The organism is Saccharothrix sp. NRRL B-16348 (assembly GCF_001280085.1).
In the GTDB taxonomy this organism is placed as follows: Bacteria; Actinomycetota; Actinomycetes; order Mycobacteriales; family Pseudonocardiaceae; genus Actinosynnema.
The window spans coordinates 115,343-162,565 of the sequence record NZ_LGED01000257.1; the positions used below are offsets into that span (position 1 = coordinate 115,343).

Sequence of the window (47,223 nt, forward strand, 5' to 3'; positions counted from 1 at the left end):
CGCGGCCGCTTCGTCCAGCAGCCCCAGGTCGACTAGAGCCATCGCCGCGCGGGCGACGTCGTGGACGTACGCATCCGTCAAGACCTTCCGGAGCAACTCCGTCGCGACGACGGGCGCCTTCAGCTCCAACAACTTCGTCGCCACGGCCACGGCGTCGGTTCGCGAGCCGGGCAGTTCCGCGAGCCGCAGCAGTTCGGCGACGAGGTCGGTCGAACCGTTCACCGCGCCGAGCACGGCGACGGCGTTGATCCGCTGGCGCGTGTTCGCGGTCGGGTCGTCGCGAACGGCAATCAGAACGGGGGTCAGCTCGGTGCCGAGCGCGCCCAACTCGCGCAACTGCTCGATGACGTCGAGCCTGAACTTCGTTGTGCGGTACGGGCTTAGGGCGGCTTCGGTCAACGCGGTGACGGCCTCACCGCGGAATCCCAGCTCGCCGAGCTCTGCAGCCGCCCAGCAGAGGTCCAGTTCGTCGACGGTGGGGTCGCGGAGCACTTGCCGGAACAGGTCACGGGCGTCGTCCACGGCTCCCGCAGTGGCCAACGTGCCCGCGCAGCGGTACTTGTCGTAGGTGGAGAGGGCCGGTGACCCGGTGATCCGGAGCAGGTGTTCGACACCCAAGGCGCTGTCGTGGCGGATCAGCAATTGAGCCGCTCTGATCACCGAGTGGACTCGGTGTCCGGTTTGGGTCAGGACGCGGAGGACGATCTCGGTCGCCTGTGCCGCTTCGCCCAGCTGGTAGAGGCGTTGTGCGACATCCAGTTCGTCGGATCGCGATCTCGGGGACGCCTCACTCCTGAGCAGGGCCAAGGCCGAGGAGCGGAACGCGTGCTCGTTCAGCAGGTCGACGGCACTCAGCAGGTGTTGGAGATCGCCCTTGTGGACCTGCACCATCGGGTGCATCGCACGGAGGACGTCATCTGCGCCAGTCCGACGGCTGGCGGTGAGCAGGGCAATCATCCGGACCAGGGGATCGGTGTGCTCTGAGGCGGTGATCCTGTGCAGCAGACCCACGTCCAAGTGGGCTGCGATCTTCTTGAAGGTGCGGAGCACCTCGGAGGAGATCTTGGTGCGGGTCATGATGCCGAGAGAGGTCACCAGTTCCTCGGTGCACTCCGCGGAGACCGGCACGCCGTCCACGATGATGGCGGCGGCGAGGTCGAGCTGCTTGCCGCCCCGCCGGAGAAGCCAGACGACGGTTTCGGAGAGGTCGACCCCCTGGAGGGCCCAGTGCCCCGCCAGGAACAGGGTGACGGTCTGCTGGTTGGGGCGGATGCCCCGCTCCAGGACCAGCCGCCCCTCCTCCCCGGGCGGGGTGTGCATCGCGGCGGTCCGCAACGCGGTGAAGTACTCCTGGAACGTGTGGTGCGTGAACACCAGCTCCGGGCCCTTCGTGCCGACGAGCCCGGTGCGGACCAGCAGATCCCTGACCAGCTCGCGCCACCGGTGGTCGGTGATGCCGGCGGCCGGTTTCCGGTCGCCCAGGTACCCCAGCGCCAGGTCGAGCAACGAGTGCTCCGAGCCCTCGTGCCGCGAAGCCGCGATGTTCGCGATCAGGTTCTTGCGATCGCCCATGAGGTCGGCCACCACGTCGTCGCGGCCGGGGCACTCCCGCAGCATCTCGCGCAGCTGGTCGGTCACCCTGAGCTTGTGGTCCTGCTCGTGCAGCAGCTTGTCGACGAACTGCCGGTACAGCTCCGTCCGCCCACCCGGCAGCGGGCGGTCGGGGTGGTCCACGTACATGGCCCAGGTCATCGTCGCCAGCAGCGGGGTGCGGCACAGCTCGTGCAGGGAGCTGCCCGACAGCTGGCCGACGAACCGCCGCGCGTCGGCCGCGGGGTCGGGGGAGTCGCGCTTCTCGAACAGCTTCGTGGCGAAGGCGGCCAGCTCGTCCGGGTCGAACGGCTGCAACTCGTACACCGCGTCGCCGATGGCGGCGAACTCGAGTTCCTGGTCGGACAACGGCCGGCTGGCGATCACGATCCGCAGGCAGCCCTTCTCCGCCATCGCGTGGGACAGGCGGGTGAGCAGCTTGCGGCGCGACTCCGGGTCCAGCACCTCGTCCACGCCGTCCACGAGCACCAGCCAGTCCACGCCCGGCATCGGCTGCCGGTGCAGGGCGTCCGGCGGCAGCGGCTCCTGCAGGTAGTCGACCAGGTCCTGGGACAGCACGGTGGCCACGGCGGTGGCGAGGGGACCGGGCGTCTCGGCGAGGCGGGTCGCGGACAGCCGCGCCGGCACGAAGTCCGGTGACGCGGAACCGGGCGCGGGCCGGAGCCACTTCCGCGCCGCGTCCGCCACGAGGAAGTTCAGCAGGCTCGACTTGCCCGCGCCGGGCCCGCCGGTCAGCACCGCGTTGTCGTGCTGCGACAGCAGTTTCGTCGCGTGCACGGCCTCGATCTTGCGCTCACGGTCACGGTGCTTCTCGTGCTCGTCGGACCCGCGGCGCTCCGCGACCCTCGACGTGACCTTCTGCTCGACGTACAGGTCGATCAACGGCGGCGCGATGTGCACCGGAACCGCGTACGGGAAGTCGCGCGCCTGCTCCTGCGCCGCCCTCAGGTAGTCGAACAGCTTCGGCGACGGTCTCTCCCAGCGACCCGCGAGCACCTGCTCGTGGGTGAGCGCGTCCAGCCAGGAGCGCTCGACCGAGCCTCCGAGTTCGGCGGCCAGGATCGCGCCGTACTCCGCGGCGATGAGCGTGGCGGTGACGAGGCGTGCGCCGAGGTCGGTGCGGCTGTCCCTCGTCGCGCGCACCAGGCCGACGACACCGCCCGTTCGCCGGTTCAACACGGGGGCGCCGCTCAACCCGGGTTGGGCCTGCCCCTGCGACAGCTTGTGCAGGACGGATCCGGCGGACCGGGACGGCCCCTCGTACCGGAACGCGACCGAGTCCCCGGCGCGGTAGGAGCCCTGGGGGTACCCGTAGGCCCACAGGTCGTCGCCGATCTCGACCACGTCACGCAGCTCCACCCATGCGTCCGGGAGGTCGTCGCCGACCGCCCGGAGCAGCGCCAGGTCCGGTCCCCGGCCCTCCGCCCACGGCCTGATCCACTCGGGGACCACCCGGAGGTCGAGCTTCCGGCCCTGCGAGACGCCGCGCACGGACTCGGCCTTGGGCGTGCCGGCCTGGTCGGCCACGACGTGCGCGCAGGTGATCACGAGGCCGGGCGCGACGAAGACGCCCGAGCCGAGTTCGGGTTGGGTCTTGTCCGGAACCGTGATGGCCACCGAGGCGGCCATCAGCTGCTCCGCGAGCCCTAAGCCTCTGGCGTCCACTCCGCGACCACCTTGATGTTGGCCTTGGCCGACCCCTTGACCAGGATCGCGGTCAGCTTGCCGGACTCGACGCCGACCTCGAAGCCGAACTCGAGGGTGATCTTGTCGGGCTTGATCTTCCGGAACCCGCCGGCGATGGCGTCGCTGACGGTGTCGGTGATGGCGGACAGCGAACTGGTGAAGTCGTCGAGCGACGGGAGTCGGGCGGAGACCTCTTCCTCGTCGCTCCCCGCGATCCGGTCCACGTCGACGTAGGCGACCTGGTCCCCGATCCGGACCTGCACCCGCTCTTTCCGGCCGCCGTCCAGCACCTCGTCCATTTCCGTGCCCCTCTCGACGTGGATCATGACGCGCACGCTGGTTGTCGCCCGTCGCGGACCGGGCGTTACAGCGGGTGACGGGTGCCGGCGCGTCTGGCGGGTTGCCAGATCCGGTCTAGCGGGTGATCTCGCGCCTCCTGGGTGAGAGGAGGTGGCACATGGAGACCCTGCGCATCGCGGTGATCATCGGCAGCACTCGCGAGGGACGCGTCGGCGACGGTGTCGGTCGGTGGGTCGCCGAGGTCGCGGCGCAGCGGGACGACGTCGAGCCGGTCGTGCTGGACCTCGCCGACTACGACTTCCCGCCGTGCTACCCGAGCAGGCCCACGCCGGAGGTCCGGCGGTTCACCGGGCAGATCGCGGACGCGGACGGGTTCGTCGTGGTCACCCCTGAGTACAACCGCAGCTTCCCGGCTTCCCTCAAGCAGGCCATCGACTACGCCTACGACGAGTGGCACGCCAAGCCGGCCGGGTTCGTCTCCTACGGCTACCGCTCCGAGGGTTTTCACGCCGTCGAGCAGCTCCGAACAGTTTTCACCGAGTTGCACGTCATGACAGTGCGAACGGGCGTCAGCGTGAACCTGCTCGCCGACGAACCGCTCGACACCGAGCACCGCCGCCGTGTCGCGGAAGCGATGTTCGACCAGCTCACCTGGTGGGCGTCGGCCCTCAAGGACGCCCGCACCCGACGCCCCTACGTCTCCTAGCTGTGTCTCACCAAGAAGGGGAAAAACCTCATGAACGCCATCGAAACGTCGGGCCTGGTCAAGGTCTTCGGCGACACCCGCGCGGTGGACGGCGTCGACCTGACCGTGCCCGCCGGGACGGTGTACGGCCTGCTCGGTCCGAACGGCGCGGGCAAGACCACCACGGTGCGCATGCTCGCCACCCTGCTCCGACCGGACGGAGGGGAGGCGCGCGTGTTCGGTCACGACCTGCGCTCCGAACCGGACGTGGTCCGCCAGATGGTCAGCCTCACCGGCCAGTACGCCTCCGTCGACGAGGACCTGACCGGCACCGAGAACCTGATCCTGCTGAGCAGGCTCCTCGGCCACACCCGCGCGCACTCCCGCGCACGGGCCGCGCAGCTGCTGGAGGCGTTCGGGCTCACCGAGGCGGCGGGCAAGCAGGTCAAGCACTACTCGGGCGGCATGCGCCGCCGGCTGGACATCGCGGCCAGCATCCTCAACACGCCGAAGCTGCTGTTCCTGGACGAGCCGACCACCGGTCTCGACCCGCGCAGCCGCAACCAGGTGTGGGACATCGTCCGCGCGGTCGTCGCGCACGGCACCACCGTGCTGCTGACCACGCAGTACCTGGACGAGGCCGACCAGCTCGCGTCCCGCATCGCGGTGATCGACCGCGGCAAGGTCATCGCCGAGGGCACGAAGGGCGAGCTGAAGGCGTCGGTCGGGGTCGGCGCGGTGCACCTGCGCCTGCGTGACGCCGACCAGCGCGAACGGGCGCGGCAGGTGCTGGCCGGTGCGCTGGAGGCCGACGTGCAGCTCGACTCCGACCCGGTCGCGCTGACCGCGCGGCTGACCGGCCGGGCCACCGAGCAGGCCGCCGAGGCGTTGGCCCAACTCGCCCGCGAGGGCATCACCGTCGACACGTTCTCCCTCGGCCAGCCCAGCCTGGACGAGGTCTTCCTGGCCCTCACCGACAAGAAGAAGGAGGCGGCGGCGTGACCGTCACCAAGGAAGCCGAACTCCTGCCCGCGCCCAAGGCGGAGGACCTGGCGGCGGTGCTGCTGGAGACCGTGCGGCCGAGCCGACCGAGCGCGCTGTCGGCGTCGCTCACGTTCGGCTGGCGCGCCGTGCTCAAGATCAAGCACGTGCCCGAGCAGCTGTTCGACGTCACCGCGTTCCCGATCATGATGATCCTGATGTTCACCTACCTGTTCGGCGGCGCGCTCGCCGGGTCGCCGGGGGAGTACATCCAGTACCTGCTGCCCGGCATCACGGTGACCAGCGTCGTGATGATCACCATGTACACGGGTGTCGCGGTGAACACCGACATCGAGAAGGGCGTGTTCGACCGGTTCCGCACGCTGCCGATCTGGCGGCCCGCGCCGATGGTCGGCTACATCCTGGGCGACCTGCTGCGGTACGTGCTGGCGTCCGCCGTGATCATGGTGGTCGGCCTCATCCTGGGCTTCCGGCCCGGTGGCGGGTTCGTCGGCGTCGTGCTCGGCGTGGCCGTGCTGGTGGCGTTCTCGTTCGCCTTCTCGTGGGTGTGGACCATGTTCGGCCTGCTGATGCGCAGCGAGAAGTCCGTGATGGGCATCAGCATGCTCTTCCTGTTCCCGCTGACGTTCCTGTCCAGCGTCTACGTCGACCCGGCGACGATGCCGGGCTGGCTGCAGTCGTTCGTCAACGTCAACCCGATCAGCACGCTGGCCGAGGCGGTGCGCGCGCTGATGGCGGGCGGCTTCGACGGCGACGCGATGATGTGGACGTTCGGCTACGGCATCGTGTTCACCGCCGTGTTCGGCGCCCTGACGATGCGCCTGTACAACCGGAAGTGACCACCACGCGGAGGTCGTGCCCTCGTCCGGGGCACGGCCTCCGCGTCGTGGTTCACCGGTCGTGGTCGTCCTCACCGCCGTGGTGCGCGCGGAGCGAACCCGGGTGCGCCTTGGCGGTGGGGTCGTTCCTCGTCTTGACCAGGCTCGCCACGGTCACCACGAGCAGCACCACGATGATCACGGCGAGGCTGAGCGGTGTCGGGATCTCCGGGACGCGGTCGTCGACGTCGACGTGCGCCCAGTGCAGGATCAGCTTGACGCCGATGAACGCCAGGATCAGCGAGAGCCCGGTGGACAGGTACACCAGCCGGTCGAGCAGGCCCTGGACCAGGAAGAACAGCGCCCGCAGGCCGAGCAGCGCGAACGCGTTGGCGGTGAAGACGATGTAGGGCTCCTCCGTGACGCCGAAGACGGCGGGGATGGAGTCCAGCGCGAACAGCAGGTCGATGCTGCCGATCGCGAGCAGCACGATGAACAGCGGGGTGACCGCCCGGCGGCCGTCGAGGCGGGTGAGGAGCTTCCCGCCGACGTAGTCGTCGGTGACCGGCAGCACCCGCCGGGCGGCCCTCACCAGCACGTTGTCCTCGACCTCGGGGTCCTCGTCGCGGTGCCGGAACAGCTGCACCGCCGTGTAGACCAGCAGCAGGCCGAACAGCAGGAACATGAACGAGAACAGCGTCAGCAGGGCGGCGCCGAGCGCGATGAAGATCCCGCGCATCACCAGCGCCAGGACGATGCCGAACGTGAGCACCTTGTGCTGGTGCTCCTCCGGCACGGCGAACGTGGTCATGATGATCACGAAGACGAAGAGGTTGTCGACCGACAGGCTTTTCTCCACGATGTAGCCCGCGAAGTACTCCGTGCCGTACCCGGTGCCGTGCTGGACGGCGAACCAGACGCCGAAGGCGATCGCCACCAGGACGTAGAACACCGACCAGGCGGTCGCCTCCTTGAACCCGACCCGGTGCGGGCGCACCGCCGCGGCGATCAGGTCGACCGCGAGCAGCGCGATGATCAGGCCGATCGTGGCGGCCCAGGTGCCTACGCCGATGTCGAGCACCGATACCTCCGCGTCCGCGTTCCCGCCCGGGATCATGCCGCAGAACGCGCCCACCCGCCGGACGGCGGGGTGTCCACTAGAGCCGGAAGTGCTCGTGTCCCGAGTAGACGCACGTGGCGCCGGTCGAGACGGTGTCCCGCAGGTGGGCCGCGAGACCGGGGTGGCGGTCGTCCAGTTTGCGCAGCGTGTCGCGGATGCGCGCGGTGACGGCCTTGCGGGCCCGTTCGGCCTCGTCGCCGAGCCTGCGGGTGCGGCCGGCCAGACCGGCGGCGGCGCGCAGTTCGTCCAGCAGGGCGGCGCGCTCGCGGTCCAGGGCGGCGGCGCGGTCGTCGTCGAACGCGCGGTCGATCTCGTCGTCCAGTTGCGCCAGCCGCCGCCGGTAGCGGGACTTCGCCTCGTCGTCCAGCACCGGGTCGCCGCCCAGCCGCGCGGACGCCACCGCCTCCGGCGCGAGCAACGCCACCGCGGCCACCGGCTCGCCGGGGCTGCCCAGCAGCACGTGCAGGTCCCGCAACCCCTTGGAGTCCGGCATCCGCACGGTGACCCCGCCGTACGACAACGCCCACACGTCACCGTCGCGCCGGAACTCGCGGACGGTCCGCTCGGGCGACGACGCCGTGCCCGACTCCAGCGCGACCACGTCCGCCGGCGCGCCCTGCGCCCGCAACGCCTCCGCCAGGTGACGCCGCGCCCGCGACACCCACGGCCGGGCCCGCATCCGCTCGGCCGACCGCGCCGCCGCGGTCAACTCCTCGACCGCGTCGTCGCACCGGCCCAGCGCCAGGTCGACCAGGCCGAGCCACAGGTCCACCGGCCCGCTGATATCGCACCCGTACAGCGACACCAGCCACTTGCCCCGGTGCGGCGCCAGGTCGGCGCGCACCCGCGCGGCCAGCTCCCGATCACCGGTCGCGTGGGCGAACTGGGCCCGGAACCGCAGCCACAGCGGCTCGAACGACGCCTGGAACCGGTCGTCCTGGACGGGCTGGTCGAGGTGGACCCGCGCGGTCGCCACGTCACCGCGTTCCAGGGCCGTGATGCCGGCCGGCAGACCGGGGAACGGGTAGCTGCTCGCGAGCAGCTCGGGCGTCATCTCGTCCAGCTCGGCGAACCTGCCCTGCGGCAGCAGCAACGCCCACCGCAGGTGCAGGTACATCATCCGGAACCCGGTGTGGTTGCTCGCGCCCAGCTCCTCGGACCTGGCGAGCAGCGCCTCCGCCTCGGCGTACCGGCCCTGCATCGTGGCGATGATCGACTGGTCGATCGCGGCCGAGAAGTTGAACCGGGACATGCCCAGCCGCTCCGACAGCGCGACGAACGCGTGCAGCTGGTCGACGTAGCGCGGATCGCCGAGCTCCACCAGCGCCACCCACCGGAACGAGGTGGCGAAGTGCTCGACGGTGTGGTCGCCGCTGCGCCGCGACACGGTGATCAGCTCGTCGGTCAACGCGAGCCGCTGCTCGGCGCTGCCGATGCCGGGCGTGGTGTCGTGCACCGCCCACAGGCCCGTCGCCAGCGCCTCGTCGTCGCCGCCGTTGCGCGCCGCCTCGGCGGCGTACAGGCTCATCTCCCGCGCCAGCACCTCCGTCGACGCGTCCGGCGGCGGCCCGATCAGCCGGGCGTACGCCTCCCGCACCAAGGGGGTGGCCTGGCCCTCGTCCTCGGTGAACCGGTAGACCGCCAGCGCGACCCGGGCGAACGGCTCCGGGTCGGCCAGCTCGCGCGCCCACGTCGCGGCCTCGTCGAGGATCCGCCGCCCCTCGGCCGATTCGGCGCAGTGGTACAGCTCGTTGCCGAGCTCCAACGCCACCGCGATCCGCCGCCGGGCGCCCTCGGCCCGTTCCAGCGCCCGCCGGTAGTGCCCGGCGGCCTCCTCGACGGCCATCCGGCGGCTCGCGTCCCGGGCCGCCGCCACGATCAGGTCCACCGCGCGGTCGGCGGCCAGCCGGTCGCCGGCCAGGTGCGCGTGCCGGGCCAGGTCCGCCGGGAACACCTGGTCGGCCAAGTCGCCGTCCAACGCGCGCACCACGGCCGCGTGCCGTGCGTCCACATCGGACAGCGAGCCGTACAGCGCCTCGCGCACCAGGTCGTGCGCGAACGAGAACCGACCGCCGCCCCGCCCCAGTACCAGCCTGGCCTGCGCGGCCTGGTCGAGCAGCCGATCCACCGCGGGCACCGGCAGCGACGCCGTGGCGGCCAGCACCTTGCGGTGGAACTCGTGGCCGAGCACGGCCGCCGTCGTCAGCAGGTCGCCTACCTGCGCGGGCAGCAGCGACAGCCGCCGCCGCAACGCGTCCCGCACACCGGGCGCGATCGCGGTCACCGGCCCGCCGCCGTGCCACAGCCGTGCCGTCTGCTCGACGAAGAACGGGTTGCCGCCGGTGCGCAGGTGCACCTCGGCGACCAGGTCCGGCTCCGGCTCGCGGCCCGCCGTGCGCGCCATCAACTCGCCGACCTCGGCCGGCGCCAGACCCGTCAACGCGACCGTCGCGGCACGGCTGAGCAGCGGCGTCATCAACGGCCGCAGCGGGTGGTCCTCGGCGTCGACCTCATTGTCGCGGTAGGTGCCGATCAGCAGCACCCGTTCGAACCAGGTGTGCTGCGCGGCGAACTCCAGCAGCTTCACCGACGCCGGGTCGGCCCAGTGCAGGTCCTCCAGCACGACCAGCACCGGCCGGTGCTGCGAGACCGCCACCAACGCCGTGGTCACCGCGTCGTAGAGGGGGAAGCTCTCCGGCGTGTGCTCCGACGGCGCCTCGCCGAGCAGCACCGCCAGCGGACCGCGGTCGACCGACTCCCACTCCTCGGCGGTCGCGGCCCGGCGCAACGCCCGGATCACCTGCACCCACGGCCAGTAGCCGGGCGCGCTGTCGGAGTCCCAGCACGAGCCGCCGAGCACCAGCGCGCCCGCCCGCCGCGCCTGCTCGGCCGCGTCGGTCACCAGCGTGGTCTTGCCGATCCCGGCCTCGCCCGCGACCAGCACCAACCCGCCGTGGCTGCCCACCGCGCGGTCGACTTCCGCGCGCAGCACCCCGGCTGGGTGGTCACGTCCGATGAGTCGCATGGCAGGGTGAAACCTAGCCCATCGGACCGACAGGGTGCCGGCGTTCAGGCGATGTCGGACGCCCTCAACTCGCTCAGTTGTGCGAACGCGGCGTCCACCGCGCCGGGCAGCACGGCCGGGTCGCCGTCCGCCAGCACGTTGCCCGCCGTGTAGCAGGCCAGCGCCAGTTGCGGTGCGAGCACGGCCACCTCGGGGGACGCCCCGCGGTCGAGCAGGGTGGCGCGGAAGATCTCGGTCAGCCGGGCGAACTTGCGCGCGGCGCGGTCCCGCAGTTCGGGGTTCTCGCGCAGCAGCCGTTCGTGCGCGCGGAAGTGTTCGCCGTCCGCGGTCAGCTCCCGGCACAGCTCCGTCGCGACCGCGCGCAGCTGCGCCACCGCGCCCGCCAGGTCGGTGACCGGCGGCAACGCCCGGTGACGTTCGGTCAGCGCCTCGATGATCGCCTGCTCGTCGGAGAAGGCGACCTCCTGCTTGTCGCCGAAGTGGCGGAAGAACGTCGTGCGGCCCACCTCGGCCCGCTCGGCGATGTCGGTGACCGTCACGGCGGCGAACCCGCGTTCGGCGAACAGCTCGAACGCCGCCGCCACGATCTGTTCCCGCGCGCGCTGCTGCTTGCGCTCGCGCAGCGGCATCCGTTCCGACATGCGGCCAAGCATAGCGGCCCGGTACGAAGTCCGGTACGGTACTCAGTACCAGTTCGAACTACGTACCGGGAGTGAGCATGGGCACGACCTTGATGACCGGCGCGAGTCGGGGCCTCGGCCGCGTGGCCGCCGAACACCTGCTCCGCCACCACCCGGACCGCCACCTGCTCGTGGTCAACCGCACGCCCGGCCTGGCCGCCGAGCTGACCGCGAGCACGGGCAACCGCAACGTCTCCGAGGTGGTCTGCGACCTGTCCTCGTTCGACGCGATCCGCCGCGCCGCGGCCGAGGTCGAAGGACCGCTGGACGGGTTCCTGGGCAACGCGGGCCTGCAGATGGCGACCACCCGCAAGCTCACCGCCGACGGCATCGAGATGACCTTCGGCGTGAACGTGCTGGCCTACCACCTGCTGCTGAACCTGCTCCGGCCGCGCTTCACGAACCCGGCGCGGATCATCGTGGTCGGCAGCGACGTGCACGACGCCGACCTCAACACCCTGGGCCTGATCCCGCCGCCGCGCTGGGACCACCCGCGCGAGCTGGTCAAGCCGGGCAAGGACTCCGCCAGGGAGGGCAGGCGCGCGTACGCCACCAGCAAGCTCGGCGTGATCTACCTCGTCCACGCGCTCCGGCGGCGGCTGCCCAAGGGGATGGACGTCTACTCCTACAACCCGGGCCTGGTGCCGGACACGGAGCTGGCGCGCGACGCCGGTCGGGTAGGCCGGGCCGCGTTCCGCGCGGTCGGCAAGCTCCTGGTCCGCATGCCGTTCGCGAGCACGTCGGCCGAGGCGGGTCGACTGCTCGCGGAGACGATGGCGGGGCCCCGCCCGGGCGAGAGCGGGTCGTACATCAGCCGGGGCGAGGTGATCCCGTCTTCGGCGGAGTCCTACGACGAACGGCGGGAGGAGGAGCTGTGGGCCTTCGCCGACGAATTGTGCGGCCTCACCTCGGACGACACCGCCCAGACCAGGACGGCACGCCCCTGACCCGGAAGCCACCGGACCGGCTGCCCTGGGACCGGCTGCGCGGACACCGCCCGGGTCGCTCGCCGAGGAGAGCGACCTGGGACGGTGCACGTCACCCGAGCTGTTCGACCCAGATGTTGCGGAACCTGACGTTCTCACCCGGATCGCCGTGGTCCTGCAGTCGCAACGGCCCGGCGGTCGGTCCCTCGGCCGCGCCGCCGCCCGTCGGACCGTCGACCGCGAAGTCCTGGTGGACGGTGACGCCGTTCCACACCACGGTGACCCGGGCGTTCGCGATCTTCACGCCCGCGCTGTCGTAGCGGGCCGCCCGGAACGTGACGTCGTAGGTCTGCCACGTCTGCGGCGCGGTGCCGGCGTTGGGCGAGGCCGCCCTCTTCAGGTAGATGCTCCCCGCGTCGTCGGCGCCCAGCGGCTGCTTGCCGAAGCTGTCCAGGATCTGCAGCTCGTACCGGTCCTGGAGGTACACGCCGCTGTTCGCCCGCTGCTGACCGGTCACGTCGGGCGGCAGGTTCGGCAGCCAGAACTCCAGGTGCAGCTTGAAGTCGCCGAACCCCTGCCTGCTGCGGATGTCGCCGCCCAACGCCTCCATCGAGCCGTTGGCCACCGGCCACGAAGGCGCGCTGCCGTCGGCGTTGCGCCAGTTCTCCGTGCCGCCACCGTTGTAGAGGACGACGCGCTGCGCCGGGGTGACCGTCAGGTAGTCGAGGTTGACGTGCCCGATGTCCCCGCCGTCCACCCGGTACGCGATGGTGTTCGCGCCCGCCCGCAGCGTCAACGCCTCGGTGTGCGTGGCCCACGTGTCCCACGTGCCGGTGTCGGCCAGGGCGACCTGCCTGACCTTCGTGCCGTTGACGTACACGCTCACCGTCTTCGTGCCGGAGGACGGGTTGGGCCCGTTGCTGTAGCGCAGGCCCACGTTGTGCGAGCCGGCCGTCGTCGCGTTCACGGCGAACCGGGTGGTCGCGCCCGCGGTGCCGTAGCCGTCGACGAAACCCGCGCCGGAGTAGCCGGTGTGGTCCGTGTTGACCCCCGCGCCGCCGGACAGGGCCGCGCTCTCGGCCTCGAACGACTGGGTGGCCGACGGCGCGCTGCCGACGAGGTTGTTGAGCGTGTACCAGGCCTCGGTGTTCCACAGCGGCACACCGGTGGTCGACGAGAACGGGCGCGGCGAGCGCAGGTGCACGACCCGGCCGGCCTTGAGGCCGTTGAGCTTCAGCGTGACCTTCCGGCCGTCCGCGGACAGCGTGGCCGAGGCAACCGACAGGTTCTCCTGGTCGACCTTGGGCCCGCCGTAGGTGGGCGCCGCCGCGTACCGCCACTGCGTGGCCCGGTACCGGCCGGCGAGCCCGGCCGCGGTCGCCGCCGACAGCGGTTGGGTGTACTCGACCTCGAACCCGCCCGCGATCGCGCGCATCGCCAGCACGTCGAACGTCCGGCCGCCGTTGGGCGCGAGCTTCTGCAGGCCGTACCGCAGCTTGCCGTCCTGGCCCCAGTTGCCGCCGTCCCCGATGCCGCCGATGTAGAGCGCGCCGTCCGGGCCGAGGCTGAGCCGGTTCACGCCGGCCTCCAGGCCCTGAGTCATCCGGAACACCGCGCCCTGGTACTCGCCGTTGACCTTCTCCAGGAACGCGCGCTGCAGACCGCCGTAGGTGACGTCGCCGAAGACCATCTGACCGGCGTAGGGCCCCTGGGTGAGCTGGACGGGGGTGCTGGGCGAGTTGGCGATCTCGTTCTGCGGCAACCACAGCACGGGTGCGGTGACCGGGTTGGCGTCGAACGGCCCGGCCGGGGTGGTGTAGTGGTTGAAGAAGCGGTCCTGCTTGATGTGCACCATCTTCGACGCGGGCAGGTAGCCGCCCTGGTTGTCGTTGACGAAGATGCCGCCCTCGGGGCCCCAGCCGATCCCGTTGGGCGTGCGCAGACCGCCGGCCAGGTAGGTGACCTGGCCCGTGGCGCGGTCCACCTTCACCGTCGTGCCGCGGTTGGCCGCGGGCTGCGGGTTGGTGGTCGCGCCGCCTTCGTTGATGGCGACGGAGAGGCTGAGGTAGAAGGACCCGTTCTGGTAGAGCAGGCCGAACGCGAACTCGTGGAAGTTGCCCCCGTACGGCCAGGTCGCCACCGCGCGCGACTGGTCGATCACGTCGTCGCCGTTGGTGTCGGTCAGCTCGGTCAGCTGGTGCTTCTGCGACACGTAGATCCTGCCGTCGAGCACCTTCAACCCCATCGGCTCGCGCAGGTTGGTCGCGATCCGCTTGGTGGTGACCCGGTCGGGCGAGGTGGCGCCGGTGACGTTGCCGAGCACCCAGAGCTCGCCGGTGTCGGTGCTCTTGCCGTCCCAGGTGGCGATGGCCAGCCTGCCGTCGGGCAGCCAGTCCATCGCGCTGACCCGCGGCTGGAAACCGGTCGGGCGCAGGGTGGTCAGCGTGAAGTCGGGGTGCACGGCGTTGAGCGGCAGCCCGTCGCCGGGCGAGTCGGCGCCCGCCGCGCAGTCCTTGCGGCCCGGCGCGGTGACCCGCACGACGTCGCTGTCGGTGCTGAGCGCGGAGTTCGGCACGGTGGTGAAGGCGGTGGCGCCCGGTGGCCGCCACTGCAGCGTCAACTGCTGCCCGCCGTCGCGCTCGAAGTGGTCGATCAGCAGCGAGTGGTACCCGGTCGACAGCGTGACCGAGCCGTCCTTCGGGTCCGGCCCGTGCAGCCCGTCGTGGTCGACCACCACGGCGCCGTCGATGGACAACCGCGACCCGTCGTCGCTGAGCAGGCGGAACGCGTGGCTGCCCGCCTGGGTGACGTTGATGTTGCCGGTGACCTGGACGACGAAGCGGTCGGCGAACCCGAAGTCGGCGGTCGTCGTCCAGTCGACGGTGGGCATGAGCTTGTCGACGTTGGGCGTCTGGGCGGGCTTGAGCGTGCAGAGCCGGTCCAGCGGCATCTGGACGTCGAAGACCCGTAACGTCACGCCGGGCTCTTGGGGCGGCACGGCGTCGCTGCGGGGATCGGCCGTCGCCGAGAGGCCTGAGCCGCTGATCAGCAGGGCGGCCGCCAACAGGCCGAGGGCAGGGGTGCGCGTCCGTCGCGCTGTCCATCTCATGATCCATGCTCCAGGAGGGCAAGGACGACCACGCGTTGTCCGACGTCGTCGTCGCACGGTTGCAGGGTCCGCACGCGGTGGCGGGGTGAGACAGGGGAGCTGTGTGCAGTCACAGGGATGGGCGAACGCGATGAACGCTAGGTGCCGGGCAGTGGTCTAGTCCAGTACTTTCGCTGATTCTGACCGGACTTTTGTCTGGTTCATGCATAAGTCGCGAAACTCTTTGTCCCGGGTGGTCGCCGCCCTATGCTTCTGGGAGCGCTCCCAGGCGCGCTGTCCAGCTCGTGCCCCAGCCAACGGCGGTGAAGGGACATACGACGTGAGGTTGTTGCTGCTCGTCTCGCTGATAGCCCTGACGCTCGCACCGCCGGCGGCCGCCGCACCGGGCGAGTGGATCGAGGCGGAGGACGGCGCCCTGTCCGGCGTCGTGGTCGAGACGACCGTCGAGGGCTTCTCCGGGACCGGGTACGTCGGCGGGTTCGACGAGGCCGCCGACCACGTGACCGTGACGATCCCGGACAGCCCGGGAGGGCTGCACGACCTCACCGTCCGCTACGCCGCGCCGAACGGGGCCAAGAAGACCGCGGTCTCGCTCAACGGCAGCCCCGTCGGCGAGGTGTCCCTGGCCGAGAGCGCGGGCTTCACCGAGGCCACCGGCGCGAAGCTGGTGCTGGCCGAGGGCGCCAACACGGTCACCTTCACCAGCGGCTGGGGCTGGTACCTGATCGACGCGATCAAGGTGGCACCCAGCGCACCGTCCGCGCCCGGCGTGCACGAGGCCGAGGACGGCGAGCTGAACGGCACCGTGGTCGAGTCGAGCGTGGCCGGCTTCTCCGGCCGCGGCTACGTGGCGGGCTTCGACACCGGCACGGACCACGTGACGATCACGATCCCGGCCAGTCCCGGCGGGCTGCACGACCTCACCATCCTGTACGCCACCCCGTACGGCGCGAAGACGGCGTCGCTGTCGCTCAACGGCAGCGGGCTCGGCGACGTGCAGTTCCCGGAGCACCCGACGTTCACGTCGATCCCGGCGGGCAAGGTGCTGCTGCGCGAGGGCGACAACACGGTCACCATCACCAACAACTGGGGCTGGTACCTGATCGACGCGATCAAGGTGACGCCCAGCGCGCCGCGCGGCCCGCACCAGGTCACCGGCGCGCTGACCGACCCGGCCGCGACCGCCGAGGCCAAGGGCCTGATGCGCTACCTGGCCGACAACTACGGCGAGCACATCCTCTCCGGCCAGCAGGACCAGGCGAGCATCGACTGGGTCGAGCAGAACATCGGCGAGGCGCCCGCCATCGGCGGCTACGACCTCATGGACTACTCGCCGAGCCGGGTCGAGCGCGGCACCGTCGGCCGCGACGTCGACCACGCCATCGCCTACGACGCCCGCGGCGGCATCGTCACCCTGGCCTGGCACTGGAACGCCCCGTCCGGCCTGATCGACCAGCCCGGCAAGGAGTGGTGGCGCGGCTTCTACACCGACGCGACCACGTTCGACCTCGCCGCCGCGCTGGCCGACCCGACCTCGGCCGACTACCGGCTGCTGATCCGCGACATGGACGCCATCGCCGTGCAGCTCAAGCGGCTCGCCGACGCGGGAGTGCCGGTGCTGTGGCGACCGCTGCACGAGGCCGAGGGCGGCTGGTTCTGGTGGGGCGCCAAGGGTCCCGGCCCCGCCAAGGAGCTCTACCGCCTGCTGCACCAGCGCCTGGTCGGGCACCACGGCCTGCACAACCTGATCTGGGTGTGGAACTCCGTCTCGCCCGACTGGTACCCCGGCGCCGACGTGGTCGACGTGGTCAGCATGGACTCGTACCCGCCGCAGGGCGACCACGGTCCGGTGATCGGCCCGTACGACAAGCTGGTCGACCTCGGTGACGACCGCAAGCTGGTCGCCCTGGGCGAGGTCGGCTCCATCCCGGACCCGGACCTGGTGCGCGCCTACGAGGCCCGCTGGTCCTGGTTCGTCACCTGGTCCGGCTCGTTCATCCAGGACGGCGTGGTCAACCCGCGCGACTTCGTGCAACGCGTGTACGACCACGCGAACGTGATCACGCTCGACGAGCTGCCGGACTTCAAGACGACCCAGGGCGACTGCGCCGCGACCATGCGCGTGGTGGCGCAGTGGGGCACCGGGCACCACGTCGAGATCACCGTGCGGCACCAGGAGAACTCGCCGTCCGCGGGCTGGCGGGTGAGCTGGCCGTTCCCGAACGGACACGTCCGGCACGCCTGGGGCGCGACCATCACCACCGACGGCACGACCGCGACGGCCAGGAACCTCTCGTGGAACTCGGCGATCAAGCCGGGGGAGAGCGTCACCTTCGGGTACCTGGCCACTGGCTCCCCGACAGCGCCTGCGTTGACTTGCGCTATCGGGTGATCACGTCCGGTGGACCGGCGGGAGCGAACAGGGGACCGGACGCGGTGTCCGCACCCACCTCCCGCCACCACCGGGCTTGTTCCGGTGTCGTGACGTCGGCGGCGGTCACGCCGACGCCGACGTCACGCACCACCTCCAGCACACCGGCCAACGCCCGCGCCACCGCCGTGCCCGGTCGCGCGGCGGGCGACTGCGCCAGCCGCACCGCCCGCACCGGCACGCCGTCGAGCAGCCGCACCAGGTCGTCCGGCGCGGCGGTGAAGTCCTCCACCTCGACGCCGACCCCGTCCTCGGCCAGGTACCGCAGCGTGTCGGCCGCGTCGCCGCGCTCGCCGAACAACGCCTGAGCGGGCGCGCCCAGCCGCAACGACGCCGCGGGCAACCCGGTGTCGGACAACGCCTCCCGCACCAAGCCGTGCAGCTCCGGGTCCGCCGCCTGGCTCGGCGTCAACGCCCACCGCACCGGCACGCGCCTGCCCAGCTCCCGCTGCCACGACCGGGCCTGCTCGCACGCCGACCGCAGCGCCCACGTGCCGAGCGGCACGATCAGCCCGGTGTCCTCGGCCAAGGCCAGGCACTGCTCGTGCGGCAGCGGGCCCAACGTCGGGTGGTCCCACCGCAGCACCGCCTCGGCCGACTCCACCACCTCGTCCGCCAGCCGCACCACCGGCCGGTACAGCACCCGGATCTCGCCGTTCTCCCACGCGCCGGGCATGGTCGCGGCCAGGCTGAACGCGCGCCGGTCCCGGCCGTCCTGCGCCTGGTCGGACAGCTCCCACTGCCGGCGCCCGGTGCCCTTGGCGCGGCGCAACGCCAGGTCGGCCGAGTCGAGCAGGTCCGCGGGCGCCGAGTCGCGCGGCGGCCGGTGCACGACGCCGATCGTGGCCGACACCGCCACCCGCCTGCCGTCGGAGTGGAACGGCGCGGACAGCAGGTCGTTGATCCGCCGGACCGTGGTCACCACGTCGGGCGTGGTCGCGGTGTTCTCGATCAGGATCGCGAACTCGTCGTGCCCGAACCGGGCCACCATCGCGTTCTCCTCGGCCACCACCGCCTCCAGCCGTCCGGCGACGACCTTCAGCACGTGGTCGCCGACCTCGCGGCCGAGGCCGCCGGTGATCCGGGAGAAGCCGTCGAGGTCGAGGTGGAACACGCTGACGCCGGTGCCGGGATCGGCCGTGCGCAGCGCCTGCTCCAGCCTGCTGGTGAAGTACTGGCGGTTCGGCAGCCTGGTCAGCACGTCGTGCAGCGCCTGGTGGTTGAGCTGGCCCTGCAGCAGGTTGACGTCGGTGGCGTCCTCGGCGAGCACGATCACCTGGGCGCGGCCTTCGAGCCGGCGCAGCGGCGACAGCCCGAGCATCACCCAGGCCGGCTCGCCGTCGCCGCGCAGCAGCTGGCGCGGCTGGGTGATCGACGCCGTGCCGTCCTCGACCAGCTGCGCGAAGTCCGCCCGCAACGCCACCCGCTCGTCCGGGTGCGCGAGGTCGAACAGCGACGACCCGGCCAGCTCGGCGGTCGGCCGGTCCACGATCCGGGCCAGCGCGCCGTTGCACCGCACCAGCCTGCCGTCCGGGTCGGCCGTCGCGATGCCGGTCGACAGGTGGTGCTCCAGCAGCTCGAACCTGGCTTCGCTGTACTGGAGCTCCACCTGCGCCTCGCGCATCGCCTTGTACAGCGAGCGGCCCAGCTGCTCCTGCTGGGCCAGGACGGTGGCGCGGATCCGGTCGACGAACCCGGCCGAGAGCGAGGCGACCACGTCGACCACGCGTTCGCGCAGCTTGTCCGGCGGCGCGAGGGCGGGCATGCCGAGCAGGCCCTTGCCCACGATCTCCACCGAGATGCGGAGCGCCTCGGCCGTGGTGCAGTTCAGGGCGACCAGCGCGTCGGCGACCTCGCGGCCCGCGCGCGGCGCCAGCGCCTCGGTCGCCACGCCCGCGCACAGCCGTTCGACCAGCCCGAGCAGCTGCCGTTCCAGCTCGACGCTCGCGAGCGGGACGAACGTGCGGGAGCTGAGCAGGTACGCCCACTTCTTGGCGAGCCTGGTCCGGGCCCGCAGCCCGTCCGCGTCCTGGGGCAGCGCGGCGGTCATCAGCGGGCTCCGGCCACCGGCTCACGACCGGACTCCCGATCCGGCTTGCGGCCGACGCCCGCCCACACCTGGGTGTTGTCCTCGGCCCGGTCGGCGATGTCGCCCGCGCCTCCCGGCCGCCACAGCGCGTGCCCCACCACACCCGGCTCGACCAGCTCGTACCCGTCGAACAACGCCGTCACCTCGGCGCGCGTGCGGTACACCAGGTTGTCCTTCGACCGGCTCTCCCGCACGGTGTCCGCCGCGCGCCGCATCGTCTCCGCGCGGTCGTCGGCGGTGGCGTGCGAGATCACCATGAAGCTGCCCGGCGCGAGCCGGTCGCGGTACTTGGCCAGCAGCTTGCCCGGCTCCTCCTCCGGCCGGACGAAGTGCACGACCAGCAGCAGGAGCAGCGCGACGGGCTCGTCGAAGTCCAGCAGGCCGGTCACCTCGGGCCGGCTCAGCACGTCGTCCGGCTCGCGCAGGTCCGCCTGCACCGCCGCGGTGTTCTCGTCGTCGGCCAGCAGCAGGCGGCTGTGCGCGACCGCGACCGGGTCCTTGTCGACGTAGACCACCCGGCAGTCCGGCGCCACCTCCTGCGCGATCTCGTGCACGTTGCCCACGGTCGGTATGCCCGAGCCGATGTCGAGGAACTGCCGCACGCCGCGTTCGGCGAGGTGGGTGACGGCGCGGCGCAGGAACGACCGGTTCAGCCGGACCAGGTCGCGCGCGCCGGGCAGGACCTGGAGCATCTGGTCGCCCATGGCCCGGTCGACGGCGAGGTTGTGCGCGCCGCCGAGCAGGTAGTCGTAGGTCCTGGCCACGCTCGGCACGGTGGTGTCGATGCCTTCGGGCACCCAGTCCAGGTCGTTCATGGCGCGCTCCGCGCTTTCGTGAATCGGTCGGGGACGGGCGGACCATGACATCCAACCGCCTGGCCGGCGTCGACACCAGCCGATCCGTCAACTTAACTCCAATGCGCGATCCCGTCCGGCTCCGAATGGCGCATAGAGTGCACGCCGATGACCTCCAGTCCGAATGCAGGCGAAACCGGGATAACCGAGGCGCCCACGGTTCCCGGGCGATTACCGCTGCTCGGGCACACCGCGAGCCTGCTGCGGCAACGGCTCGCGTTCACCGCCGATCTGCGGTCGCACGGCCCGGTCGTGCGCGTCTACCTGGGCAGACTCCCGCTGCACTTCGTCACCACCGCCGAATTGGCGCACCAGGTGCTCACCGGTGAGACGGACAAGTTCGACAAGGGCATCTTCGTCGACAAACTGCGGCGGGCGTTCGGGAACGGGCTGGTCAGCACCGACGGCGATGTCCACCGCAGGCAGCGCCGGATGATCCAGCCCGCATTCCACCGCCGTCCGCTCACCCGGTATTCGGAGACGATGACCGCACTGGCCGCCGAACTCGCGAATTCCTGGCGGGATGGACAAGTCCTGGAACTGGACCGCGTCATGCAGGACCTGGCGATCACCGTCGTCGGCCGCACGCTGTTCTCCGCCGACTTCGGTCCGTCGGTGAGCGCGGAGATCCGGGCGCACACGCCGACGTTGATCCGGCTCGGCGTGGTCCGCGCGCTGTCGCCCGCCGGGCTGGAGAAGCTGCCGATCCCGGCGAACCGCCGCTTCGACCGGGCCGTCGCGCACGTGCACCGGGTCGTGGACGACGTGGTCGACTCCGCCCGCGGCGACCGCGACGACCTGCTCTCCGCGCTGCTGAACGCGCGTGACGAGGGCACCGGCGCGGCGATGGACCGGCAGCAGGTCCGCGACGAGGTGGTCACCCTGCTCACCGCGGGCACCGAGACCACCGGGATCGCGCTGTCCTGGCTGTTCCACGAACTGGCCCGCGACCCCGAGGTGGAACGCCGGGTGCACGCCGAGGTGGACGACGTGCTCGCCGGCCGCGCCGCGACGGTCGACGACCTGCGCCGGCTGCCGTACCTGCAACGCGTGATCACCGAGGTGCTGCGCCGCTACCCGTTGTGGCTCATGCTGCGGCGCGCCAACACGTCGGTCTCGTTGGGCGGCGTACGCCTGCCCGCGGGCGCCGAGGTCGGCTTCAGCCCGCACGCGCTGCACCACGATCCCCGCTACTACGACGACCCTGCGCGCTTCGACCCCGACCGGTGGCTGCCCGCACGCGCCGCCGCCCTGCCCAAGGGCGCCTACGTGCCGTTCGCCGGCGGCCTGCACCACTGCCCGGGCCACGCGTTCGCGCACATCGAGATCGCGATCGTCGCGGCCACCCTCGCCGCCCGCTGGCGACTCGTGCCCGTGCCGGGCGAACCCGTGCGCCCCAAGGTGATCGGCCTGCTGTACCCCAACCGGCTGCCGATGACCGCACACCGCCGTTCCGCTCCCTGATGGAGGTCATCCTTCTTGCGGTACCCACTCGCCGTCGGCCTGGTGGCGCTCCTGCTGGCGTCCTTGCTGACGTCCGCGTCCGCCTCGACCGCCGCCACCTGCCGTGACGTCGACGCCCCGGTGACCGTCCTCGGCCACCGCGAAGTCGTGCACGGCACCCTGTGCGCGCCGGTCGCCGGAGCCACCACCGTCCAGCTGCTCGTCCCCGGCTCCACCTACAACAGCTCCTACTGGGACTTCCCGGACGGCAGGCACTCGTTCCGCGCCGCGCAGAACGCGGCCGGGATCGCCACGTTCGCCGTCGACCGGCTCGGCACCGGCCGCAGCTCGCGGCCCCTCGCCGTGACGCTGACCGCGTTCGTCCAGGCCGACGCCATGCACCAGGTCGTGCGGGGCCTGAAGAGCGGCGCGTACGGGCCGCGGTTCAGCCGGGTCGTCATCGGCGGCCACTCGCTCGGCGCGGCGGTCGCCGTGGTGGAGGCGGGCACGTACCGGGACGTGGACGGCGTGCTGCTGACCGGCATGACGCACCGGGTGAACCCGGCCGGCGTGGCGGCGGCGTTCGCGAACTTCCGCCCCGCCAACCTCGACCCGAAGTTCGGCCTGCTCCACCCGCTCGGCTACCTGACCACCGCGCCCGGCACCCGGTACGCCAGCTTCCACGCCCCCGGTGCGCTCGCGCCGGACGTGATGGAGCTGGAAGAGGCCACCAAGGACGTGTTCTCGCCGACCGAGGCCGCCGACGGGCTCGGCGTGGCCGTGCTGCTGCCGTACAGCCTGCTGATCGACGTGCCGGTGATGACCGCGGTCGGCTCGCGGGACGCGGCGGTGTGCGGCCTCCTCGCCACGGACTGCTCGACGTCGGAGGCGCTGCACGCGGCGGAGGCGCCGTACTTCCGCGGTCCGCTGCGGGCCCACGTGGTGCGCGGCTACGGCCACTCGATCAACCTCGCGCCCGACGCGCGGGACTACTACTCGGCGGTCTCCTCCTGGGTCTTGGCGGAGGTCGACCGCTGACCGGTGGTGCGGGGTCCGCACGCGCCGCGGACCCCGCACCACCGCGCCGCGTCAGCTCGTGGGCACTTCGGCCCACACCACCTTGCGTTCCTCGTGGTGGTCGAACCCCCAGCGCACGGACAACCGGTTGACCAGTAACAGCCCGCTGCCCGCCGCCGGGTCGTCCGGTCTGCCGAGCACGGGCAGCAGGCTGGGGCTGCGGTCCTCCACCTCGACCCGCACGACGTGCCGTTCGTCGACCCGCAGCAACCGCAACCGCCACGGCCCCTCGGCGTGCTGCCGCGCGTTGCCCACCAGTTCGGTGGCGATCGACGCCAGGTCCGCGACGCGCCTCCCGTCCACCTCGTAAGCGACCTGTCGCACCCAACCGGCGATGCCGTCGGGTGTTCGGACGCCGCCCAGCGCCAGGTCGAGCCCGTCGTCAGGCAGGTCCACCGTGTTCATCGCACGCTCCTCCGGCACCCTGTCGGCTCAAGGCGCACGCAGGAGGTAACCGTTCGGCGGACACGCCAAACCACGATCTCCATCACTTTCCGACGTCACGTCGCGCACGGGCTCCGCGGCCCGATCGGCCGAGCCGTCCACCCGCCCGCTGTTAGGCTCCGCCCGTGGTGACGGAGATCGACATCGACCTGCCCGACGGCCGCACGCTGCACGCGTACGACACGGGCGCGGGCGACCTGGCCGTGATCTGGCACCACGGCACACCGAACGTCGGCGCACCTCCCGCGCCGCTCTTCGCCGCCGCCGAACGGCTCGGCCTCCGCTGGGTGTCCTACGACCGCCCCGGCTACGGCCGGTCCACGCCGGATCCCGGTCGGGACGTCGCGTCCGCCGCCGGCTGTGCCGCGTCCGTCGCCGACGCGTTGGGCATCGACCGGTTCGCCGTGTTCGGGCACTCCGGTGGCGGGCCGCACGCCCTCGCGTGTGGCGCCCTGCTGCCGCAACGGGTGCTCGGCGTGGTCAGCGTGGCCGGGCTCGCGCCCCGTGACGCGGACGGCCTGGACTGGTTCGCGGGCATGGCGGCGTCCGGCGTGGCGTCGTTGCGCGCGGCCGAGGCGGGCCGTGCGGTGAAGGAGCGGTTCGAGGCGTCGAGCGTCGTGTACGACCCGGAGTTCACCGAGGCGGACCTCGCCGCGCTCACCGGTGACTGGTCGTGGTTCAACGACGTCGTCGGGCCCGCCGTGCAGGCGGGGCCGGCCGCGTTGATCGACGACGACCTCGCCTACGTCGGCCCGTGGGGCTTCGACCCCGCCGACGTGACCGCGCCGGTGCTGCTGCTGCACGGTCGGCGCGACCGCGTGGTGCCCAGCTCGCACGCCGAGTGGCTGGCGCGCCGGTGCGCCGCGGCCGAACTGCGGCTCTCCCCGGACGACGGGCACATCTCGATCGTCACGTCCGCTCCGTCGGCGCTGGACTGGCTGCGCGAGCGGGCGTAGTCGGTCCCGGCGCGAGTTCCTGCGCCAGCTCCACCGCGGCCCGCGCCGGGTCGTCGGCGAACCGGCTGGGGAACGCGTCGTGCACCCGCCAGCCCGCGCCGCGCAGGGCACGCCACCGGGCCACGTGCGCCGCGGCGCCGTCCGGGTGCGGCCGGGTGTCCAGGGCGACGGCCGACGCGCGTTCGCCCACCACCAGGTCGACCCGCCACTGGCCGACGGGGTAGCCGGTGCGCGAGGTCAGGCCGAGACCGGTCAGCTCGGCCGCCAACCGCCGCGTCCACTCGTCGGACGGCGGGGCGCCCTCGGTCTCGGTCGGCGGCACCTCCGCGTGCCGCAGGTACTCGGCGAGGAGCCCGACCGGCTTGGTGGCCGACGTGACGACGTGCACCAGCCGCCGCGCCCGCGTGGTCAGCACGGCGAGCAGGTTGCGGTCGTTGGCGAACCGCCAGGCGGCCGGTCGGTCGGCGTCGGTCAGCGCCAGGCTGATCACGACCTCGTCGAACTCCGAGCCCTGCACGCCGTGCACGGTGCCGACGCGCACCCCGCCCGTGGTGATCTCGTCCAGGCTGAGGCGGTCGAGCAGCGCCTGTTCCAACGCGTCCGCCTGCGCCCGGAACGGCGTCACGACGCCGATCGAGCGGACACCCGCGGCGATCCGGCGGCGCAGGTGCGCGAGCACCGCGTCCACCTCGACCTCGTTGACGCCCTTGTCGTCACGGACGCCTTCGACGTGCTCGACGTCGATGCAGTCCACGTCCGCGATCGCCGGGTGCGTGGTGAGCAGCGCGATCCGCCCCTCGTAGAACCGGGTCGCGGCGAACCCGATCAGGTGCGGCGCGCAGCGGTGGTGCTCGGTCAGCCAGTGCACCCCGGCCGCCGCCGTGCCCGCGTCGAACAGGCTGACCTTCGGCACGTCCAGCCGGTCCGCCAACGACTCCGTGCCCTCCGCCGTCAACGCCTCGCGCACGGCCTGCTCGCCGACGAACGACACGTGCCGCAGCTGGCGCGGGTCGCCGCCGATCACGGCACGCCTGCCCCGCAGCAGCGCGGGCGCCGCCAGCGGCTGGTCCACGTGGCTCGCCTCGTCGATCACGACCAGGTCGAACATGCCCGGCACGGCGGGCAGGATGTCCTCCACGTCGGCCAACGTGCCCACCCACAGCGGCAGGGCCTGCGCCAGGTCCGCCGGCGACACGTCCGCCAACGCCCGCCGCCGCGCCGCCCGACCCGACCGCAGCGCCGTCGCCAGCGCCGCCACCGCCCGGCGCGGCCCCGCGCCATGACGGCTCACCGCCAGGGTGGCCAGCCACGCGGCGATCGCGGCGTGGCCGCGCGCGTCCTCCTCGGCCAGCAGCCCGCGCAGGGCGTCCAGCGACGTGCCGCCGTTCGCGGCGACCCGGACCTGCGCGGCGGACTGCTCGGCGGCCCGCACCGCCGCTTCCAGGTCCACCACGTCCACGTCGTCCGCCGCGCCCGCCAGCCGCCGCGCGGACCGGACCGCCCACCGCGTCCTCACCCCGCCGAACAGCCCGTGCCGCGGGCGCAGCAACCCGTGCAGCCGGTCGAAGTCCACGCCTTCGCCGAACGCGCGCGGCGCCACGACCCGGTGCGCCGGCATCAGCGCCTCGAACCGCACCGCCGCCGCGACCAGCTCCTCGTCCCGCAACGCCTCGCGCACCGCGCGTTCGACCCGCGCCACCGCCGCGACCGCGCCCTGCCTGCTCCGGTCGAGCCGGTCCAGCTCGCCCTTCGCGGTGGTGGCGGCCAGGCCGGCGCCCAGCTCCCGCGCCATCTCCTGCCGCAGCTCGGAGTCGCCGAACAGCACCGGCACCGGCCCGCCGGCGCGGCGCAACGCCTCACCGAGCACGTCGGCGGCGTTGCGGGTCCGGCTCGCCAGCAGCACCGAACGGCCCGACGCCACCGCGTCCAGCGCGATCGCGGCCAGCGTGTGGGTCTTGCCGCTGCCCGGCGGTCCGCCGATCACGGTCACCGGCGCGGTGCGGGCCGCGGACACGGCCGCATGCTGGCTCGGGCTCAACGGCACCGCCCCGTGCACCACGCTGTCGTCCACCGCCGCGTCCTCCGCCGACGAGTACAGCCCGGCCAGCGCCGTCCGCTCCACGCCGGCGCGGCGGGCCCACGCGTAGAGCGCGGCGCCCCGCTCGGTGCTGACCACCGGCTCGCCCGCGTGCAGCCCGGCGCCGGCCACCACGACCAGCTCGTCGCCGCCGACCAGCCGGCTCGGGTCGTGGTCGGGCCCGAGCACCGGCACGTCGGCGAACCCGCTCGCGGCCAACGTCGCGCTGATCCACTCCGTGCCCCTGGCCAGCCGCGTCTCCAGCTCCGCAGCCTTGGACCAGTCGTCGAGCAGCGGGAACATCCCCACGTCGCCCGCGATGTGGAAGACGTAGCCGCGCCGACCCGCCGGGTGCAGCCGGACCGGCCGCGACACCAGCGGCAGGCACACCCGCCTGCGCTGGCCGTTCAGCGTCGCCGGCCCGCACAGGAACGCCCAGCCCAGCCGCAGCAGCCGTTCTTCCTGGTGCAACGCGTCGAACGAGGCGAGCCGGTCGACGGTCGCCTGCTGGCCGGGCCGCGCCGTCCACGGCACCGGCGTCCAGGCGGGCGGCGCCAGGTTCTGGGCGAGGGTCCGCCACGCGGACTCGTCGGCGCCCAGCCACACGAGCCCGGCCGTCCTGGTCAGGTCGAGCTGGACCCGCTGCGGCTGCTCGGACGCGCTGAGCCGGGCCAGCGTGCGCAGCACTGCGGGAACGGTCACGGGGAAATCCTGCCATCCGGGCCCGACGGCGAGGCCCGGGTCAGGCGCGACCGGTGAACACCGCGAAGCTCGGGCTGCGGCGCAGCGGACCCCAGAACTCCTCGCCGCGGTCGTCCTCGGGGACCACGGTGGCGTGCCGGGTGACGTCGTGCAGCCCGGCGCGGGTCAGCGCGGCCTCGAACGCCCCGGCCGGCCAGTAGAACGAGTCGAAGTCGAACGGCGGGTCGCCGAGCACGCGCACCACCACCGGCTGCCGCACGTCGGGCGGCCCGGTGCGGATCACCTCGTAGCCGTAGCGGGCGTAGTCGGCGAGCACGTCCCAGTCCGCGTCGGGGTTGGGCACCACCACGGCGAGCGTGCCGCCGGGCGTGAGGTTGGCGCGCAGGTTGCCGATCATCCGGTCGAGCGCGGCCTCGTCCTCGGCGTACCCGAGCAGCCAGATCGCGGTCACCACGTCGAAGACGCCCAGCACCGGCAACGTGTCCGCGTCGTGCCGGTGGTAGGTGATGCCGAGCGGCGTGCGGCTCTCCACCTCGCGCGCGTGGGCGACCATCTCGTTCGCCGAGTCGACGCCCACGACCCGGTCCGCGCCGAGGCGGCGGAACTCGCGCGGGTAGAAGCCGGTGCCGCAGGCGACGTCGAGCACCGACTTCCCGCGCAGGTCGGGCAGTGCGGCGAGGAGCGTGGCGCGTTCGGCCAACCCGGTCGGGATGTGCTTGGTGCGCTCGTAGAGCGCGGCGAGCGCGTCGTACTGGTCGTCCGATTCCGCCATGTCCGCGACTTTATGGCCGGCCGTAAAGACCCCGGTAGCCCGAACCGGCGAAGTGGTCGGCGAACGGCCGGATCGTGGCGGCCAGCCGGATCAGCGCGCCGTCGCGTTCCAGCGCCTGCTGGATGACGGGCTGGTGGCCGGGGTGCGCGCCGAGCACCACGATCACCTCGGCGATGTGCTCGGCTTTCACGGCCACGCCGATCGGCGCGAGGCACTCGCGCACGGCCAGCGCGTCGGTGCGCGCGATCCGGCGGCCCAGGCCGGCCATCCGGGCGGGGTCGGCGGCCAGCGCCGCGGTGAACCCCGGCATCGCGACCTCGTCCCGGGCCAGGTCGCCGAAATCCGCGAGCAGCGCCAACGACAGCATTTCGTACGCGGTGCGGAGGCGTTCGGCCCCGATCGAGTGAGTGTCGACGCGGAACGCCCGGATCAGCCGTTCGGCGACCGCCACCACGTCCCGCCGGCGCACGACGCCATCGGCGTTGGAATCGAACAACCGGAGTCGGCGCGCGAATCTTTCGACGAGGTCACCGGCGTCCATGACCTCATTGCGATTCATAGCGCCCCCTACAGCCATGTTATGGGACCTGGACGCCATTATCACTACCCGAAGGGATGAACGCCGCTTCCCCGTGTGAGTGATTCGCCCGCACCTCCCGCGTCTTACCGCCTCCTTACCGTCACCGCGCGGCCCTTCCGGTTCCTCCATGCCCTCACCACACTCGGTCACGGATGATCACATGGAGGTGATGGTGGGCGTGAACTGGAAGGCGACCGCGGTGGCGGTCGCGCTCGGCGTGCTCTCGACGACCGCGACCGCGACGGCGGACACCGGTGGCTGGACGCGGGTCGAGGCGCCGGAGTCGGGGCTCGACTACCTGTTGGAGGACGTCAGCGCGGTGAGGCCGGACCTGGCCTACGCCGTGGGCATGGGCGAGAGCGCCGGCGGGCTGTTCCTGCTGCGGTGGGACGGCTCCCAGTGGCGGCACGAGGAGAACCTGCCGGCGCGGACGGGCTACTCGGCGTTGTTCGGCGTGCACACCCGCGGCGGCGGGGTGCTCGCCGCGGGCCAGGACTGGGTCTCCGGCGCGACCCGGCCGCTGCTGCTGGCGCAGCGCGGCGGGGTGTGGTCGAAGGCCGTCGGGGTCGTGCCGGACGGCGAGCAGGCCCGGCTGTCCGACGTCGCGTTCGTGTCCGACAGCACCGGCTGGGCGGTGGGACGTGAAGGCTCCGGCCTCACCCAGCGCCCGGTCGCGCACCGCTGGAACGGCACCGTGCTGGAGCGGTTCGCCCTGCCGTCGGCGGGCACGTACGGCGAGGCCAAGGGCGTGTCCGGCACGTCGGCAGGTGACGTGTGGGCCGTCGGCACCGATGGCGGGCTCGCCGGCGCCGCCTCGCGTGGCGTGACGTGGCGCTGGAACGGCGTCGCGTGGCGCGAGGTGCCGGTGCCGACCTTCGGCGCGCACCAGGTCGAGCTGACCGACGTGGTCGCGGTGGGCGCCGCGGTGTGGGCGGTGGGCCGGGCGGACGGCCGCCCGCTGACGTTGAGCTGGACCGGCAGCGCGTGGACGGAGGTGAAGATGCCGCTCGTCGCCGCCGGGACCAGGCTCAACGCGGCGGCCGACGACGGGCGCGGCGGCCTGTGGGTGGCCGGCGAGACCAAGGTGGGCCGCGAGTCGATGCCGTTCCTCGGCCACCACCGGGCGGGTGACTGGAGCACGGAATCCCCGGAAGGGCTGGCGCACAGCTCGATGCGCGGCATCACCGCGCTGCCGGACACGGCGTCCGCGTGGTCGACCGGGCGGTACTTCCGCGTCGGCGGCTTCTGCTACGGCGGCTGCCGGGCCACCATCGCGGTGCTCGGCTGACGCGCCGGCGGGTGGCGGACCGTCGCGGCCCACCACCCGCCGCCGTGCTCAGGGTCCACAAGGTCGCTTCATGGCGGCGGGCGCAAGGCACGTTCGGGCAGAGCGGCCCGGGAGCGCTGCCGGTCAGCGGGCGAACAGCCCGACCAGCGTGCCGTGGGCCAGCACCCGGCCTTCGACCGCGGCGCGCAGGTCGTCGGCGGTCGCGTCCTCGCCGAGGCCCAGTGGCCGGTCGACGGCGTAGACCCGGAAGAAGTAGCGGTGCGGCTCGTCGCCCACCGGCGGGCGTGGCCCGCCCCAGCCCTGCTCTCCGAAGCCGTTGCGGCCCTCGACCGAGCCCTTCGGCGCGGCGCCCTCCTCGACCGCGGTCACGTCCGCCGGGATGCCGGTGACCACCCAGTGCGTGAACGTGCCGCCCGGCGCGTCGGGGTCCTCGCACAGCAGCGCCAGCTCCGCCGTGCCCGCCGGCACGTCGGACCACTCCAGCGGCGGCGACGTGTTGCCGCCCTCGTAGGAGTACCGGTCGGGGATCAGGGTGTGACCGCTGAACGCGGAACTGCGCGCGTGCAGGCCACCGTCCTCCTCGACACCGCCACCGCCGCCGGGAGGACCGGCCGCCCGGTCGCCGACCGGACGCGGCGGGTTGTCGCGCTGGAGCTCCTCGTTGGCGGCCCGGTCGGCGTGCCGGTCCGGCACACCCCGGTCGTCGTACTCGCCACGCAGGCGCGTGCGGCGCACGTCGTAGGCGTGGCTCCCGGGATCGGGCATGGTCGGCTCCCCTCCACTCGTGGCGAACCACTGGCCTACCCGCCTGGGCCCCCGATACACCTCTCGCGGACCTCGCCCGGCCAGGGTTGCCGAGGAGCCGCGGCGGGCACCCGAAGAACCGGTGCCGGTGTCGCGCCACCTCCGGCTCAGCGCGCGAGCTGGGCGAGACGTCGCGACGTGACGGAGCCGTGCACAGCATCCTGGTGGCCCTGTACCGGCCGTCCCGACCCCGGCACACTGGAGATCGGCGGCGCTTCCCCCGTTGCCCGACACTAGGGGGAACGAGCATGACCAGGTACCGGGCGGCGTTGGCCGCCGCGACCAGGGGTTGGCCCGTGATGCCGTTGCAGCCGCACGGGAAGACGCCCGCGCTGCGCGGCTGGGACGACGAGGCCACCCTGGATCGCGACCGGATCAGGCACTGGTGGTCGCGCCGCGCCTACAACGTCGGCATCGCGTGCGGCCCGGCCGGGCTGCTCGTGGTCGACCTCGACGTGCCGCACGGCCGCGAGGCGTTCGCCCGCCGCGCCTGGCAGCACGGCGACGAGGACCCGCGCGACACCTACACGGTGGCGACGCCCAGCGGGGGAGAGCACCGCTACTTCCAGGCGCCGGACGTGCCGCTGGGCAACACCGCCGGCCGGATCGCGCCGCACGTCGACACGCGAGGCGTCGGCGGGTACGTGGTCGCCGCCGGCTCCCTGCTCGGCCCCGACCGCTACCGGGTGGTGCGGGACGCGCCGGTCGCGCCCGCGCCCGAGTGGCTGGTCGCCGTGCTGACCCCGCCGCCACCGGAAGACCTGCCGATCCCGACCCAACGCCCGTCGCCGCGCCGGGTCGACGCCTACCGCGCCGCCGTGGTCGAAGGCGAGGCCGAACGCGTCCGCGAGGCACGCCCCGGCGCACGCGCGCACATCGTGTTCACCGCCGCGTGCCGGCTCGGCGAGCTGGTCGGCGCCGGCTGGCTGGACGAGGCCACCGCGATGGCGGTGCTGCTGGCCGCGGCCGCGAGGCACAACGGCATCGAGGGCTGGACCGAACGGGAGGCGCTTCACCACGTGGAGAACGGCATCGCGCTGGGCCGCCGCCGGCCCCGCGTCCTGCGTTAGGGCTCCGGCACGTCCACCCCGTCGCGGTCGGCCCACTCCAGCAACGGCTCCAGCGAGAACACCGCGTCGTCGATCCCGGCGTGCAGGTCGCCCAGCTCCGCGAACCGGGCGGGCACCGTGGCGATGGTGAAGTCACGCGGGTCCAGCGAGTCGATCTCGTCCCACCGCACCGGCGTGGACACGGTCGCCTCCGGCACGCCGCGCACCGAGTACGCGCTGGCGATCGTGTGGTCGCGCGCGTTCTGGTTGTAGTCCACGAACAGGCTGCGCGGGTCGCGGTCGCGTCGCCACCACGCCGTGGTCACGTCGTCCGGCGCCCGCCGCTCCACCTCCCGGGCGAACGCCAGCGCCGCCCGCCGCACGTCGGCGAAACCCCACTCCGGCTTGATCCGCACGTAGATGTGCAGGCCGGAGCCACCCGACGTCTTGGGCCAGCCCACCGCGCCCAGGTCGTCCAGCACCTCGTGCGCCACGTGCGCGACCCGCCGCACCCGGTCGAACGGGCAGTCCGGCATCGGGTCGAGGTCGATGCGCCACTCGTCCGGCTTCTCCGTGTCGGCGCTGCGCGAGTTCCACGGGTGGAACTCCACCGTCGACATCTGCACCGCCCACACCACGTCCGCCACGTCGGTCACGCACAGCTCGTCGGCGTGCCGGTTGTACCGGGGGAAGTGCACGCGCACGGTCCGCACCCACGGCGGCGCGCCGCTGGGCAGCCGCTTCTGGTGCACCTTCTCGCCGGCCACCCCGGACGGGAAGCGGTGCATCATGCACGGCCGCTCGCGCAACGCGCGCACGATCCCGTCGCCGACCGACAGGTAGTAGTTGGCGAGGTCGAGCTTGGTCTCCCCGCGTGCGGGGAAGTAGACGCGATCCGGGTTCGAGATCCGCACGACGCGGTCCCCGACCTCCAGCTCCACCGAAGGCACCTTTCCGGCCATGCGGGAAACCTAACCCGGATCGCGTCGATCAGCGCGTCACCAACCTCCTTTCGCGGGTCGTGGCGGCGATCGCGACGGCCGCGACGGCGACGGCGGCGCCCACGAGGGGGACGGCCGGGGCGGCCACCGCACCGCCGAGCACACCCGCACCGGCGATGCCGGTGTAGATGGCGGACGCGTTCAGAGCGAGCAGGAGGTTCGCCCGGTCCGGGTCCACCGCCACCAGCGCCGCGAACAGGGGCGGGTTGAACGCCCAGAACAACGCGCCCCACGCCGCCATCACCACGAACGCCGTCGGCCCGGCCAACATCGTCGGCAGCACCACGAGCACCGCCGCACAGCCGCCCAGCGCCACCAACAGCGGCGTGCGCGGCCCGTGGCGGTCCGCCGCCACCCCGCCGATCGCGTTGCCCAGCACACCGCCGACGCCGTAGGCGAGCAGGTGACCGCCGTCCGGCGGCCGACCGGTGATCGGACCCAGGTAGCCGTAGACGCTGAACGTGGCCAGGCACGCCAGCAGCGACACGGCCAGCAACCGCTGCACGGGCGGGTCCGCCAGCGGCGCGAGCCGTTGCCGGAACCCCACCGCCGGTCCCGGCCGCACCGACGGCACGGCGGACCGCACCACCACCGCCGCCACCACGCACAACACCGCCACCAGCACGAACGCCGCCCGGTAACCGTGCCGGTCGGCGACGAACCGCCCGGCCGGGACCCCCAGCAGCGTGGCCGCGGTCAACCCCGCCGTCACGACCGCCATCGCCTTGGCCTTGTGCCCGGGATTGAGCTGGGCCGCGACCGCCGTCGCCGCCGGCGTGGCCAACGCCGCCCCGCACGCGGTGAGCACCCGGGCGACCAGCAGCAGGTCCAACGTCGGCGCCAGCGCCGCCCCGATGTTGCCCAACGCCGCGACCAGCAACGCGACCACCAACAGCGCCCGCCGCTCGACCCGCGCGGTGAGCATCGCCAACACCGGCGACCCGACCGCGTAGGCCAAGGCGAACACCGTGATCGTCTGCCCCGCCGCCCCAGCGCTGACCCCGTGATCATCCGCGACCTCGGTCAACACCGCCGCCACCACGTACCCGCTGGACCCCGCCGCCACCGTCGTCGCGGCGAGCGCGGCGGTCCGGGCGCGCATCACGACACCAGTCGTGGCGGCGCCGGTGTCAGTCGCGTGGTCAGGTCAGGTGGTCGGCGACCGGTGAACGCGACCCGGTAGACGGTCTCCCGCACCAACGCCACCGGTCTCCCCGCGCTGAGCAGGGTGGCCTGGCACCACAACGCGGGCACGTCGTCGGGTTCGTCGGGCAACGGCTCGGCGAAGTCCGGGTCCTCCGGCGCACGAGTGGTGGTCGCGTAATGCGTGGCCCGGTGCGCCCCGGTGACCAGCAGACCAAGCGGCGTGTACCCGCGAGCCAACTCGTCACGCCCAGGCTCATCCAACTCAAGACCGCGCTGATGCACCAACGCGGTGATCGCCGCCAAACGCGGCCCACCGTCACCGAGGTGCGGCACCAGGTAGCCCTCGCGCCGTGTCACCGCCGTGTGCGGAGGTAAGCCGAGCAAATGGGCCTGTCGAGGCGTCAGGTGGTGCAGAACATCGGGCTGCCGGGGTTCGCGGCGCAGGCGGTAGCCCACCCACAGGGACAGCACACGGGTGAAGGGGACGGGTACGTCGCGCAGGAACCGGGCCATGGTCTCGGCCCGAACCCCCGCCTCATCCGCGTGTGCGGCGTATACGGAATGGATCATCGGGGTGCACCTTCCGTTGAGGCCGCACGTCGTTGTGCGGGCGTCGGTGCGATGACCCCCACGATGAGGCCGCATCAATGCGGAAACATCGGTCGGCTGACGTAGAAGATCGCCACCCACTCCACTGTGGACAACCCAACCGGCCTCACAACGGCCCCGGAATCGATGTACCTAGGCACCTACCCCAACGGCCGCACATCGGACCCGGCGCACCCCCACCGAGGCCCGATTTGACATGGGTTCGGGTGCTTTAGGCTGGTCGAAGCCGGGCAGGCTTGGCGGACGCTCTTCCCGCCAGGCCTGCCCGGGTTTGGCCTGCCTGGAGTGCCCGTAAGGGCCCCATGTCAAATCGAGCCGGACCCAATCGCGCCCATCAAACGGGACTCGACCACCTGCTCACCCTCACCCCGACCGCCTCAACTCTCCACCGGCCGCGACGCCAACCACAACCGATGCTCCCGCCCCATCGACTTCTCGGCCTCCGCCACCACGTCACCCCACGACGCCTCATCCGCGTCCACCAGCTTCGCCCGCACCAGCACCAGCTCCCGCGCCGCCATCGAGTAACTGGTCGCGAGCGTCGAGTGCCGCCGCGTCCCGAGCCACGCCGCCCCGCTCGCCACGGCCGCCGCGAGCACGCCGGACATGTCGACGTTCCACTCGCTGAACGTCCGCACCCCCGCGAGCACGATGGCCGCCACCTCGCCGGCGATCAGCGCGATGCGCCACTGCAACGTCCGCTGCCGGTTGTGCCGGGCCCTGGCCGAGTACCAGTCCTTCTGCTCTTTCAGGCGATGCTCCAGGTACTCGGTCCGCCGCTGCTCGAACGGTGCCGCCCGCAACGCGGTCATCCCCTGTGTGGGTGACGGGTCGTCGCCCTCCATCGAGAGCCGCTGCTCACCCTCCGCGACCACCTCGGCCACCCGGTCGTGGTACAACGCCTCCGCCCGTGCCGCGTCAGCCGGGAACGGCGCGCCGGCCACCGCGTACCGCCACGCCAGCGTCTTGATCGACTCGGCGACCGCGCGCCCGGCGTACCAGTCGCGCTCGGGTTGCTGCGTCCACAGCAGGATCTCGACCACCAGCGCCACCGCGAACGCCACCATCGCCAGCGCACCGCCCGGTGAAGCGCCGAAGGCCGTCCAGGTCATCGCGCCGCCGATCGCCGCGACCACGGCGCTGACCAGGCGGACCCGGCTCCACGCCAACGCCTGTCGCTGCCCTCGCCGCGACGCGTTCTCGGCGTTGTGGAAGAAGGCGGGTAGGTCGGCGTCGGTCATGCCCCTCCGTCCGTGGAGCGTCCTGGGATCACCGCCCGCACCACGGCGTCCACCTCGGTGCCGGCGCGACCGATCATCCCACCGGAGGAGTCCCACACTGCCGAACGACCCGCCGCCGACTCGTACCCTTCACCCGTCGTGCCGGCGAAGCTCGCCATCGCCACCCACACCCCGTGCTCGGCCGCGACCCGCCGTGCCCGCTCGTCCAACACGCCCGAACCCCACATGTGCTCCAACATCCCGGCCACGTACACGTCCACGCCCAACGCCACCGTGTCCGCCGCGTGCCGCGGCACGCCGGTGTCCTTGCACACCGCCAACCCGAGCCGCACCCCATCCACCTCGACCACCGCGGGCGCGTCACCAGGACGGAAGCGCACCGCCTCCCCGCCACCGAGCCACATCTTCCGGTACGCGACCCGCACCCCCGCGCCGGTCACCTCCAGCACACCAATACCAACCCCACCCGCACCCGCCCCACCAACCAACCCAACCGGCGCACCCGCCAACGCCACCGTCCCCGTCTCGGCACACGCCACCACCAACGGCTCCAGCATCGAGAACGGCACCACCGGCGCGTCGAAGTGGTACCCCGTCAACGACAGCTCCGGGAACACCACCACCCGCGCCCCAGCCGCGCGCACCGCCTCCGCGTGAGCCGCCACGTTGGCGGCCACGTCGTAAGGGGTGCAGCGCGGCTGGGCCACGGCAATCGTGATCACCCACCGACCCTAACGCGGCACCTTCGCCCACTCGACGTCCGAGGCCAGGTAGAAGCCGGTGTACGCGGGCTGGTTGTACGCGGTCTGCTGGCGGGCCACGTCCACCCGGTACTGCGGGTCGTGCATCAGCGTGTAGAGCTTGTGGCCGGTGACCTCGGTGCTCAGGTAGATCCGCAACGCCGAGCTGTCCGCGGTGCGCACCAGCAACTCCTCACGCCAGTCGCCGAGCACGTCCGCCACCAGCGCCGGGTTGCCCTTCGTGCCGTTGTTGGTTCGCGTGCCCTCGGCGGTCAGCACCGTGCCGCGCCGCCAGTCCTTGATCGTCGGCGTCACGTCCTGCGCGCCGTCCACGATCTGCGTGGTCAGGTCCGCCGCCCACCGGATGCTCGCGTTCGTGCCGGGGGTCGCGGTCGACAGCGGCCGCCCGTCGGCCGACCACAGCCCCGCCGCGTTCGTGCCGCCGGGCAGCGACGCCCACGTCTCCAGCCCCGGCTCGTCCGGCAGCACGTCACCGACCATGCCGCGCCCGGTGTCCCGGCCGGTGTACCCGCCGTAGATCACCTCACCGGTGGCCGCGTCACGCAGCGCGTAGCCGTAGGGCGCCGACGTCGCGCCCTCGTGCACCATGTAGATCTCCAGCCCCGGCCGGGCCGGGTCGATGTCGGTCACGTGCAGCGCGTCGCCGTGGCCGAGCCGCGCCACCGCGCCGGGGTTGGCGCTGCCCGGCGGCAGCACGGCCGACGAGTTGTACAGCACCTTGCCGTCGTGGTCGATGGTGGACGCCCCGTACACGATCTCCTGCTTGCCGTCGCCGTCCACGTCCGCCGCGCTCAACGAGTGCGCGCCCTGCGTGGCCAGCCCGCCGTGCGTCGGCGACGTGCCGTCCCGCCCGTGCACCGGGAAGTTGAACGGGTTGCTCATCTGCACCCAGCCGCTGTCCACGAACCAGTCCTTGACCAGCTTGCGGCCGTTCCACCGGTACGCGGCCAGCGTGGTGCGCGTGTAGTAGCCGCGGGCGAAGACCGCCGACGGCCGCTTGCCGTCCAGGTACGCGACGCCGGCCAGGAACCGGTCCACCCGGTTGCCCGGCTCGATCCGGCTCAACGCGTAGTCGCCCCACATGAGCCCGTCGTCGTGCCGACCCGGCTCGTACCGCACGGTCTCCAGCTCACGGCCGGACTTGCCGTCGAACACGGTCAGGTACTCCGGGCCGTCGACGATGAAGCCGGCGAACGCCCGCAGGTTGTTGCGCGTGCTGCGGCTGGGCGCGTACACGTCCACGAAGTGGTCCGCGAGTGCCCGCGCGTCCACATCGGACAACGGGTAGGTGTGCCGGACGGGGATGCCGAACGCCTGCTCCAACGTCGCCGGCCACCGGCCCGCGACCACCTCGGGGTGCTCGTGCCAGCCCCGGAACATCTTCACCACGTGCTCGTAGTAGCCCGCGGCGCTGAGCCGGTAGTCGTCGCTGTGCGAGTAGCCCGCGCGCACGTCCTCGCGCGGCATCGTCACGTGCCGCTCCGACACCGCGTTCCCGTGCCGGTCGTACGTCGTCACCTTCGACCCCGGCGCGGTCTTCATCATCATCTCCGAGCGGCCGTCGCCGTCGAAGTCGTAGACCAGGAACTGCGTGTAGTGCGCGCCGGACCGGATGTTCACGCCCAGGTCCACGCGGTGCAGCAGCGTGCCGTCGAACCGGTACGTGTCGACGTAGGTCGGCCCGGTGTAGCCGACCTGCGAGACGTCCTTCTGGTTGGACGGGTCCCACTTCACCACGTACTCGTAGCTGCCGTCGCCGTCCACGTCGCCGACGCTCACGTCGTTGGCCGAGTACGTGTACGCCTCACCGGCCGGCGTCACGCCGTCGGCGGGCTTGCGCAGCGGCAGGTCGTAGGACCCTCCCGCCCACGGCGCCGCGGGTTCGCTCGCCTCGCCCTGCCGACCGCGGACCACCGGCGCCACCCGGTACTCCGAGCCGCCCTCCCGGTCCAGGTAGTTGGTGCTGTCGGTGACCGTGGCGATGCGGCGGCCGTCGCGGTAGACGGCGAACGCCGGGCCGGCCAGGCCCGTGCCGGTGTGGCCGGTGGCCTCGTGGCGCAGCAGCCGCCAGCTCAGGAACACCCCGCCGTCGGTGCGCGCGGCGACCAGGCCGCGGTCGAGTCGTTCGAGCCGCGGGCCGTCGGGCGAGGCCGTGGCGGGGGACGAGACGGGGGACGCGCTCAGGACTAGCGCTAGGGCCGCCAGGACGGCGGGTAGGGGTCGGACGCGGGGCATCTGCGGCCTCCAAAGGGCGCGGCGTTGCGCGAGGGGCGTGATGACGCCACAGGATGAACCGTTTCAACGCGAAAGGCAAGACCGGCCGACTTCAGCGCCGGAGCGCCGGAAAATCAGCCTTGACGCGGTGATGGGGCTCACCTAGCTTGGTTGAACCGATTCAACCGAGAGGTGAGGGTGATGGGACGAGTGTCTCGCCGCGGCGCGGCAGGCCTGCTGGTCGGGCTGGTGTCGCTGACCGCAGCGCTGTCCGGCTGCGGTAGCGATTCGGCCGACGGCCCGGTGACGCTGCGGTTCGTCTGGTGGGGCAACGAGGACCGCGCCAAGGTCACCAGGGCGGCGGTCGACGAGTTCCAGAAGCGCAACCCCGACATCAAGGTGGAGACGGAGTACAGCGGCTACGACGCGTACTTCCAGAAGCTGTCCACGCAGGTGGCCGGCGGCGCGGGACCGGACCTGCTCCAGTTGGACCGGGCCACGGTAGGCGAGTACGCGGGCCGCAAGGTGCTGGCCGACCTCGGCGAGCACACCGGCAAGGACCTCAAGCTCGACAAGATCCCGGCGAACCTGCTGGAGGGCGGCAAGGTCGACGGTAAGCAGTACGCCGTCGCCGGCGGCGCGACCACCCAGATGCTGATCTTCGACCCGACGCACTTCGAGGCCGCGGGCGTGCCGGTGCCGACCGCGCCGGGCGAGAAGTGGACGTGGGCGCAGTTCACCGAGGCGATGACCAAGGTCGGCGCGGCGGGCCAGGTCGCGGGCACCACGGACTTCGGCTGGGCCGTCGACTGGTTCGAGGTGTGGCTGCACCAGCACGGCAAGTCCCTCTACACCCCCGACGGCAAGCTCGGCTTCACCGCCGACGAGCTGGCCGAGTACTGGGAGATGATCGGCACGATGCGGTCGGGCAAGGGCGTCTCGGCGGCCGAGGTCACCACCAAGATGGACGGCTCGGTGCAGAACTCCGGCATCGTGACCAAGCAGGCCGCCTCCGAGATCGGCTACGACTCGGCCGTCACCGGCTACTTCGGCGCGTTCGGGCCGAACCTCAAGCTCGCGCCGCTGCCCAGCGACGTGGCGGAGAGCGGCATGGCCGCCATGCCGCCGGTGTCGTTCGCGGTGTCCCAGCGGTCCAAGCACAAGGCCGCGGCGGTGAAGCTGCTCGACTTCCTGCTCAACGACCCCGAGGCGGGCAAGCTGCTCGGCGCGTCGCGCGGCGTGCCGCCGAACGAGGAGATCCGCGCGCAGGTGTGCTCGTCGGCCGACGGCGGCAGCAAGGCCGTGTGCGACTACGAGGCGGCGCAGCAGGACAAGATCGGTCCCGCGTTCGGCGCCTGGCCCACCGGCTCCTCGGCCATCAAGCGGGACTTCCAGCGCACCTACGACGACGTGATCTTCAACCGGGTGAGCGTCGCCGACGCGGCCAAGCGCGTGGTCCAGGACGCCGAGCAGTCGCTGGGGTCCTGAGCATGACCCAGTCCGTGCTGACCAGGCCCCCGGTCCCGGCCGACCCGCCGCCGACGTCCGCCGCGCGCGGCCGTCGGCGGCGCGGCCAGGGCGTGGCCTACCTGTTCCTGTCGCCGTGGATCATCGGCGCGGCGCTGCTGACCATCGGCCCGATGGTGGCGTCGCTGTACCTGTCGTTCACCGACTACGACCTGTTCGAGGCGCCGACGTGGATCGGCGTCGACAACTACGTGACCATGTTCACCGGCGACGAGCGGTTCTGGCACGCGGCGTGGACCACGACCAAGTACGTGCTCGTCTCGGTGCCGCTCAAGCTCGGCCTGGCGCTCGCGGTGGCCATGCTGCTCAACCGGGCGCGCAAGGGCGTCGGCCTGTACCGGTCGGCGTTCTACGCGCCGTCGCTGCTGGGCGCGAGCGTGAGCGTGGCGCTGGCGTGGCGGGCGATGTTCTCCACCGACGGCACGGTCGACCGGGTGCTGTCCTCGATCGGCCTGGACATCGGCGGCTGGGTCGACCAGCCGCAGTACGCGCTGCTCACGCTGGTGGCGTTGGCCGCGTGGCAGTTCGGCGCGCCGATGGTGATCTTCCTGGCCGGCCTGAAGCAGGTGCCGCGCGAGCTGTACGAGGCGGCGGCCATCGACGGAGCGGGACCGTCGCGCCGGTTCCTCAGCGTCACGCTGCCGATGCTGTCGCCGGTGATCCTGTTCAACCTGGTGCTGGAGACGATCCACGCGTTCCAGGCGTTCACCGGCGCGTTCGTGGTGAGCAGCGGGCGCGGCGGTCCCAGCGACTCGACCCTGCTCTACCCGCTGTACCTGTACCAGCGCGGGTTCACCGACTTCCGGATGGGTTACGCCTCGGCGATGGCCTGGGTGCTGCTCGCCGTGGTCGCGATCCTGACCGCGCTGGTGTTCCGCAGCGCCCGGCGCTGGGTGTTCTACGCGGGGGAGGACCGTTGAGCACGTTGACATCCGCGACCGCGGCCAAGTCGTCGGCCGCGCCGGGCAGGGTGCTGTGGCACGTCCTGGTCGTCGGCGTGCTGCTGGTGCTGCTGTACCCGGTGATCTGGCTGGTCTCGACGTCGTTCAAGCCGGCGACCGAGGTCATCTCGACGCTCGCGCTGCTGCCGCGGGACCCGACCGGCGACAACTACGCCGAGGTGTTCGACGGCGTCGGCGAGTTCGGCGTGCTGCACTACTTCTGGAACTCGCTGGTGATCTCGGTCGGCGCGGTGGTCGGCAACGTGCTGTCGTGCTCGCTCGCGGCCTACGCGTTCGGCCGGCTGCACTTCCGGGGCCGCGGCCCTCTGTTCGGGTTCATGATGATGACGATCATGCTGCCGCAGCACGTGGTGCTGATCCCGCAGTACGTCATCTTCCAGCAGTTGGACATGGTGAACACGTTCTGGCCGCTGGTGCTGCCGAAGTTCTTGGCCACGGACGCGTTCTTCATCTTCCTGATGGTGCAGTTCATCCGCTCGCTGCCGCGCGAGCTGGACGAGGCGGCGACGCTGGACGGCTGCGGCCCGGTCGGCGTGTTCCGGCACGTGATCCTGCCGCTGCTGCGGCCCGCCCTGATCACCACCGCGATCTTCACGTTCATCTGGACCTGGAACGACTTCTTCAGCCAGCTGATCTACCTCAACGACCCGGAGAAGTTCACCCTGCCGCTGGCGCTGCAGCTGTTCATCGACCAGGCGACGCAGTCGGCGTTCGGGCCGATGTTCGCCATGTCGGTGCTCGCGCTGCTGCCCATCGGCCTGTTCTTCCTGGCGTTCCAGCGGTTCCTCGTGGACGGCGTGGCGACCTCCGGTCTCAAGGGATGAGCGCCTGGGCGCGGCCCTTGGCCCTGCTGGCCGAGGTGCTGCTGATCGGAGTGCTGGTGACCGCGGCGGCGCTGCCGGTGCTGACCGCGCTGCCCGCCGCGGCGGCGGGCGCCGTGCTGCTGCGCGAACTGGTGGACGACGGCCGCACGCCGACGGCGCGGCGGTTCGTCGTGCTGCTCGGTCAGGCGGTGCGCGACCCGTTCGCCGTCGTGCTGCCGCTGGTGGTGCTCGCGGTCGGTGCGCTGGACGTCCTGGCGTTGCTGGGCGGCCTGCCGGGCGCGTCCGTGCTGGGGCCGGTGATCGGCCTGGCGCTGGCCGCGGTGGTGCTGGTGCTGCTGCGGGCGGCGGCGCGGTGGAACCCCGGTGACCGGTGGGCGGTGCTGCTCACCGCGCCGTCGCGCGACTGGGTCGGCTACGCGTACCTGGTGGTCGCGCTGGCGGTGGCCGGGCTGGTGGTCGTGCAGGCGCCCGCGTTCGCCGTCGTCGTGCCCGGCCTGCTGGTGTTCGCCGCGGTCGCGGTGGAGCGCCGGTGACGCCGCGGGTGGTGCTCGCCGGTGCCGCCGGCTACGGGCGGCTGTACCTGCGCGAGATCGCCGCGCTGGAAGCCGAGGGCCTGGTGCGGCTCACCGGCGTGTGCGAGGTGGACCCGCTCGACGGCGAGGCGCAGCGGCTCGTCGGCCACCGGCCGGTGGACGCCGACCTGGCGGAGCTGATGCGCGACGCGGACATCGGCATCGTGTCCACCCCCATGCACACGCACGTGCCGTTGGCGCGTCAGGTGTTGGCCGCGGGCGCGCACTTGTTGCTGGAGAAACCGCCCACCCCCACCCTGGCCGACTGGCACGACCTGGTCGACCGGTCCGCGGGCAGGGTGGTCCAGGTCGGGTTCCAGAGCCTCGGCTCGCACGCGGTGCACCGGCTGGCCGAGCTGATGCGGTCCGGCACGTTGGGCGAGATCCGGGGCATCGGCGTGCGCGGCACGTGGTCGCGTGACGACACCTACTACACCCGTGCGCCGTGGGCGGGCCGACGCACGCTCGACGGCGTGCCGGTGGTGGACGGCGCGCTGACCAACCCGTTCGCGCACGGCATCGCGACCGCGTTGGCGCTGGACGGCAGCACGGGCGTGGACGACGTGCACGACATCGAGCTGGAGCTGCTGCGCTCCCGCGACATCGAGGCCGACGACACCTCCTGCCTGCGGCTGCGCACCCGCAACGGCACGGTCGTCGTGGTCGCGGTGACGCTGTGCGCCGAAGTCGTGCGGGAACCGGTGCTCGTCGTGCACGGCAGCCGCAAGCGCGCGGTGCTGCACTACAGCCAGCACCGGCTCGTGATCGACGGCATCGAGGAGCGCTACCGGCACGACTCGCCGCTGCGGAACCTGCTGGACCACCTGGCGGACCCGGCCGTGCCGCTGCACGCGCCGCTGGCCGGTACCGGGGCGTTCATGCGGGTGCTGGAGGCCGTCCGCACCGCGCCGGACCCCGTGCCGATCGACCCCGCGTGGTTGCGGCGCAACGGCAAGCGGGTGGACGTGGACGGCGTGGACCACGTGGTGGCCAAGGCCGCCGAGCAGCTGCGCACGTTCGCCGAGCTGGAGGTGCCGTGGTCGCCGCTGGGCGGTGTGGCCCGGCACGGCTGGGACGGCGTGGCGCTGCCGCTGGTCGTGCCGCGGCCGGCGCTGCACCCGGTGCGCACGCTCGGCGGGATCGTGGTCACCGGCGAGCACCCGGACGACCACCCGTGGCACCGGGGCATCGGCCTCGCGTTACCCGACGTCAACGGCGTCAACCTGTGGGGCGGGCGCAACTACGTGCCCGGACAGGGGTACGTGCCGGGCGAACTCGGCCGGGTCGAGGAGACCGGACCGGGCGAGCTGGCCTGGTGCGACTCGGCGGGCGCGGTCCTGCTGCGCGAACGCCGGCGCGTCCGCCGCCGGATGGTCGCCGACGGCTGGGAGCTGGAGTGGACCAGCGTGCTCACCGCCGAGGTCGACGTGGTGCTGCACAGCCCGGGCAGCAAAGGCCGGGAGGGCGCGGGCTACGGCGGCTGGTTCTGGCGGCTGCCCGACCTCGACCCGCTGACCGTGCGGGTCTTCAGCCCCAACGGCGCCGGCGAGGCGGAGGTCAACGGCCGGACCGCGCCGTGGCTGGCCGTCGTGGTCGGCGATCCCCGGCGCCCGTGGACGGCCGTGGTGTCCGGTCCGACCGACCCGTGGTTCGTGCGGGTCGACCAGTACCAGGGCATCGGCTCGGCGCTCGCCTGGCACAAGCCGGTCGTGCTCGCGCCGGGGGAGGAGCGGGAGGTCGCCGTGCGGGTGGCGTTCTACGACGGTGTGCGTCCGCCGTGAGTAGTCCAGACCATTGACAAGCCTTGCGGCGTAACCATAACGTCGTCGTGAAACGTTTCAGTACCGAGGAGGGTCGCGTGCGACGTGTCTGCTTCCTGCTCCGGGTGCGCCCGGAGCGGCTGGAGGAGTACCGGGAGCGGCACCGCGAGGTGTGGCCGGAGATGCGGGAGGCGCTGCGGGAGACCGGCTGGGGCAACTACAGCCTCTTCCTGGCCGACGACGGGCTGCTCGTCGGCTACCTGGAGACCCCGGACTGGGACGCCGCCCAGCGTGGCATGCGCGACCGCGAGGTGAACGACCGGTGGCAGGCCGAGATGGCCGAGTTCTTCACCGCGCTGGACGGCAGGCAGCCCGACGAGGCCATGAGGCCGCTGACCGAGGTCTTCCACCTCGACTGAGCAGTGAGGAGTCCGAAGTGGACACCAAGACAGGAGCACCAGGGGTGGGCGCCGTGGCCGAGGCCCTGGCCGGGCAGCGGATCGAGCTGCCGTCGTGGGCGTTCGGCAACTCCGGCACCCGGTTCAAGGTGTTCGCGCAACGCGGCGTGCCGCGCACCCCGCACGAGAAGGTCGCCGACGCGGCCACCGTGCACCGGTTCACCGGCGTGGCGCCGTCGGTGGCGCTGCACATCCCGTGGGACGCGGTGCACGACTACGCGGAGCTGGCCGAGTTCGCCGAGGACCACGGCGTGTCCCTCGGCACGATCAACGCCAACGTCTTCCAGGACGACGCGTACGTGCTCGGCAGCGTGTGCTCGCCCGACCCGGCGGTCCGCCGCAAGGCGCTCGACCACCTGATGCGGTGCGTCGACATCATGGACGCCACGGGGTCGCGCGACCTGAAGCTGTGGTTCGCCGACGGCACCAACTACCCCGGCCAGGACGACATCCGGGCCCGCCAGGACCGGCTCGCCGAAGCGCTGCGCGAGACGTACGCGCGGATCGGGCCGAACCAGCGGATCCTGCTGGAGTACAAGCTGTTCGAGCCCGCGTTCTACACCACCGACGTGCCGGACTGGGGCACCGCCTACGCGCACTGCCTGGAACTGGGCGAGCGGGCGCGGGTCGTGGTCGACACCGGGCACCACGCGCCGGGCACCAACATCGAGTTCATCGTCGCCGTGCTGCTGCGCGCGGGCAAGCTCGGCGGGTTCGACTTCAACTCCCGCTTCTACGCCGACGACGACCTGATGGTCGGCTCGGCGGACCCGTTCCAGCTGTTCCGGATCATGTTCGAGGTGGTGCGGGGCGGCGCTCTCGCGGCCGACTCCGGGGTGGCGTTCATGCTCGACCAGTGCCACAACATCGAGCCGAAGATCCCCGGCCAGATCCGGTCGGTGATGAACGTGCAGGAGGCCACCGCGAAGGCGCTGCTGGTCGACCGGGACGCGCTGGCCGCGGCGCAGCGCGCCGGTGACGTGCTCGGCGCGAACGCCGTGCTGATGGACGCCTACAACACCGACGTGCGGCCGCTGGTGGCGTCCGTGCGCGAGGGGATGGGCCTGGACCCCGACCCGATGGCGGCCTACGCGCGTTCCGGGTACGGCGAGCGGATCGTGGCCGAGCGGGTCGGCGGCGAGCAGGCGGGGTGGGGCGCGTGAACCACCTGGGGTGAAACGATTTAACGCTGCCGGCCGGCGATTAAGATCGGCTGTGGCGTCGTGCCGGACCGGGAACGGTGCCGGCCGATAGAGTCCAGCCCTTCACCCCCTGCTGTCCGCCGAGGAGGCGCGGTGGTTTCACCGGTGAGCATCCGCGATGTCGCCACGCGCGCGAAGGTGTCCGTCGGCACCGTCTCCAACGTGCTGAACCGCCCCGAGGTCGTCGCGCCGGCGACCCGCGACCGGGTCATGGGCGCGATCGAGGAGCTCGGCTTCGTCCGCAACGACGCGGCCCGCCAGCTGCGCTCGGGCACACCGCGCGCCATCGGGCTCGTGGTGCTCGACGTGGGCAACCCGTTCTTCACCGACGTCGCCCGCGGTGTCGAGGACACCGCGAGCGAGGCCGGGCACGCGGTGATCCTGTGCAATAGCGACGAGTCGCCGCAGCGCGAGGCGAGGCACGTGGAGCTGCTGGCCGAGCAGCGCGTGCACGGCGTGCTGATCACGCCCGTGGAGACGGACCTGGCCCCGGTGCGCCGGCTGCGCGACCGCGGCATGTCCGTGGTGCTGCTCGACCACCCGACCACCGACCCGGATCTGTGCTCCGTGGCCGTGGACGACCGGGCGGGCGGCGAGCTGGCGGTCACCCACCTGCTGGCCGAGGGCTACGAGCGGATCGTGATGGTCAACGGGCCGTCCCGGATCCACCAGGCCAGGCAGCGGCACGAGGGCGCGGTCGACGCGGTGCGCAAGGCGGGCCGCGACGCCGGCGTGCTGGAGGAGCTGAAGGTGCCGGCGCTCAACGTGGTCTCCGGGCAGCGCGCGGGCGAGCAGCTGCTGGCCCGCTCCACGCGGCCGGACGCGGTGTTCTGCGCCAACGACCTGCTCGCGCTGGGCGTGCTGCAGGTGCTGGTGCGGGCGGGCGTCCGGGTGCCGGAGGACCTCGCGATCGTCGGGTACGACGACATCGACTTCGCCGCCGCCGCGGCCGTGCCGCTCACCTCGGTGCGCCAGCCGCGCCAGCTGATCGGCCGCACGGCCGCCGAGCTGGTGATCGCGGAGTCGATGACGCCCGCCGAGCACGAGCACCGGCACGTGCTGTTCGCCCCGGAGCTGGTGGTGCGCGAGTCGAGCCGCCGGGTGCCGCGGACCCGGCGCCGCACCAGGTGACCGGCGGTCGTTGAACCTTTTCAGAGCACCTCCGGGCAGGTGAGCGCGCCCGTTCGGACCAAGTGGGACACCGTGGTCGTGAATCGTTTCATGCCTTGACGGCGAGTCGGTGGCGGTGCTGTCATGTGCCTGGCGAGGGCGTTACCCCGATCACGTCTGGGAGCGCTCCCAGGATCAGCGACGAAGGAGCAACGGTGCTCACCAACTCGTTCAGAGCGCGGGCGATCGCCGCCGTCACGGCGATCGGCGCGCTGACCGGAGGCCTGTTGGTCGCAGGCGTGGCTTCG

At 72.4% G+C, this 47,223-nt stretch carries 37 protein-coding genes (1 of these 37 running past the window's edge); 18 read left to right on the top strand and 19 right to left on the bottom strand.

The genetic code is table 11. The features are described 5' to 3' along the window. On the bottom strand, positions 1-3,276 hold the 5' portion of the coding sequence (locus ADK67_RS42500; protein WP_157621548.1) for a serine protease. Its footprint begins 1,608 nt before the window's first position; only the first 3,276 of its 4,884 coding nucleotides appear in the window; its start codon is at positions 3,274-3,276; its stop codon lies beyond the left edge, outside the window. Continuing rightward, positions 3,258-3,623 carry a CU044_2847 family protein gene (locus ADK67_RS42505; RefSeq protein ID WP_157621549.1) on the bottom strand — a complete coding sequence of 122 codons (366 nt, stop codon included), beginning with the start codon at positions 3,621-3,623 and terminating at the stop codon, positions 3,258-3,260. The genes ADK67_RS42500 and ADK67_RS42505 overlap by 19 nt, the downstream gene beginning before the upstream one ends. 131 nt (positions 3,624-3,754) lie before the next feature. Between ADK67_RS42505 and ADK67_RS42510 the strand changes: the two genes are divergently transcribed. From ADK67_RS42510 to ADK67_RS42520, 3 genes are read left to right on the top strand one after another with little or no spacing between them, the layout of a single operon-like run. Continuing rightward, a complete protein-coding gene (locus ADK67_RS42510) occupies positions 3,755-4,303 on the top strand; it encodes an NADPH-dependent FMN reductase (RefSeq protein ID WP_053722263.1) in 549 nt (182 codons plus the stop codon). Positions 4,304-4,333: 30 nt separating this feature from the next. Beyond that, positions 4,334-5,284 (top strand): ATP-binding cassette domain-containing protein, encoded by a 951-nt coding sequence (locus tag ADK67_RS42515; protein ID WP_053722264.1) that lies wholly within the window; start codon positions 4,334-4,336, stop codon positions 5,282-5,284. Beyond that, on the top strand, positions 5,281-6,123 hold the full coding sequence (locus ADK67_RS42520; RefSeq protein ID WP_053722265.1) for an ABC transporter permease: 843 nt from the start codon (positions 5,281-5,283) through the stop codon (positions 6,121-6,123). The genes ADK67_RS42515 and ADK67_RS42520 overlap by 4 nt, the downstream gene beginning before the upstream one ends. Positions 6,124-6,175: 52 nt before the next feature. Here ADK67_RS42520 and ADK67_RS42525 read toward each other — a convergent pair whose 3' ends face one another. The 3 genes from ADK67_RS42525 to ADK67_RS42535 are packed head-to-tail and all read right to left on the bottom strand — an operon-like array spanning position 6,176 to position 10,888. Beyond that, entirely contained in the window at positions 6,176-7,219 is a 1,044-nt protein-coding gene (locus ADK67_RS42525) for a TerC/Alx family metal homeostasis membrane protein (RefSeq protein ID WP_197289891.1), read from the bottom strand. Positions 7,220-7,259: 40 nt separating this feature from the next. After that, complete coding sequence (locus ADK67_RS42530; protein WP_082404688.1) at positions 7,260-10,247, bottom strand: ATP-binding protein; 2,988 nt, start codon at positions 10,245-10,247, stop codon at positions 7,260-7,262. Between the two features lie 44 nt (positions 10,248-10,291). Further along, positions 10,292-10,888, bottom strand: a complete 597-nt coding sequence (locus ADK67_RS42535; RefSeq protein ID WP_053722266.1) for a TetR/AcrR family transcriptional regulator — start codon at positions 10,886-10,888, stop codon at positions 10,292-10,294. Positions 10,889-10,965: 77 nt separating this feature from the next. On the opposite strand from ADK67_RS42535, the gene ADK67_RS42540 reads away from it, so the two are divergent. Further along, positions 10,966-11,874 carry an SDR family NAD(P)-dependent oxidoreductase gene (locus ADK67_RS42540; protein WP_053722311.1) on the top strand — a complete coding sequence of 303 codons (909 nt, stop codon included), beginning with the start codon at positions 10,966-10,968 and terminating at the stop codon, positions 11,872-11,874. A gap of 91 nt (positions 11,875-11,965) precedes the next feature. On the opposite strand, the gene ADK67_RS42545 is transcribed toward ADK67_RS42540, so the two are convergent. Continuing rightward, a complete protein-coding gene (locus tag ADK67_RS42545) occupies positions 11,966-14,962 on the bottom strand; it encodes a family 16 glycoside hydrolase (RefSeq protein ID WP_053722267.1) in 2,997 nt (998 codons plus the stop codon). 319 nt (positions 14,963-15,281) lie between these two features. Between ADK67_RS42545 and ADK67_RS42550 the strand changes: the two genes are divergently transcribed. Then, positions 15,282-17,354 (top strand): glycosyl hydrolase, encoded by a 2,073-nt coding sequence (locus tag ADK67_RS42550; protein WP_053722268.1) that lies wholly within the window; start codon positions 15,282-15,284, stop codon positions 17,352-17,354. On the opposite strand, the gene ADK67_RS42555 is transcribed toward ADK67_RS42550, so the two are convergent. Together ADK67_RS42555 and ADK67_RS42560 are read right to left on the bottom strand one after the other, a co-directional pair. Then, positions 17,344-19,443 carry a putative bifunctional diguanylate cyclase/phosphodiesterase gene (locus ADK67_RS42555; protein ID WP_053722269.1) on the bottom strand — a complete coding sequence of 700 codons (2,100 nt, stop codon included), beginning with the start codon at positions 19,441-19,443 and terminating at the stop codon, positions 17,344-17,346. The two genes, ADK67_RS42550 and ADK67_RS42555, sit on opposite strands and share 11 nt — an antisense overlap. Then, complete coding sequence (locus tag ADK67_RS42560) at positions 19,443-20,297, bottom strand: SAM-dependent methyltransferase (RefSeq protein WP_053722270.1); 855 nt, start codon at positions 20,295-20,297, stop codon at positions 19,443-19,445. Before ADK67_RS42560 ends, ADK67_RS42555 begins: the two co-directional genes overlap by 1 nt. A 147-nt stretch (positions 20,298-20,444) precedes the next feature. Between ADK67_RS42560 and ADK67_RS42565 the strand changes: the two genes are divergently transcribed. Together ADK67_RS42565 and ADK67_RS42570 are read left to right on the top strand one after the other, a co-directional pair. Continuing rightward, positions 20,445-21,800, top strand: a complete 1,356-nt coding sequence (locus ADK67_RS42565) for a cytochrome P450 (RefSeq protein WP_053722271.1) — start codon at positions 20,445-20,447, stop codon at positions 21,798-21,800. Positions 21,801-21,815: 15 nt separating this feature from the next. Further along, positions 21,816-22,817, top strand: coding sequence for an alpha/beta hydrolase (locus ADK67_RS42570; RefSeq protein ID WP_053722272.1), 1,002 nt, complete (start codon positions 21,816-21,818; stop codon positions 22,815-22,817). A 51-nt stretch (positions 22,818-22,868) separates the two neighbouring features. Here the strand turns inward: ADK67_RS42570 and ADK67_RS42575 are convergent, their stop codons facing one another. After that, positions 22,869-23,261: an ATP-binding protein gene (locus ADK67_RS42575; RefSeq protein ID WP_053722273.1), complete on the bottom strand. Its 393-nt coding sequence runs from the start codon at positions 23,259-23,261 to the stop codon at positions 22,869-22,871. A gap of 164 nt (positions 23,262-23,425) precedes the next feature. On the opposite strand from ADK67_RS42575, the gene ADK67_RS42580 reads away from it, so the two are divergent. Further along, positions 23,426-24,256 (top strand): alpha/beta fold hydrolase, encoded by an 831-nt coding sequence (locus ADK67_RS42580; RefSeq protein WP_053722274.1) that lies wholly within the window; start codon positions 23,426-23,428, stop codon positions 24,254-24,256. On the opposite strand, the gene ADK67_RS42585 is transcribed toward ADK67_RS42580, so the two are convergent. From ADK67_RS42585 to ADK67_RS42595, 3 genes are read right to left on the bottom strand one after another with little or no spacing between them, the layout of a single operon-like run. Then, the gene (locus ADK67_RS42585) at positions 24,210-27,035 is read right to left on the bottom strand and encodes an AAA domain-containing protein (RefSeq protein ID WP_157621550.1); all 2,826 of its coding nucleotides are present in this window, start codon (positions 27,033-27,035) and stop codon (positions 24,210-24,212) included. The genes ADK67_RS42580 and ADK67_RS42585 overlap by 47 nt on opposite strands. Positions 27,036-27,075: 40 nt before the next feature. Next, complete coding sequence (locus ADK67_RS42590; protein WP_053722276.1) at positions 27,076-27,807, bottom strand: class I SAM-dependent methyltransferase; 732 nt, start codon at positions 27,805-27,807, stop codon at positions 27,076-27,078. Between the two features lie 10 nt (positions 27,808-27,817). Next, the gene (locus ADK67_RS42595; protein WP_157621551.1) at positions 27,818-28,366 is read right to left on the bottom strand and encodes a hypothetical protein; all 549 of its coding nucleotides are present in this window, start codon (positions 28,364-28,366) and stop codon (positions 27,818-27,820) included. Positions 28,367-28,547: 181 nt separating this feature from the next. Between ADK67_RS42595 and ADK67_RS42600 the strand changes: the two genes are divergently transcribed. Beyond that, a complete protein-coding gene (locus tag ADK67_RS42600; RefSeq protein ID WP_053722278.1) occupies positions 28,548-29,675 on the top strand; it encodes a hypothetical protein in 1,128 nt (375 codons plus the stop codon). Between the two features lie 123 nt (positions 29,676-29,798). On the opposite strand, the gene ADK67_RS50105 is transcribed toward ADK67_RS42600, so the two are convergent. Then, entirely contained in the window at positions 29,799-30,242 is a 444-nt protein-coding gene (locus tag ADK67_RS50105; RefSeq protein ID WP_231648643.1) for a YbhB/YbcL family Raf kinase inhibitor-like protein, read from the bottom strand. A 485-nt stretch (positions 30,243-30,727) separates the two neighbouring features. Here ADK67_RS50105 and ADK67_RS42610 point away from each other — a divergent pair, with 485 nt between their 5' ends. Further along, a complete protein-coding gene (locus ADK67_RS42610) occupies positions 30,728-31,549 on the top strand; it encodes a bifunctional DNA primase/polymerase (protein WP_053722279.1) in 822 nt (273 codons plus the stop codon). Here ADK67_RS42610 and ligD read toward each other — a convergent pair. From ligD to ADK67_RS54935, 6 genes are all read right to left on the bottom strand, one after another. Then, a complete protein-coding gene (gene ligD / locus ADK67_RS42615; RefSeq protein WP_053722280.1) occupies positions 31,546-32,490 on the bottom strand; it encodes a non-homologous end-joining DNA ligase in 945 nt (314 codons plus the stop codon). The two genes, ADK67_RS42610 and ligD, sit on opposite strands and share 4 nt — an antisense overlap. A gap of 28 nt (positions 32,491-32,518) precedes the next feature. Further along, positions 32,519-33,631, bottom strand: coding sequence for an MFS transporter (locus tag ADK67_RS42620; protein WP_063797916.1), 1,113 nt, complete (start codon positions 33,629-33,631; stop codon positions 32,519-32,521). Further along, positions 33,631-34,245 carry a hypothetical protein gene (locus ADK67_RS42625; protein WP_053722282.1) on the bottom strand — a complete coding sequence of 205 codons (615 nt, stop codon included), beginning with the start codon at positions 34,243-34,245 and terminating at the stop codon, positions 33,631-33,633. The genes ADK67_RS42620 and ADK67_RS42625 overlap by 1 nt, the downstream gene beginning before the upstream one ends. A 416-nt stretch (positions 34,246-34,661) precedes the next feature. Further along, the gene (locus tag ADK67_RS42630) at positions 34,662-35,525 is read right to left on the bottom strand and encodes a DUF4231 domain-containing protein (RefSeq protein ID WP_053722283.1); all 864 of its coding nucleotides are present in this window, start codon (positions 35,523-35,525) and stop codon (positions 34,662-34,664) included. After that, entirely contained in the window at positions 35,522-36,247 is a 726-nt protein-coding gene (locus tag ADK67_RS42635; protein ID WP_197289889.1) for a carbon-nitrogen hydrolase family protein, read from the bottom strand. The genes ADK67_RS42630 and ADK67_RS42635 overlap by 4 nt, the downstream gene beginning before the upstream one ends. A gap of 9 nt (positions 36,248-36,256) precedes the next feature. Further along, positions 36,257-38,521, bottom strand: a complete 2,265-nt coding sequence (locus tag ADK67_RS54935; protein WP_053722284.1) for a rhamnogalacturonan lyase — start codon at positions 38,519-38,521, stop codon at positions 36,257-36,259. Positions 38,522-38,701: 180 nt separating this feature from the next. On the opposite strand from ADK67_RS54935, the gene ADK67_RS42645 reads away from it, so the two are divergent. The 8 genes from ADK67_RS42645 (at position 38,702) to ADK67_RS42680 (ending at position 46,936) form a co-directional block, all read left to right on the top strand. Further along, positions 38,702-39,988, top strand: a complete 1,287-nt coding sequence (locus tag ADK67_RS42645) for an ABC transporter substrate-binding protein (RefSeq protein ID WP_157621552.1) — start codon at positions 38,702-38,704, stop codon at positions 39,986-39,988. A 2-nt stretch (positions 39,989-39,990) separates the two neighbouring features. Continuing rightward, positions 39,991-40,947: a carbohydrate ABC transporter permease gene (locus tag ADK67_RS42650; RefSeq protein WP_053722286.1), complete on the top strand. Its 957-nt coding sequence runs from the start codon at positions 39,991-39,993 to the stop codon at positions 40,945-40,947. Continuing rightward, positions 40,944-41,813, top strand: coding sequence for a carbohydrate ABC transporter permease (locus ADK67_RS42655; RefSeq protein ID WP_053722287.1), 870 nt, complete (start codon positions 40,944-40,946; stop codon positions 41,811-41,813). The genes ADK67_RS42650 and ADK67_RS42655 overlap by 4 nt, the downstream gene beginning before the upstream one ends. After that, complete coding sequence (locus ADK67_RS42660; RefSeq protein ID WP_053722288.1) at positions 41,810-42,346, top strand: hypothetical protein; 537 nt, start codon at positions 41,810-41,812, stop codon at positions 42,344-42,346. The genes ADK67_RS42655 and ADK67_RS42660 overlap by 4 nt, the downstream gene beginning before the upstream one ends. Then, on the top strand, positions 42,343-44,166 hold the full coding sequence (locus tag ADK67_RS42665; protein ID WP_053722289.1) for a DUF6807 family protein: 1,824 nt from the start codon (positions 42,343-42,345) through the stop codon (positions 44,164-44,166). Before ADK67_RS42660 ends, ADK67_RS42665 begins: the two co-directional genes overlap by 4 nt. Positions 44,167-44,243: 77 nt before the next feature. Continuing rightward, complete coding sequence (locus tag ADK67_RS42670; RefSeq protein ID WP_053722290.1) at positions 44,244-44,564, top strand: L-rhamnose mutarotase; 321 nt, start codon at positions 44,244-44,246, stop codon at positions 44,562-44,564. Positions 44,565-44,581: 17 nt separating this feature from the next. Beyond that, positions 44,582-45,766 (top strand): L-rhamnose isomerase, encoded by a 1,185-nt coding sequence (rhaI, locus tag ADK67_RS42675; protein WP_231648637.1) that lies wholly within the window; start codon positions 44,582-44,584, stop codon positions 45,764-45,766. 144 nt (positions 45,767-45,910) lie between these two features. Then, complete coding sequence (locus tag ADK67_RS42680; protein WP_442974245.1) at positions 45,911-46,936, top strand: LacI family DNA-binding transcriptional regulator; 1,026 nt, start codon at positions 45,911-45,913, stop codon at positions 46,934-46,936. Positions 46,937-47,223: the final 287 nt, after the last annotated feature.

Excerpts from the sequence above, each read along its gene's own strand:
- ADK67_RS42505 (WP_157621549.1), bottom strand. The coding sequence starts at position 3,623 with ATGATCCACGTCGAGAGGGGCACGGAAATGGACGAGGTGCTGGACGGC.
- ADK67_RS42510 (WP_053722263.1), top strand. The coding sequence starts at position 3,755 with ATGGAGACCCTGCGCATCGCGGTGATCATCGGCAGCACTCGCGAGGGA.
- ADK67_RS42515 (WP_053722264.1), top strand. The coding sequence starts at position 4,334 with ATGAACGCCATCGAAACGTCGGGCCTGGTCAAGGTCTTCGGCGACACC.
- ADK67_RS42525 (WP_197289891.1), bottom strand. The coding sequence starts at position 7,219 with ATGATCCCGGGCGGGAACGCGGACGCGGAGGTATCGGTGCTCGACATC.
- ADK67_RS42530 (WP_082404688.1), bottom strand. The coding sequence starts at position 10,247 with ATGCGACTCATCGGACGTGACCACCCAGCCGGGGTGCTGCGCGCGGAA.
- ADK67_RS42535 (WP_053722266.1), bottom strand. The coding sequence starts at position 10,888 with ATGTCGGAACGGATGCCGCTGCGCGAGCGCAAGCAGCAGCGCGCGCGG.
- ADK67_RS42540 (WP_053722311.1), top strand. The coding sequence starts at position 10,966 with ATGGGCACGACCTTGATGACCGGCGCGAGTCGGGGCCTCGGCCGCGTG.
- ADK67_RS42545 (WP_053722267.1), bottom strand. The coding sequence starts at position 14,962 with ATGAGATGGACAGCGCGACGGACGCGCACCCCTGCCCTCGGCCTGTTG.
- ADK67_RS42555 (WP_053722269.1), bottom strand. The coding sequence starts at position 19,443 with ATGACCGCCGCGCTGCCCCAGGACGCGGACGGGCTGCGGGCCCGGACC.
- ADK67_RS42560 (WP_053722270.1), bottom strand. The coding sequence starts at position 20,297 with ATGAACGACCTGGACTGGGTGCCCGAAGGCATCGACACCACCGTGCCG.
- ADK67_RS42565 (WP_053722271.1), top strand. The coding sequence starts at position 20,445 with ATGACCTCCAGTCCGAATGCAGGCGAAACCGGGATAACCGAGGCGCCC.
- ADK67_RS42575 (WP_053722273.1), bottom strand. The coding sequence starts at position 23,261 with ATGAACACGGTGGACCTGCCTGACGACGGGCTCGACCTGGCGCTGGGC.
- ADK67_RS42590 (WP_053722276.1), bottom strand. The coding sequence starts at position 27,807 with ATGGCGGAATCGGACGACCAGTACGACGCGCTCGCCGCGCTCTACGAG.
- ADK67_RS42595 (WP_157621551.1), bottom strand. The coding sequence starts at position 28,366 with ATGAATCGCAATGAGGTCATGGACGCCGGTGACCTCGTCGAAAGATTC.
- ADK67_RS42600 (WP_053722278.1), top strand. The coding sequence starts at position 28,548 with ATGGAGGTGATGGTGGGCGTGAACTGGAAGGCGACCGCGGTGGCGGTC.
- ADK67_RS42610 (WP_053722279.1), top strand. The coding sequence starts at position 30,728 with ATGACCAGGTACCGGGCGGCGTTGGCCGCCGCGACCAGGGGTTGGCCC.
- ligD (WP_053722280.1), bottom strand. The coding sequence starts at position 32,490 with ATGGCCGGAAAGGTGCCTTCGGTGGAGCTGGAGGTCGGGGACCGCGTC.
- ADK67_RS42620 (WP_063797916.1), bottom strand. The coding sequence starts at position 33,631 with ATGCGCGCCCGGACCGCCGCGCTCGCCGCGACGACGGTGGCGGCGGGG.
- ADK67_RS42625 (WP_053722282.1), bottom strand. The coding sequence starts at position 34,245 with ATGATCCATTCCGTATACGCCGCACACGCGGATGAGGCGGGGGTTCGG.
- ADK67_RS42630 (WP_053722283.1), bottom strand. The coding sequence starts at position 35,525 with ATGACCGACGCCGACCTACCCGCCTTCTTCCACAACGCCGAGAACGCG.
- ADK67_RS54935 (WP_053722284.1), bottom strand. The coding sequence starts at position 38,521 with ATGCCCCGCGTCCGACCCCTACCCGCCGTCCTGGCGGCCCTAGCGCTA.
- ADK67_RS42645 (WP_157621552.1), top strand. The coding sequence starts at position 38,702 with ATGGGACGAGTGTCTCGCCGCGGCGCGGCAGGCCTGCTGGTCGGGCTG.
- ADK67_RS42650 (WP_053722286.1), top strand. The coding sequence starts at position 39,991 with ATGACCCAGTCCGTGCTGACCAGGCCCCCGGTCCCGGCCGACCCGCCG.
- ADK67_RS42660 (WP_053722288.1), top strand. The coding sequence starts at position 41,810 with ATGAGCGCCTGGGCGCGGCCCTTGGCCCTGCTGGCCGAGGTGCTGCTG.